We start from the raw sequence: 54,182 nt of genomic DNA, 5'->3' as shown, positions 1-54,182 counted from the left end.
ACTTCCGCCTGCAGAACTACTGGACGCAGCAGGCCGGGCTGTTCTCGATGAGCGCCAAAAAAGCCATGCTCGAGCACCCCGAACTGGACTACAACCTGCAGCACAGCCACTACAACGGTACCGTGCGCAACCAGCTGGCGGCGGACTTTGCCGACCAGCGCCGCGCCATTGAAACGCTGGCTCAGCACTATGGCGTGATGTTCTTCTACCGCGGACAGGACCCGATCGACGGCCAGCTGGTTCAGGTCATTAAAAACTTCCGCGAGACGTATCACCTCAGCGTCATTCCGGTCTCCGTGGACGGTATCGTGAATCCACTCCTGCCGGATACCCGAATGGACGGTGGACAGGCCAGCCGGCTGGGTATTCGTTACTTCCCGGCGCTGATGCTGGCCGACCCTAAAAGCGGGACGGTCAAACCCGTCTCGTATGGCTTTATCAGCCAGGATGACCTGGCGAAGCAGTTCCTCAACGTTTCCACAGATTTTGCCCCCAACTTTTAATACAGGGAGAGTTCGCATGCGCAAATTCCGTTTTCGCCTGCCTGAGTTCGACGTGCCCGGATTATGGGTGCTGAGCCTCGGGATATGGTTTCACATTGTTTCCCGCCTGGTCCGGCGCGAGCCGGAGATGGCCATTCTTCTGGCGCAGATAATCGGCGTCTCGATGGCGCTCTGGGGGGGATACCGCATCATCAACCGCTGGATAGATGCCGCCCGTGAGGCCGAAGAGGCCCGTGATGCCGGAGGATGCCGACATGAACCTTAGACATACCGCGTTTACCGTGGCGCTCATGACCCTCAGTCTGGCCACACAGGCTTCCACGATGGACGAGATCAAATCGTTATGGCATCCACAGGGGGCGCGAGCGTCGGGATCTCTGCCTACATCCCCGGAAGACCCTGAAGCTAAGCCACTTCCGGCGAAGCAGCCGGTCTGGTACCGCCTAAGCAACGGGCGCCAGGTCAATCTGGCCGACTGGAAGGTCGTGCTGTTTATGCAGGGACACTGCCCGTACTGCCACCAGTTTGATCCGGTCCTGAAGTCGCTGTCGGCACGGGTGGGGTTTGGGGTGATGGCCTACACCATCGACGGTCAGGGGGATGCGTCCTTTCCCGATGCGCTGCCCGCGCCGCCGGAGGTAATGAAAACCTTTTTCCCTAACCTGCCCGTGGCCACGCCAACCACCTTTCTCGTCAACGTAAACACCCTTGAAGCCCTGCCCCTGCTGCAGGGCGCGACCGACGAACAGGGCTTTATGGCCCGCATGGATACGGTCCTTCAGATGCGCGGAGTGGGTAACAATGGCTGATCAGAACAATGCAGAGGAACACGACATGATGACTTCCGGAATGCTTCAGAGAGCTACGACGCCAGAGTTAATCGCGCTCAGGGCACGGAAAGATGACGCACGGTTCGGCGTTTATGCTGAGTGGGCGGGCATATTGCTCATTGCCGGCGTGCTGTCGCGCGTCTTTATGACATACGTTTTCGATGCCTGCGTCGGCGACTGGCTCAGGGACGGTCACCTGCAGCTGAAAGATTTGTGGAACGTGTTGATGTACGCCATTCCACTGATATTTATCGCGCTGAGCGGCGGGCTTGCCGTTGCAGGTGGCGTTTATGCAATCCTGAACTCGCTTTATACGAAAGGGCAAATGTTCATACTAAAACGAAAAATGGGAAAACTCGCCCTGCAGGCGAGTAGGGAGGGTGCCGATGTTCGTCCGTAAACCTCTCTCCATACTGTGTGGTCTCCTTCTTGCGTGTTCAGCGAGCGTGAGTGCCGACGTGAACAGTGACATGAACACCTTCTTTAATAAGCTGGGCTTTGCGTCCAACACCAGCCAGCCACAGGTCTGGCAGGGCCAGGCCGCGGGCTACGCCACGGGCGGCTCACTCTACGCGCGCACGCAGGTGAAAACCGTCCAGCTTATCTCCATGACGTTGCCCGACATCAACGCCGGCTGCGGCGGCATCGATGCCTATCTGGGCTCCTTCAGCTTTATTAACAGCGATCAGCTGCAGCGTTTCGCCAAGCAGATTATGTCCAATGCGGCCGGATACTTCTTCGATCTGGCGCTGCAGACCACGGTACCGGAAATCAAGACCGCAAAAGACTTCCTGCAGAAGATGGCCAGCGACATTAACAGCATGAACCTCAGCTCCTGCCAGGCGGCGCAGGGGATTGTCGGCGGTCTGTTTCCGCGCACCCAGGTCTCCCAGCAGAAGGTCTGCCAGGACATTGCCGGCGAGAGCAACATGTTTGCAGACTGGGCGGCATCCCGGCAGGGCTGCACCGTGGGGGGAAGCATGGATAAGGTCCGTGATAAGGCCAGTGATAAGGATAAAGAGCGCATAACGAAGAATATCAATGTCATCTGGAATGCGCTCGGAAAGAACCGCATGTTTGACGGGAATAAAGAGCTTAAGGAGTTCATCATGACCCTGACCGGAACAATGGTCTTTGATGAGAAGGGTAATATAACCCCGCTTCCGGCAAGAACGACCGATCGCGACCTTATTCGGGCCATGATGGAGGGGGGGACTGCACGGGTGTATCACTGTAATGACAGCGATAAATGTCTGAAGGTGGTTGCCGATGCTAATGTCACGATCAGCCAGAAAAATGCACTGAAAAATCAGATAAAAGACATCCTTTCCAGCATTCAGAATAAAGCCGTTGCCGATCTAAAGTTAACCGAGAAAGAGAAGGGATTTATCACAAGTACTACCATCCCGGTCTTCAAGTACCTGGTTGATCCTCAGATGCTGGGGGTTTCTAACAGCCTCGTTTATCAGCTAACCGATTACATCGGCTACGACATTCTTCTCCAGTACATCCAGGAGCTGGTCCAGCAGGCCCGTGCAATGGTGGCAACGGGAAACTATGACCAGGCGGTTATCGACAGCATCAATAATAACCTCAATGAAGCCACGCGGCAGATAGCCTCCTTCCAGGCACAGGTGCAGGTACAGCAAGATGCGCTTCTGGTTGTTGACCGCCAGATGAGCTACATGCGCCAGCAGGTCTCGGCACGCATGCTGCAGCGCTACCAGAACAACTATCACTTCGGGGGGGCGCGCTGATGCAGGAAATCTATGTCATCGCGGGCGGCGACTGGCTGACGCAGACGTTGAATGCGATCGTCACGTTCATGTCGACGGAGAACTGGGTTGTTATTCGGCGTATTGCGACGGCTTTCTCTGTGCTGGTTGTGGCCATTTCGTGGATACGACGCCACAACATTATGGATATGCTGGGCTGGGCAGGCGTCATTGTGCTGATGTCGCTGCTGGTCAGTGTTCGCACCTCCGTACAAATAATCGATATCAGTAATCAGACAAAGGTCTATAAAGTCGATAACGTGCCCGTCGGGCTGGCACTGCCTGCATCCCTGACCACCAAAATCGGCTATGCCCTTGTTCAGGGGTATGAAATGGTCTTTTCACAGCCCGACAGCATCACCTACAGCAAAACCGGCATGATATTTGGGGCGAATCTGGTTTCACGCAGTACGGACTTTTTATCACAGAACCCAGAGATAACGACGATATTCACGGACTATGTGCAGAACTGCGTGATGGGCGATATTTTCCTGAATGGAAAATATACCATGGAAGAGCTGATGAACAGCGCAGACCCGTACACGCTGATTTTCTCAAAGCCGAGTCCGCTGAGAGGGATATTCAACAACAATAATCAGTTTTTAACCTGTGAAGAAGCCGCTGCGGTAATTAAGCCAAAACTTGCCCTGGATACTCAGACCGGAGGAAAAACCTGGAGTTACTACGTGCGTCAGCTTTTTGGCGGACGTCCGAATCCCGACATTTTGTTCAGCCAGATGATCGGGGACAGCTATAACTATTTCTATGGGGCCGGTCAGAGCGCCGCGTCGATTGTCCGTCAGAATGTGACGATGAACGCGCTGCGAAACGGTATTATGAGCTACGCCGCCCGCAACGGTGATACCTCAAGCCTGCTGAATATCGCCACTACGTCATCGATGGAGAAGCAGCGGCTGGCGCATGCGACGGTCGGCCAGGTGGCATTACGCTCACTTCCTATGTCTCAGACGTTGATTGTCGGTCTGACCATCGGAATATTCCCCCTGATGGTGCTGGGCGGGATGTTTAACGCCGTCACCCTTAATGTGCTGAAGGGGTACGTGCTGGCTATCATGTGGGTGCAGAGCTGGCCACTGCTTTACGCCATCCTCAACAGCTGCATGACCTTCTATGCGAAGGCTAACGGTTCGCCAGTGGTTCTCTCGGAGTTGTCACAGGTGCAGATAAAATACTCAGACCTCGCTACCACGGCAGGCTATCTGTCCATGCTAATCCCACCGCTTGCATGGGGAATGCTGAAGGGACTGGGGGCGGGGTTCTCAAATCTCTACAGCCATCTGGCCTCTTCCGCTATCAGCCCTGCAGCCACTGCTGCCTCTGGTGCTGTTGATGGTAACTATTCTTATGCCAATATGCAGACAGAAAATGTGAGTGGTTTTAACTGGAACACTAACAGCTCAACGATGTTTGGTCAGATGAGTCAGCAACTGGCTAATGGTGCAACCTCAACACAGATGCGTGATGGTAGTACGGTGACTGATTCTACACAGGCTGCTAGCAAAACACCGCTAAATATTAACTTTTCTCGTCAGATCGCGTCCGCTCAACAAGCAATGGCACGTGAAGCGCAGGCTCAATCGGAAAGTGCGTTGCATGGTTATAGTAGTAGCTTAAGCAGTGCATGGAATACGCTCAGCCAGTTTGGTTCAAACCGTGGTAGCAGTGATTCTATGACTAATGGTGCGGACAGTACCATGAGTGCTCAGGATTCTATGATGGCCAGCCGGATGCGTAGCGCGGTGGAAAGCTATGCGAAGGGACACAACATTAGTAACGAGCAAGCGACTCAAGAATTGGCTTCTCGTAGTACTCGCGCTTCCACTGGCCTTTATGGTGACGTTAACGCCAATGGAGGCATTGGTATCAAGGCGTTCGGTACCGGTGGCGGTATCAACTTTAAAGCTGGTGCGAGGGTCGGTGTTGATGGTGAAGATCTAGATTCGCATCAGGCATCCAGTAGCTCCCGATCCAGCCAAGATGCTCGTCATGATGTGGATGCCAGAGCTACCAAAGACTTCAAAGAGGCAAGTGATTATTTCACCAGCCGTAAACTCACTGAGTCTGGTAGCCACACTGATAATAATGCAACTTCCCGTGCTGACCAACTTTCCATAGCTCTGAATTCTGCTAAACAAAGTTACGACCAGTATACAACCAGTCAAGCTCGTAGCCATGAGTATGCAGAAATGGCGTCACGAACAGAAACTATGAGTGGTCAAGTTAATGAAGATCTTAACCAGCAGTTTGCACAATATGTACGCAAAAACTCCCCGCAGGATGCTGACATGATACTTACCAACACTAGTTCACCCGAAGTAGCTGCGCAGCGGCGAGAGATGGCTTGGTCATTTGTTAAGGAGCAGGTTCAACCAGAGGTAGATAATGCCTATTCTGATGCAAAAAGCACGTTGGGTCAGGGAATGACAAATATTTCTGCTGGCGGTGGTAGGCAGGATGTAATGTCGGACTTTGCGACACATAAAGCAACTGTTGAGAAAGCGACCAGCGAGTCGGGTATAAAAGACAATGTTAAGGGAAATGTTGATGGAATGCTGGATCAAACTCGTAATAGTATTTCAGGAGAACAGAGTGATATTCAGAATGCATCCACAGTAATTAATAATCAATATTCTGAACTGGAAAGTAATCATAGGTCTCAAAATCAAAAGCAGGATAATATGTATAATAATGAGAAATCTGCCCAAAAATCAATTCCAGGAGCGGACAGTCCAGAAGAACTTCTGGCAAAAGCAAGAGAGTTGGAGAATAATCAGAAGAAATAGATAGGGGGTGGAAATGAAAGAAGTTATGCGTGTCCTGTGGGTGTTGTCTGTCCAATACATTGCATGCTGGTTTTCAGGCTGGGATGCTGCCTCTACGTTCTTTATGCTGGTCGTACTATTTTTATGGCAGACGATTTTTACTTACATCAATCATCATCTTTCTAGAAGGAAAGAAGGTGATAGTAGGGATGTTTCATCTTTGATCTATCTATTATGCTCTTTTCCTGCTCTGTTTTCACCGTTGATCTCAATGCTGATTTTTATAGGTCTTACTGTCTTGAGAGTATGTACAATTGGTGGTGTTACAGTAGGAGCTAAGTCACTCAAGGAACAATTTACCTTTGATGGAGCATACATAGGCCAGTCCGATACTGATTGTTCTGAGCCTATGCGTTCAAATCCTGCCACTGGTTTACCGATGTGCGGAGTTGTTGACTCTTCTGGTAACGCTTATGGGAGTTCCATAAGAGTAGATAGTCATTACCATTAATGAATTGACTCATTACCTGATTCCATGGAGGTTGTTATGGTTCAACAAAAAGGAATGAAAGTAGGAACGTTGTTGGCTCTTTTTACCCTCTCAGGGTGTAGCAGTATCAGGGATGTTGAGTATATAGATCCGAAAGGATATTCGGATGTGGCAAGTTATTTAAGTGAAACTTTTGAAAAATCGAACTGTATAGGCACAACTTTCTCGTCTCAAGGACGGAAATTCATAAATTCAGATGGCTTAAACTATCAATTGGGCGGGAAAAACCTACGTTGCTATGTAGCCTCGATTGAAGAGTCGATAGATAGATATTGTGTTGCTAAACAAGGGGAAATGGTACAGGGAGGAACATGGTGTGTAGTGAATAAAATGCCATTGTTTCATGTGAATTATAGCCCTGATACCTCGTTAACTAAAATAGGGCTTGGATATAGTGTTTTCTCTACAGTAGAGCCACCTAGTCCTCAGGCGAAACAGCAATGGTTGAGTTCAGCGGAGAGACTTGGATATATTAGCGAGCGAGTCCAGCAACAGACTGATATAGAAAAGAAAATTGATTTGGCTAATGAGATAAATGAAAAGCAAAAAAAATATATAGCGATGAATGCTGAAGTTGCTGTCAGTATTGGCGATTTGATATGTCGAGAGGATTACGAGGCAAAACCTCATCAATATCCTGGGGTTGCATACTACAAAGCATACGTGGAGAAAAAAGAGAAAAATAAACTACAGTTGCGGTTGGTTTGGCACGGTGGTGATGGGTTTGTAGTTAACGATATAACCAATGTGAATAACATAATCTGGTCAAGCCCTAAAGGGTGGCGTTATTGCAATTGAGTTTATAACACCTCTTTAATAACTAAGCCCGCATGTTCGGGCTGTTTCTTATACTTGCCATTCTGAATATCCATCCTGAATACCGGCTCTACCTATTCTAAACCTCAATGAGGATAATATGAGTTTTAATGCTAAGGATATGACCCAAGGGGGTCAGATCGCGAGCATGCGCATCCGTATGTTCAGTCAAATTGCCAATATTATCGTTTACTGTCTCGTTATTCTCTTCGGCATCATTGTCGCGATTACGCTGTCGGTTAAACTGACCTGGCAGACGTTCGTGAACGGCATGGTTTATTACTGGTGCCAGACGCTGGCCCCCATGCGCGATATTTTCAAATCCCAGCCTGTCTATACCATCCGTTATTATGGCCATGAGCTGAAGTACAACGCGCAGCAAATACTGCAGGACAAATATATCCAGTGGTGCGCAGACCAGGTCTGGACAGCCTTTATTCTTGCCGCCATCATCGCGGCTGTGGTGTGCGTTATTACCTTCTTTGTCACCACCTGGATTCTGGGCCATCAGGGTAAGCAGCAGAGTGAGGACGAGATAACAGGGGGGCGCCAGCTGACTGACGACCCGAAAGCGGTGGCGAAAATGCTCAGGCGCGACGGTCTCGCATCCGACATCAAAATCGGTGAGCTGCCGCTTATTAAGGACTCGGAGATCCAGAACTTCTGTCTGCACGGTACCGTTGGTGCCGGGAAGTCCGAGGTTATTCGCCGCCTGATGAACTACGCCCGCCAGCGTGGCGATATGGTCATCGTGTATGACCGTTCCTGTGAGTTCGTCAAAAGCTACTATGATCCGGCCACGGATAAAATTCTTAACCCGCTGGATGCGCGCTGCGCCGCATGGGACCTGTGGCGGGAGTGCCTGACACAGCCTGACTTCGACAACGTTTCCAACACGCTTATTCCTATGGGCACGAAGGAAGATCCCTTCTGGCAGGGGTCGGGGCGTACCATCTTTGCTGAAGCCGCTTATCTGATGCGCAACGACAAGGACCGCAGCTACAGCAAGCTGGTCGACACGCTGCTTTCCATCAAGATTGAGAAGCTGCGCTCGTACCTGAAAAACTCCCCGGCGGCGAACCTGGTGGAAGAGAAAATCGAGAAAACGGCCATCTCCATCCGCGCCGTGCTGACCAACTACGTCAAGGCTATCCGCTACCTGCAGGGCATCGAAAATAACGGCGAGTCATTCACCATACGTGACTGGATGCGCGGCGTTCGTGAGGATGGTAAAAACGGCTGGCTGTTTATCTCTTCCAATGCCGACACCCACGCTTCCCTCAAGCCGGTTATCTCCATGTGGCTGTCCATCGCCATTCGCGGGCTGCTGGCGATGGGTGAAAACCGTAACCGCCGCGTGTGGATCTTCGCCGACGAGCTGCCGACCCTGCACAAGCTGCCGGACCTGGTTGAGATCCTGCCGGAGGCGCGTAAGTTTGGCGGCTGCTACGTCATTGGCATTCAGTCTTACGCCCAGCTGGAAGATATTTACGGGCAGAAACCGGCGGAAACGCTGTTCGACGTGCTGAACACCCGTGCCTTCTTCCGCTCGCCGTCGCGCAATATCGCTGAGTTCGCCGCTGGTGAAATCGGAGAGAAAGAAATCCTCAAGGCATCCGAGCAGTATTCCTACGGTGTGGACCCGGTACGCGACGGTACCTCGGTCGGCAAGGACATGGAGCGCGTCACCCTGGTGAGTTATTCCGACGTCCAGACGTTGCCGGATCTCTCCTGCTACGTCACGCTTCCCGGACCTTATCCTGCTGTGAAGATGGCGCTGAAGTATCAGCAGCGTCCAAAGGTGGCACCGGAATTCATTCCGCGCACAATCGACGGGAAAGCGGAGGAACGCCTGAATGCCGCGCTGGCTGCACGTGAACATGAATCCCGCAGCATCGCCATGCTCTTTGAACCGGATGCAGACGTTATCGCGCCAGAGGGCGGTGCGGAGAATGCTGGTCAGCCACAGCAGCCACAGCAGCCACAGCAGCCGGCACCCTGCGCTGCAGACACCGCATCCGCTTCGGCATCCGTAGCGGGTGCCGCCGGCACCGGCGGCGTGGAGCCTGAGCTGAAGACAAAGGCGGAAGAGGCTGAGCAGCTACCGCCCGGCATCAGTGAAAGTGGTGAAGTGGTGGATATGGCGGCATGGGAAGCGTGGCAGGCGGAGCAGGACGAACTGTCTCCTCAGGAGAGGCAGCGTCGTGAAGAAGTGAACATCAACGTGCACCGGGCGCCTGAAAAGGATCTTGAGCCGGGAGGATACATCTGATGATGAGCATCGGATCGGTAAAATCCGCCGGCAGCGCGGGCAATTATTACACCGACAAGGACAACTACTACGTTATCGGCAGTATGGGCGAGCGCTGGGCCGGAAAAGGGGCTGAAGCGCTGGGGCTCAGCGGCGGGGTGGACCAGAAGGTCTTTACGAAGGTTCTGGAGGGACGCCTGCCGGACGGCAGCGACCTCAGCCGGATTCAGGACGGGGCGAACAAACACCGTCCGGGCTACGACTTCACCTTCTCAGCACCCAAAAGTGTCTCCGTGATGGCCATGCTGGGTGGTGATAAACGTCTTATTGAGGCCCACAATCGTGTCGTGGATACGGCCATTAAGCAGATAGAGGCGATGGCCTCCACGCGGGTTATGACGGAGGGCAGGAGCGAGACGCAGCTGACCGGCAACCTGGTGATGGCGCTGTTTAACCACGATACCAGCCGCGACCAGGAGCCGCAGCTGCATACCCACGCCGTGGTGGCCAACGTCACGCGGCATGGCGATGAGTGGCGCACGCTCAGCAGCGACAAAGTGGGTAAAACCGGGTTTATCGAGAACATCTACGCCAACCAGATTGCCTTTGGCCGTCTGTATCGTGCCGCGCTGAAGGATGACGTCACGGCGATGGGTTATGAGACTGAGACAGTTGGCAAACACGGTATGTGGGAGCTGAAGGGCGTACCGACGGAGCCGTATTCCAGCCGCAGCAGGACGATTAGCGAGGCGGTCGGGGACGACGCGTCCCTGAAGTCCCGCGACGTGGCGGCGCTCGACACCCGCCAGTCGAAGCAGAAGGTTGGCCCCGAGCAGCGCATGACCGAGTGGATGCAGACCCTGAAAGAGACGGGGTTTGACATTAAAGCCTACCGCGAGGCGGCGGACCAGCGGGTTGTGCAGGGAAATATTCCCGTTACGACGCCTGAAACCATTGATATTAACAGCAGCGTCGGGCAGTCCATCGCGATGCTGAGCGACCGGCGGGCGCGGTTCACGTATTCCGAACTGCTGGCCACCACCCTCGGGCAGCTGCCCGCGCGGTCGGGCATGGTGGAGATGGCGCGTGACGGCATCGATGCAGCGATAAAAAATGAGCAGCTCATCCCGCTGGATAAAGAGAAGGGGCTGTTTACCTCGAACATCCACGTGCTGGATGAGCTGTCGGTGTCGGCGATGACCCGCGATTTACAGCGGACGGGGCAGGCTGACATTTTTCCGGAGAGGGGCGTGCCCCGCAGCCGGTCATACAGCGATGCCGTGAGTGTCCTGGCCCAGGACCGTCCGCCCGTGGCGATCATTTCGGGTCAGGGCGGGGCGGCCGGTCAGCGTGAGCGCGTGGCGGAACTGACGATGATGGCGCGCGAACAGGGGCGTGACGTGCAGATTATCGCCGCCGACAGGCGCTCGCGCAGCGCCCTTATGCAGGATGAGCGCCTCAGCGGCGAGCATATCACTGACAGGCGGGAGCTGACGGAGGGCATGACCTTTACGCCCGGCAGCACGCTGATTGTGGACCAGGGGGAGAAGCTGACCCTGAAAGAAACGCTCACGCTGCTCGACGGCGCGCTGCGCCATAACGTCCAGCTGCTGATTGCCGACAGCGGCCAGCGCACCGGGACCGGCAGCGCCCTGACCGTCATGAAGGAGGCGGGAGTGAGCACGCTCGCGTGGCAGGGCGGTGAGAAGACGCAGGTCTCGGTTATCAGCGAGCCTGACCGGCGGCAGCGGTATGACCGCCTGGCCGCTGACTTTGCCCGAAGCGTCCGCGCAGGTGAACACAGCGTGGCGCAGGTCACCGGTCCGCGCGAGCAGGCGGTGCTCGCAGGCGTAGTCCGCGAGGCGCTTAAGGCGGAAAAGGTGCTGGGCGAGCGGGAGGTCAGCATCACCACGCTGGAGCCGGTCTGGCTCGACAGCCGCCATCAGCAGGTGCGCGACCACTACCGGGAGGGGATGGTCATGGAGCGCTGGAATGCCGAAGCACGCAGCCGGGAACGCTTTGTCATTGACCGCGTGACGGGCCGCAACAACAGCCTGACGCTGCGCAACGCGCAGGGTGAGACGCGGGTGACCCGCCTGTCTGAACTCAACAGCAGCTGGTCGCTGTACCGCACCGGCACGCTGCAGGTGGCCGAAGGCGACCGCCTGGCGGTGCTGGGTCAGGCGCACGGGACGCGGCTGAAGGGGGGCGATACGGTGACCGTTAAGGCGCTCGGGGAGGCAGGGCTCGTCGTCAGCCTGCCCGGGCGTAAGGCAGACGTGGCCCTGCCCGCCGGCGACAGTCCGTTTACCGCCGCGAAGGTGGGGCAGGGCTGGGTGGAGTCGCCGGGCCGCTCGGTGAGCGACAGCGCCACGGTCTTTGCCTCGCTGTCGCAGCGCGAGCTGGATAACACCACGCTGAACAAACTGGCGCTCAGCGGCAGGGCGGTGCAGCTCTATTCCGCGCAGACGGCGCAGAAAACGACGGAGAAGCTGTCGCGTCAGTCTGCCTGGAGCGTCGTGTCTGAACAGATTAAGGATGCGGCGGGGCATGACAGGCTCGATGATGCCCTGGCGCACCAGAAGGCCGGGCTGCACACGCCGGAGCAGCAGGCCATCCATCTGGCCATTCCGGTGCTGGAGGGGAACGGCCTGGCGTTCACGAAGCCGCAGCTGATGGCCGCCGCGAAAGAATTTGAGCAGGACAGCCTCAGCCTGCAGGCCATCGAAAAGGAGGCGGACCGGCAGATACGCAGCGGCGCCCTGCTGTCGGTGCCGGTATCGCCGGGAAACGGCCTGCAGCTGCTGGTCTCACGTCAGTCGTACAATGCGGAGAAAAGTATCCTCCGCCACGTTCTGGAGGGAAAGGAGGCCGTCATCCCGCTGATGGATAAGGTTCCGGACGCGCAGCTGGCGGGCCTGACCGACGGGCAGCAAAACGCCACGCGCATGATACTTGAATCCCCCGACCGCTTTACCCTGGTGCAGGGCTACGCGGGCGTGGGTAAGACCACCCAGTTTAGGGCCGTCATGTCGGCCATCGGCACGCTGCCGGAGCGGGAGCTGCCGCGCGTTATCGGCGTGGCCCCCACCCACCGGGCGGTGAGCGAGATGCGCGATGCGGGCGTACCCGAAACGCAGACGCTGGCGGCCTTTATTCACGACACGCAGCAGCAGCTGCGCGGCGGCGAACGACCGGACTTCAGCAACGTGCTGTTTCTCGTGGATGAAAGCTCAATGGTCGGTAACGCCGACATGGCGAAGGCGTACAGCCTGATTGCCGGGGGCGGCGGTCGCGCGGTCTCCAGCGGCGATACCGACCAGCTGCAGTCCATTGCCCCGGGCCAGCCCTTCCGCCTGCTGCAGAAGCGCAGCGCCATTGACGTGGCGGTGATGCAGGAGATTGTCCGCCAGACGCCGGAACTTAAACCTGCCGTCTACAGCCTGATTAGCCGCGATATCGGCAGCGCCCTGACGACCATTGAGCGCGTGGCACCGGCACAGGTGCCGCGCAGGGCGGATGCCTGGCAGCCGGACAGCTCCGTCATGGAGTTCAGCCGCGAACGGGAGGAGGCCATTGCGAAAGCCGTGGCGGCCGGCGACCTGATGCCCGGCGGGGAGCCCGCGACGCTGCTGGAGGCCATCGTGAAGGACTACACGGGGCGCACGTCAGAGGCGCAGGCGCAGACCATCGTTATCACCGCCCTGAACGCCGACCGCCGCCAGGTGAACGCCATGATTCATGACGCCCGTCAGGGTGCCGGCGAGGTGGGCGAAAAAGAGGTCACGCTGCCGGTCCTTACGCCAGCCAATATCCGCGACGGGGAGCTGAGGCGCATGGCAACGTGGGAGGCGTCCCGCGACAGCCTGGTTCTGCTGGACAGCACGTATTACAGCATTGAGGCGCTGGACGGGGAGGCGCACCTGGTGACGCTGAAGGATGCGCAGGGCAACACCCGCAGCCTGTCGCCCGCGCAGGCGGCGACAGAGGGCGTCACGCTCTACCGTCAGGACACCATCACCGTGTCGGAAGGCGACCGGATGCGCTTTTCGAAAAGCGACAACGAGCGGGGCTTCGTGGCCAACAGCGTCTGGTCGGTCAGTGAGATAAAAGGTGACAGCGTCACGCTGTCGGACGGGAAACAGACGCGTACGCTCACGCCGTCAGCGGAGCAGGCAGAGCAGCACATCGACCTGGCCTATGCCGTCACCGTTGAAGGCTCACAGGGTGCGAGCGAACCCTTCTCCATCTCCCTGCAGGGCACGGACGGCGGACGTAAGCGGATGGTGAGCTTCGAGTCAGCCTACGTGGCGCTGAGCCGCATGAAGCAGCACGCGCAGGTCTATACCGACAGCCGGGATAAGTGGGTGGCCGCGATGGAAAAATCGCAGGCGAAAAGTACGGCGCATGACATTCTGGAGCCGCGCGGCGACCGCGCCGTCGCGAATGCCGTCCGCCTGACGGCGACGGCAAAAGCGCTGGGTGAGGTGCCTGCCGGTCGCGCCGCGCTGCGCCAGGCCGGGCTGCAGCCTGAGGGCTCAATGGCGAAATTTATCTCGCCGGGGCGTAAATACCCGCAGCCGCACGTGGCGCTCCCGGCCTTCGACCGCAACGGCAGGCAGGCGGGCGTCTGGCTGAGCGCCCTGACGTCCGGAGACGGGCAGCTTAAGGGGCTCGCTGGTGAAGGCCGGGTGATGGGCAGCGGGGACGCGGCGTTTGCGGGTCTGCAGGCCAGCCGTAACGGCGAGTCGCTGCTGGCGCGGGATATGGAAGAGGGCGTGCGGCTCGCGAGGGAGAATCCGCAGAGCGGCGTGGTGGTGCGGCTCGAAGGCGAGGTGCGACCGTGGAACCCCGGCGCCATTACCGGCGGTCGGGTCTGGGTCGACGGCCTGCCCGACGGCACCGGTACGCAGCCCGCAGAAACGGTGCCGCCGGAGGTGCTGGCACAGCAGGCCCGGGAGGCTGAGGTGCAGCGGGAGCTGGATAAGCGTGCCGAAGAGGCGGTCCGCGAGATGGCCCGCAGCGGCGACAGGCCGGCCGGAGGGGCTGACGTCGCCGTCCGGGATGTGGTGCGGGATATGGCGCGGATAAAAGAAACGCCGGCATCTCCCCTCACGCTGCCGGATGCGCCGGAAGAACGCCGCCGGGATGAGGCGGTGTCTCAGGTGGTGCGCGAGAGCGTGCAGCGGGACCGCCTGCAGCAGATGGAGCGCGAAACGGTGCGGGACCTTGAGCGTGAAAAGACCCTGGGAGGCGACTGATATGCGCGCTGAAAACCATCCGCTGTTCCCCCTTGTGGTGGTGGCCGACTGCTGGCTGCAGCGTCTGCTCGTGTGGACGCCGGGGCAGACCGACCTTATCAAGACCGTGGCGCTGCTGCTGATGGTGGCCGACCACATCAGCATGCTGTGCGGACTGGATAATGACTTGCTGCGTCTTGCCGGTCGGGGAGCGTTTCCGCTCTTTGGCCTGGTCTGGGCCATGAACCTCGCCCGCCATCCGCAGATTCAGCAGCGCGCCCTGAACCGGCTCTGGATATGGGCGGGTGTGGCGCAGGGTGGCTGGATACTGACCGGGCTTCGCCCGGACCTGGGCAATATCCTGTTTGCCTTTGTGGTCAGCGGACAGGCGCTGGCGCTGATGCAGCGGCACGGGCCGCGCGCGTGGCCGCTCTCACTGATGCTGGTTCTGGCCTGGCTGCCGTTTTCGGCGGGAAGCTACGGGCTGGCGGGGGTAGTCATGCTGATGCTGGCCTGCGGCGTATGTATGACGGGCCGGCGCACCACGCGCACGGGGCTGGCGCTGTGTCTGGCGCTGGCCATACTCGCGCTGAATGCCGCTGACAGCCCCGCTTTTGCCATCGCGGGTCTGGTGATACCCGGCGTTACCCTGACGGTGCTGAGCCGGACCTGCTGCCGCGTGCCGCGCTTCTGGCCCCGCGAATTTTTCCCGCTGTTCTACGCGGTGCACCTGGCCGTCATCGGACTGATGGTGATGTGATATCTGCCGTGTCAGAATAGGGTCAGTCAGGGGAGTATACGTGAAACAGATTTATCCGGAGGCAGGATGAAAGAGCAGGGGCGCCCCACGCTGACGCTGCGCCGTAAGACGGAGCCAGAAGGCCAGCGTGCCGTTAACAACAGTGAACCGGACGGTGCGGGACCGGGCCGGGTCACGCGTAGAAAGACCGTGGTGGTGAACACGACGCCTGCCTGGAAGGTCAGGAAGCTGGCGGTGGATGAGAGCGCGAAAAAGGCGCAGGCGGACGAGAAGGCCGCCAGAAAAGCAGAGAAAGCCCGGCTGTGGGAAGAGCGTCAGGCGCAGGAGCGGGAGGCCATGCGGGCGGCCAGGCGCAAACCTGCCCCGGAACCGGTGTACCGGAAGGTCATGCCGCTTGCGGACGCGCTCGCGCTCCTGGAGCAATGTTGGCCGGCCCTGGTGACGGACGGCCAGCCGCAGCTCCTGGCGGTCAACATCCGGGAGGCGATGGTGAATGACATTCGCCAGCGCGGGCTGGAGGTTTCCGTGAAAACGCTGAAACGCTGCCTTGCCGCAGTCACCCGCTCGGATGCGTATCTGGGCGCCATGACGGTGGGCGCGTGGCGTAAAAACCTTGCCGGACAACCGGTCACACCGGTGAGCGAGGAGGAGGCGGCGTATGCCGTGGAGCGCAGGGCTCAGGAGCATGCTAAACGACAGCGCAGGGTGGTCAGAAGCGTCGCCACCCGTGCACGAAACGAACTGATAACAACAGAGAAGAGAAAAACACAGGATGAACATGAATAAAACCCTTTCAGTCATGCTTGCCGCTGGCCTTCTGGTCTCCGGCGTGGCGGGGGCAGCAGAGAAACCTGCCGCTGCCTTTACCCCGGAGCAGGAAGCCCGCATTGGTGAAATCGCGAAAGACTACCTGCTGGCTCATCCGGAAGTGCTGGTTGAGGTCAGCCAGAAGCTGCAGGCTCAACAGCAGGAGAAGCAGCAGCAGGCGATGACGGCCGCCGTGGTTCAGAATCAGGCAGCGCTGCTGAACGATAAAGGCACACCATCATATGGTCCTGCTGATGCGAAAGTGACGGTCGTTGAATTCTTTGATTACCAGTGCATCTACTGTGCCCGCCTGGCGCCGGAACTGGAGAAAGTGATAAAAGCTAACCCGGACGTGCGCTTTGTGTTCAAGGAATTCCCGATATTTGGCCAGCGCTGGCCGGCGTCGCTCAGTGCGGCGAAAACCGGGCTCCAGGTCTGGAAGCAGAAGGGGGCCGACGCTTACCTTCACTATCACAACGCGATTTACGCCACCGGTCACAACGAGGGTAAGCTGACCGATGCTGATATCAGCGCGGCCGCAAAAGCCGTGAAGTTCGATGCGAAAACAGCCCCTGACGTTCAGGGGACCCTGGATGGCATAAACACACTCGCGCAGCAGCTGGGCTTCAGCGGTACCCCGGCCCTGGTGGTTCTCCCGTCAACCGGCGCCAGCGCTGATAACGTGACGGTTATTCCGGGATACACCAGCGCGGAGGCGCTGCAGCAGGCCATCAGTCATGCTGCCGGCGATACCAAAAAATAATCAGGCGTCCGCCACCTGATACCGCTAAAAGAGACTGACGCCTTCGCCGTGCTCAGTTGTCCAACCCCGGAGAAGGGCAAAAGCAAGTTTCCCCCGTCTCCGGCGTTTCTGGTTAATACATCCGAACAGTATTTCTGAGGTTATTTAATGCGTAAGTTCATCTTTCGCCAGCTGGCCGTGTCCGGTCTGGTATGTCTTTCGCTGAGCTGTATTCAGCCCGCAGCAGCGGCATCCTCCGTTCAGGTCGGCTTTTCACCTGAAGGCAGCGCGTTGCAGCTGGTCCTTAAGACGATTGAGTCAGCACAGCAGGAAATTCGGCTGATGGGCTACTCATTTACGTCTCCGGAGGTGGTTAGTGCGCTTGTCAGGGCAAAACGCCGTGGTGTGGATGTGAAGATAGTGCTCGATGAAAAGGGCAACCGGAGCAAAGCCAGCCAGGCGGCGATGAACGTCGTGGTGAACGCGGGAATTCCGCTGCGCACCAACGGTCGCTACGCCATCATGCATGAAAAAGTCATTATTGTTGATAATCATACAGTTGAGGCTGGTAGCTTTAACTACACTCGCTCTGCTGCATCGAGGAATAGCGAGAATGTGCTGGTTATTAATGAGGTGCCGGAAGTGGCACAAACCTACCTTCAGCACTGGCAGTCGCGCTGGGACGGAGGAACTGAGTGGCATTCTTCATACTAAGTCGCATCGTCATTTGATCCGCAATCTACATCCATTCAGGTGAGTCATGCGCCAACATGGCTCACACTTACGCGTAAAGTTAAGTCGCTGATTTCAGATATCTGTAGTATCCTCTGCGAAACGATCCTTGCTTGATCCTTGAGGAGGCAAATATGTCGCAGGTCGGAAATGCAGTAACTTCCTCATCGAAACGCGCTTACAGAAAGGGTAATCCCCTTAGTGAAGCTGAGCGACAGAAAATTGCTTCGGCTAAAAAAAGGGCTACGCATAAAGAACTGAAAGTATTTATTAAGCCCGAAATCAAAGAGTATCTTTCTAACCTTTGTGAAGAAGATGGTGTTACTCAAGCTGAAGTGTTAGAAAAGTTGATTGAAAGGGAAGCTTTTAGTCGAAAAGCATCGTGATGGACTCACTTTCTTGATACTTAAGATTTTGAGTGCTAGATTACTGATCGTTTGAAGAATTTTGGCTGGCCACGCCGTAAGGTGGCAGGGAACTGGTTCTGATGAGGTGTCTACCCGGGACCAGAAAAGACAAAACCCCGATAATCTTCACAAGGTTTGGCGACTCAGAGAAGACTAACGGGGCTTACCTAAACTGTATAGAAGCTGTTGCTCTATGCAGGGAGTATAGTTTTATGCTCAGAAAAGTTCAATACCTGTTTCTGTGCCATTTGCTCCTTCCGTGCAACATAAGTGCGGGAAGGTGTGACTGACGCTCAGACCCTGTTCTCCCATTATCGTCAGGTCAAAAACCCGAATCCGATATTCACGCCGCGAGAAGGGAAAAAGACCCTGCCGTTCTGTCGTAAGCTGATGGCGAAAGCTGAGGGCTTCACGTCCCGTTTTGACTTTTCCGTCCACGTGGCGTTCGTGCGCTCGCTGGGTAAGCGTCACCGCATGCCGCCGGTGCTGCGCCGCCGTGCCATCGATGCGCTGCTGCAGGGGCTGTGCTTCCACTATGACCCGCTGGCCAACCGCGTCCAGCGCTCCATCACCAATCTGGCCATCGAGTGCGGGCTGGCGACGGAGTCAAAGAGTGGCAACCTCTCCATCACCCGCGCCACGCGGGCGCTCAGGTTTATGGCGGAGCTGGGTCTGATTACCTACCAGACCGAGTATGACCCGCAGATTGGCTGCAACATCCCGACCGATATCACCTTCACGCCGGCACTGTTCTCGGCGCTCGACGTCTCTGACGTGGCTGTTGTGGCCGCACGCCGCAGCCGCGTTGAATGGGAAAATCAGCAGCGTAAAAAGCAGAACCTGAAGCCGCTGGAGATGGACGAGCTGATAGCGAAGTCTTGGCGGTTTGTGCGCGAACGGTTCCGCAGCTACCAGTCCGAACGTAAACAGCATGGCCTGAAACGCGCGCGCGCGCGGCGTGACGCAGACAGAACCCGCAAGGACATTGTGACGCTGGTGAAACAGCAACTGACGCGCGAATACGCCAGTGGGCGATTTACCGGCGGGCTCGATGCCATGAAGCGGGAGCTGGAACGTCGCGTGAAAGAGCGCATGCTGATGTCGCGTGGTAACAACTACACGCGGCTGGCCACCGTCCCCATATAATCTTTCCTGTGTGAAAAATCCGGCCGGCGCCGGAGGGTTTCGCACGTCCGCAGTTCCCGGCTGATGGTTTTCTGCACGAAACGCTGCCCGTCTTCCCTGATATTCACCGCATTCCGCCACCAGAATGGCCAGATATTGCATCGGCGTGGCCACATCTCGTCGCCAGATTCAGTTACCCACAAATAACTGCAAGGGACCTTTCCGTAAGGTTACAACCGTACAGCTTACAGAGCGCCAGCCGACGTGATTTCAAAGTGCGTGGTTTCCTTTAAAAACCTGCTCTGTACTCCTTTTAAATAAATAAGATTACTTCTTATAAATAAATAACCTGTTCATCGCCTGCCCTGTGGACAGGCTCAGGAGAATGCACGCCCTTGCAGCGGACTTAACGTCCGCGCCGGTTCGGTGAACATCTTAGGTTGGTCCCGTTGCTGCACAACGGGCGCTGTCGCGCGCTCATAGTTACAACATACTAAAAAGTTCAGAACGGTCGCCGTGCACAGCGGCAGCACCTGAGCCGGGACCCACCCCTGAAAAGCGCCGCCGCCCCCGGCCGCAGGCCGGGAGTGGTGTCGCTTTTAGTGATGGATGTTGTAACTAGAGTTCTCCGTTGCTGTGGGTACAGTCGCTGGGGGTTATGACGTACACGCCCGTAAGCGGCCCTCACGGCCCGCTAACGCGGAGATACGCCCCGGCTGCGGCTTCGCCTTGCCGGGACCACTCCGGTGGCGCACAGAGACTTCTGTTTTGTTTCAGGTCCGGTAGTTGTGGGCCTGGCAGGAAGGGGGTTATTACGGCTTCAGCCGTAATGCTTTTTTCGTCCTCGCTTCGCTGCGGGGGCCTCCGGCGCTTTGCGCCTCCATGCCGTTTCACGGCATAATCACACCTGAAGCCTGGTATCTATCGTTTAAGGGAGAGCAGAATGGAGTATTCAGACGCCTTCATGCGCCAGCATGAAGAGATGTGCCGGGTCGTTGGCCAAATCGTTTTTACGCTGGCCGAAGCCGGCATTGATTCGCGCCGGGAAAATATTGTCTCCGTGCTGCACAGTGAGATTGCGGAAACCGGAAAATGGGCGCCGGACCAGGTGCTTTACCTGCAGCTGGCCATCGACCTGCTGGAACAGGCGCGCCTCCTGCCGGGGCAGGGAAACTGATAACATCAGGGGAAGACGCCAGAATGTCACGAACGGTCGAAATACTGCAGTACACCTTACACGGCGGCAGCGGCGACGGTTTTCACCGAATCATGCGGGACATCAGCCTTCCCCTGCATCAGCGCCACGGCATTGATGTTGTCTGGTCTGCCCGGTCCCTGCATGACCCGGATTACTACATTCTGGTGCGGGCTTTCGACAGCCCGGAAAGTATGTCTGCTGTGCTTGATGCTTTTTATGCAGGCGATGACTGGCGCAGCGGGCCGCGTGAAGAAATTATTCGCTGTATCGACAGCTGCATTAAAACGGTTATAAGGATGCCTGCGGAAAGCGTGGAGAAGCTTCGCGGTAAACATAACCTGACTCCCTCTGGTCTGAAAGGAAACAACGCTCCGCCGCTGGCGGGTGAATATTTATGAGAAGCATGGAAAAAACGGGCCATCTGGCATGGTGCGCGCTGGTTGCCCTGCACACGGCGCGGGAAGACGGACTGGTGCTGTCGGAGTCGCAGGAAAACCTGTTTATCAGCCGCTGGTTCGCGCAGGCGAAAAAGCAGCGGCGCTTTTCTCGTGACGTGGCCACCGATATTGACTGGATACTGGAGCAGGGGCGAAGACTTGGCGTCCGGGCAAGGTTACGGCATAAGCTTGATTATCTCTGGCGCAGCTGTACGGGCGAACTGTCAGAGCAGAACGACCTCTTTCGCCTGACATACGCCCTCGAGCTGGCGAAGCAGTACGACTGGGTGTATCACGTCCTCAGCGACAGTGAGTGGAGCGGCCGGCGTCAGATCCAGCCGCCAGCGTCGGTAAACAGCATCTGTGTGCTGAAAAGCGCGCTGGATATCGGTTTTAATGATGAAGGAAAGCAGGTTATGCCGGTTCCTGCCAGAATTGGCGGGCGCGCTGAGGGGCTGAATGCGCTGCTGAAAACCTGTGGCTGGGAGGCCGTCAGCAACGACGATCACTGGCAGCTGGTGACCATCAGCGCTGGCTGAACAGCAAAGAACGGGCAGCGTGAATGCAACCCTGTTATTGCTATCACTGAGCGCGTGACAGGGCGTCTCAGGAAAGGATTAGTGGCGGATCTGCGCCAGGTCGTCTTCGGTCAGACCGGTCATTTTCATGACGGTATTGCGGTCGATGCCGTTCTGAAGCATGGTACGGGCAACTTCGAGTTTTCCTTCCTGTTTGCCTTCATTGCGGCCTTTTTCAATACCGCGTTGCTCACCGAGCTGAATCCCCTTCTCGATGCCCTTCTGTTCGAGCTGTTGTGCGATGGTCATAAGTGCGTCTCCGTGTTGCGGCACACGCTGTGCCAGTTCGCGTACAAAGGCCTCGGCGTCAGATGTTTCGCCCGCCTGTACGATATAGTGTACCAGCGATATGACCTGCGATGAAGACAGATATCCGGCCAGCAAAATGGGCGCCAGCCGGTCAACCAGTTCTGCCAGGTCCCGCTGATGAATATGTTTCTGCAGTAAAGTCAGGGCGGCCATGCTGCGATGGCCGGCGATTTCATCATCCGGAATGACCGTAACGTCTACCAGCGGTAAAGCGCTGCTGTAGAGTTTGCCTGCCAGCCCCGGATCGTCAAACTCATCCAGCCACCGTGTGGAGTAAGGATACGGGCTGCGTTTACCCGTATAGAACAGCACCGGTATCACCAGTGGTAATTTCTTATGGCCTGCGTCAAGGTGGCGCTGCATGGCGGCCACCGCATAGCGTATCAGACGGAAAGCCATATGTTTGTCCGGCGTTGACTGGTGTTCCACAAGGACATGTATGTACCCGTCACCGGCTGTGGTTTTCAGGCTGTAGAGGACGTCGCTGAAATACTGGCGGAGATCATCCTCAACGAAAGAGCCGGATTCCAGCTTCAGCGTGCTGAGATCGCAGATGGCGCGCAGTTCTGCCGGCAGATGCAGCTCCATAAAATCCCGGGCAATATCTGGCTGAGTCAGAAACTGCCTGAACGTCGCATCGTGAGGTGTGGGTGTGCTGTTTTTCTTCTTCATCAGCCCTGGCTCTGAAAAATGACCCGGAGATGTTATCACAGCCCGGAAAAAGCTAATATTGGCGGTGAACGGAATTGCCATTCCTTCAGGGGACTGTGCCGGGGGGGGGCGGTCCCCTTCCTGAACCTAATGATGAAACGTACTACCGCATATCCAGTGCTATCCTATGGATAAACATGTAACAAGTAGTAAACCTTAAGCTTATTGTGTGATATTAGTACCCTCTCCTAATTTTTTGCTTAAGCTCGGTGTGGAATGTGTCCGCATTCATTTTATCTACGTGACGCATTGCCTCGCTTCCATTGATAGACTCAAGGGTAATCTGGCGCTTCCTAATTATTTCATTCTTGTAAGATTGAATGAACAATTCAATATCGATAGGCTTTGTCATCTGCGGCCATTTACTAAGATACTCAGGCAGTTCACTAACTGTCGTTTTGTACGAGCAGATCCTGCGATTAGTTATTGTGGCCTCACCTATTTCGAATGGAACCCACCAGGACTGTGCCGTTTGACTAGAAACTACCGCAATAAGGTGCGTGCTTTCACTAATTCGACGAGTTATTACACTCGTTATATCATCAGTGGATTGCGACTCAACATCAAGAACATCAAGATATGTAGAGATACCTTCACTCGTAAGCCTGTTATTGATCGTCATGGCCTGCGCTCGATCAGTATGGCGATAACTGATAAAAACTGTCATTAGAAACGTCCTTTAGAAAATAGTTCATGATAATAAGCACCAAGTGCTGTAAGGGGGAGCCAGTTGATTTAAATACAGCGAAATACATATGATCGGCTTCAACTGGCTCATAAACTCGATGGCGGTTAATCTTATGTGTTGCGCAAAAAATCACCGCACATCGGATTAAATGATTTTCCTCTGCCGGCTTTTAGCTTGAACCGAAAGAGAAAAGTTTATGCGTCCCACAAAAATAGAGGTTTAAATTAATCCTCTTTCAATGAGTCGTCGGTAATGCTCGCCTAATACAGTAAGCCTGCAGGACTTGTTTTCCATCGCAGCAAAGTACATATGAGGAGCATCCTCAGGAACGAGAAGATTAACGCGATTAAATTGCTGGAGAATTGCAAAAACCTCCGTTTTATCTGGATCAGGACAATCACTTTTCGGTTCATAAGATGGGTCTAATTGAAATTTAAAGCCGGGCTGTGGGAAATAATCTACTAATTTCCTCAAATCGGCCAAATCTAATGGAGATTGCACACTTCTTAGTGAAACGAAGCTTTTGACGTTTGTTTTGAATAAAGGACGTTGATCCCAAGGACCTAAAGATTGATCAATGTGTGCGTAGACACTGCCTGGAGTAATATCACCAATCAAGTTTGCAGCAGAACCGTTTAAAGCATCAACTAGTAATGTAGTGAATATACCAGAACCATTTTCCTCCATCGAATACTGCTCTTCAGTTGATGCCGTAAGGATGGTCATCCCTTCGGTGAGCTCTGCGGTAGGATCACTTCTATCTTTGCTGCCTGCTACACCCGAATGGCAACTATCCAAAATTATTATTTTGTTTCTCGCTTTGGATTTATTGGCTATATGTATTAACTCATGGAGTGAAAAACCATCATCACCAGTTTCACAGTCACTACCACAAAGAAAACCACCAACACTTTCTATATAACCATGACCGGCGAAGTAGAATAAGGCTACATCACAGTCGCCTTCAAATAATTGCTCCGCTGCTTGTTTTATTTCTTTTCTGGTTATAGGCTTTGTCGGACCAGTAGCCGTCATTAATTTAACAGAAAAGTTAACTGAGCCATCAGAATGTCGTTCGAGTACACTCTTTACACTGTATGCATCATTAACGCATCCAAACAAAGGGGGTATTTTATCGTAATGATCAATGCCAATAACTAACGCCTTTCTCATTTAGTTACCTCATAAAGAATCGATAAATGATTTAACGCCATCCCATGTCCATACTACTGGAGATAATCCATCTGGCTTGGTTCGATCTTCTTTATAAATCCAAAGGGGAAGAATAGATTTGCCTTCTTCTTTAGCACATTCTATCTCCCACTTCTGCCCAGTTGATGTTAAAGAATCTGAGCTAATCAGTGCAATAACACCATCAGATCGTTTAATCCTAGTTCTGACCTTATCTTTCCAATCGCTTTCGTATGCCTCTTTAACAGACATATCAATATATTCAAACTCACATCTTGTATTAAGAGATTGACCTTTTAAAAGATCCCTCATTCTTTCATCTTCAATAGCAAAGGCAACGAATATAACTTTCTTTGAATCAGCCATTTTTATAAATCCTTCTGCATAAAGTTGGATAACCAACACCGATTTTGAGTCAATCTCTTATACCATTTCTAAGCTTATAATCAAAACCACCGTTGATCTACAACTGCTGTGACCTGCTCCCCGTCAATCAATACTAGGTGCTGTTAGCTACTTCAGCTTTTGGCACTAAGCTGGCTTTAATGACCGGACATGAAGTCGAAGGTCAGGATGTGCGGTCAGGGTGAAATTTTGAGTGTCGTTTCGTCGCTGATCAACTGACAGGGTCATTTATCCTGCTATAGCAATAATAGTGTAAATTTAATACAAAAAATACAATAATCCACAAATTGGAATAATCATAAATAATTAGTGCTTTATCAGCATCAATAAGTTTCTTCTTCACCTGAGATCCGAAAACCCCTGAAGTCGGAATATGTAAAAATGTTGTCCGGCATTCACTTAGTACCAACTGCATTGTCATCCAGTTATACTGTGAAAAACAGGAGGCTGGCATGAAACTGAAGATGCAGGATCTGAGACTTTTTAATTTCATCTTTCATAGCTCTCCCGTCTGGATACACGCTCTCTTCAACCGCACACTGTCAGCTTTCTTTGATTAAGAACTGAACTTAGGCATTGACGATGAACGTTATCAGGAAGAGGGAACTTCAAAAACCAAAAGGGTCAGATGCCTACTGAAACAGGTGGATCACGATACTGCACCGCATGTTCTTAGTGCCCTATAGCAACATAAAGCTGAGACCATGTCTGAACAGGACCAACAAAGCCGCGATGACAATCGCGTAATGATTTCACGCTTGGAAAAAATTGATGCTGATACAGCCAAAGGTGGTAGTACAACTGATAGCCGAAATGAACAAGTTGATATCTTTGCCGCCTCATCCACGGGTTTTCGAGTTCGAAACACGACTTGTTGAATTGTTCTCAGGTGAGCAGATTGACGTCAGCTTCCGGCTGAATGATGATTAGAAAACTACATTAGTTCAAAGCAGCATAGTAAAAGGACAAAAGATGAAGCCTGAACAGTTAAAAAAAATAGAGTCTTTGCAACGTGAAGTTGATGATTTCCATCCAGTTTTAAGAGCACTTTTTCCAAAATTGCCAACGGTGACCCATGTTGAATATAAACAAGGTCCTAGCGAAAAAGGGTCCGATTTTGTAATAATAAAAAGAGATGATACACTTGATGAAGAAATATATATTGGCGTTGTCTGTAAAGTCGGAAAAATCACCCAATCGAACAATGAGGTAGAACGTCAAATAGAGGAGTGTAAAATTTTCCCAAGGTTAATCTCATCGGGTTCAAAACATATTCATTTGAATGAGATTTGGGTTGTTACAAACTCGACCATATCTAATAACGCTCAAGAAAAAATTCACTACAAGTTTAAATCAACAAACATTAAATTTATTGATGGCGAAAAATTATGTTCTTTGATATCTAAATATTACCCTGAGTTCTGGGATTTTGAATCAATCAATTACGAACATTACTTGGCTGACTCTTTGAACATGATGAGTTCTCTACCTGAAAGCTCATTCTTTGGTAGCATTGGCATAAACAACCTAATTGATCGCTATGTTTCTAAAGAGGATAGTAAAAAAAGAAGACATCGCCCCTTGAAGCTTTTTAGCGTCATTAAAAATGAACGTTTCGTTTTTTTGGAGGGGAATGTTGGTGCAGGGAAGAGTACATTAATAAAGCAGTTAATTGAGAAAATAAAAGCAGAATACTCTTATGAGAAAGATTATACCTTACCGATATTCTGTCAATATAAAGATTTGATTGATAAAAAGCTAGAGGTGGAATTAATTATTTCTGGAGTATTGTCAGAGTATAAAATACAACATGAAGGAAAGATTCTATTTATAGTTGATTCAGTTGATGAAGTCAAAGAGTCAATGGAGGAGAGACAGTCAAACTTCCGCAAGATAGTTGAACAAATATCAAGAAACGATCAATTAAGATTACTAGTGGCCTCAAGGGTTATGGACTCGCTCGAGGACTATGAAATAATTGATAAAATGTTTTCTAGATATTCTATAATTCCACTTACAACAGCTCAACTCATTGATTTTGTGGATAAAATCTGCAACGATATAAAGATCACTCATAAATTAAAGAATGGAATTGAAAAAACCCCATTATTTAAATTTATTCCGAGAACCCCTGTAAGTGCCATTCTTTTGGCGAGAATACTTTCTGATGAGATTAAAGAACTACCATCGACCATGACTGAGTTGTATTCTAAATACAGTGAAATTGTACTGGGTCGATGGGATACCTCAAAAGGTTTGCTTTCCCAAACTGAATATGATGTTATTAGTAATGTTTTAATTGAGATCTCTATTTATATGATGGATAATGCTCTGGCATGCATTTCTTTATCAGAAGTTCAGGATATATTTCTAACATATCTTGCAAAAAGAAACCTTAATGTCGATGAAGAAAAGTTATTCAAAAGATTAATATATCGTAGTGAGGTCACCTGTGTAAATAACAGGACGAACACCTTTACTTTCCTCCATAGATCATTCATGGAGTACTTTTATGCTGAAGGCTTAAGGAAGAAAGGATTTGTAGATATAAATGATAAAATATATGAAATTTACTGGGCAAACTGCTATTTCTTTTATTTTGGCTTGCAAAGGGACAATGAATATCTAATTGATAAAATTAATGATTTCAAGCCTGAAGATGATAGGACAAGGTTTCTAAGACTGTTCTACAATGGTTCATTCTTCCTTGCATCGTATCTCACGCCTTATAAAAAAATAACAAAGGGTGTGCTCTCGTCATATGTAGACGCTGGTAAATTATATGTTGATATTCTCAAGGGTAATACAGATATACCCCTTAAGGAATTTACGCCTGTAGCATTATTATGTATTTTTACACGCTGCCTAAGTAATAATTATTGTTACGACTTTTTCAAACCAGCTCTTGAGGATTTATTAGTAGCCATCGAACAATATGATGAGATTGGTGAACACATAGATTACGCAAAGTTTTTCATAGCAGCTACATTGAATGAACTTGGGGATAAAAATGCTTTTGATGATCTCATCGAAAATAATAAGCTAGACATTCTCATCAATCTTGGCATCACACATGTCACAGAGGATTCTGGAATGATTAGTGTTGCAGTTGATAAATATCTCAAGAAATTCAATCGCAAAAGAAAGAATAACCATGATATGTCAGACTATATATCTCGTCTCTATGAGGAATCGTCATCTGAAATGCGTCAATCAATTTCAAAAAATCAATAGCACGTATTGAGTCGAAACCGCATCATCTATTATTAAGATATGCGGTTAATTTTTTCGCATAATAGGTAGTTAGGCACAGCGTATATCGCGGAAAAGAACTGCTCTTATTGCTAAGAGTAGTTCGATTCTCTGTAACAATGCTGGTATGATCCTTTCTGTTTCAAAAACATCAGAACACAGATTGAGTTCAGCATGGCTCATTGGTATATGAAATTTCCAAGTTATTCTTAAATCCCTTTAAAACTGTGAAGTAAATACACACTTGATTTGTATTCAAATTTCATAATTTATCCCAGATCGAAGGTAAGTGTTTTTTCCTCACATGCGCTAATGCGTCCTGAGGTTGTATGATCAGATCCACTCAGATATCGAGCAGCCCCAAAATCGCGTATCACATATCCTTAGTTTTCACGTTATTTATACCCAGTCTTCCAGCACCAGGTCCGGCACCCGCTCAAACTCCCTCACATTATTCGTCACCAGCACGGCGCCGGCCGCAATGGCGTGCCCGGCAATGGCCGTGTCGTTAGGGCCGATCGGCGTCCCGGCGAGGCGCAGCGCCACCTTAATATCCGTGGTGGCGTCCACCGCGGCGCGGTCCCAGGGCAGGATGGCATCGAGGCGGGCGCAGAACGCGTCAACCAGTTGCACGTGTCGGGGCGAGGCCTTCGGGCCGGTGGCACCGAAGCGCATTTCAGAATAAGTTATGGCCGAGACCACGATTCGATGGCCACGCAGCACCGCCTGCTCCAGGCGCTTCAGCACCGCTTCAGGCTGCTCGCGCATGATGAAAGAGCAGATGTTGGTGTCGAGCATATAGATCTTGTTCACAGGTTAAATCGTCCTTCGTCGCTGACAACGTCCTCGCGCTCCGCCATAAAGTCCGGGTCTGCTTTTTCCAACTGCGTGAACGAGCCCCAGGTCGGCCGGACGGGGCGCAGGATGATGCTGTCCCCCTCCCGGACGATCTCCAGCTCGCTCACCCCCTCAAAATCCAGATCGCGGGGCAGACGGATGGCACGGTTATTGCCGTTTCTAAAAATAGATACTGTTCGCATTTTTTCTCCCGCCCGTGTGGGCTACTGGCAAATGTCAAGCATATGTCAAGTATATGCTCTTTCCGGTTTTTTGTATAGGGTAAGCATATGCCGACCGCGACGATATGTATATGTCAGGCATATGGATATGTTTAGCCTATGTTTTGTTCTCTCTTATTTCGTGAAGATCCGAAAAAAGGTAGTTCCGGATCTTCTTCAGCCCCACCGGCGCGCTGCGGCGCAGAAACACAACATGTGCCACGCCGTCAGCTGCGTTTTCTTCTATATGTTGTGTTTACCCCCTTCCCCGTGACCCGTCGTGCAGGGGCAGATATTGCCGCTTTGTTTATTTCGTGTGCGTGGTACACTTCCGGAAACTGTTAAATACGCAAAAAATCGGATCACGTCGAAACGGCCATCCGGTAATTTAATGGAGTGGTTATAAGGCTGATTATTATCATTCTGATGATATTCACGAAATGAAAAAATAAGCAGAGCAATATTCAGGTGGGTGACTGATGCAGTCCTGTTCGCAGTCAGTTGTGCTGCACATCATAATTACTCTGAGTGACTATTGCATATGAATACACCATCACATGAAAGCGAGCGCGTTCCGGTTTCACTTGAAACCGTCTGGCGGGCGCTGACCGCCCTCGGTCATCAGCGGCTCTGGCTCCGCCCCCCTGAGGACCATGGCGTACACACCTGGCTGATTGTCACCTGGGACGGCCTGACGGTGGCTGAACGTATCCGGGCCTCCGGCTCCTGGTGGCTGACCGGGGATGCCTGCGCCATCTACACCAATCCGGAACGGATCGTCCCGGACGGGCTGGAAGAGCTCACCTGGCTGTCGGTGCAGCGGCGAATGAAGGACGGATTCTGAGAGCGGCCGGAGATAACGGCAGGGCGGGATTTCTAAGTAAAGGAGGGATTATGTGCGATTTATGCAGGGCGGACGGGAATTACTTCCATACGCCGGAATGCGTGTATGACCAGCTGGTCAGTGAGTACCCCGTTATGTGGCTGCGGGACTCGACCCGGATTGGCGCGTGCTACACGCTGCGTGAACTGCTGTCGCCGGAAGGGATGGTGCTGGCCATACAGAACGCGCCTCCCGTGACGGGATGGCGGCTGCGCATGCGGTATGACGAGGCCACAGACGAAGAAATCGACCCCCGGCGCGGGGACTGTATCGAGCTGCCCTCCAGGACGGACGCCCTGCTGGCCTTTGAGTCGTTCCGTGGTAGCGCGGCGTCAGTATGAACGGCGGGATTTTTCAGTAAGGGAACAAATATGGCTGACTGGTTTATTGCGACCGAAGGCGTGAAGGTGGTGAAGGACAGCGCCAGCCTGTGGCCGCAGATATTCACTGCCGGGGCTGCTTTCGGTGGTGTGTGGTACGGACAGTGGCTGATAACACAGCGGGAAGCAAAAGCGGCCTCAGGTAAACGTGATGAAGAACGTTTGTATATTTCCACGGAACTGGTTTTTTTGCTGGAGCAGTTTGCCGAAGGTTGTGCAAGGGTAGCTACAGACACAGGGCATAACGATGCGCAGGGTTTCACCCGATCAAATGTAACTACTCCTGATATTGACCTCTCGGTAGTGTCAGGAGACTGGAGGGTTCTGCCTCCACGTCTTATGTATGCCATTCGGGAAATCCCGATTCTGCAGAAAGGAGCTGACAGACTGATACTGGCTACCGAAGAGCACGATGATCCACCTGATTATTTCAGGACGTTCGAGGAACGCAGGTATCAGTACACCCGGCTGGGACTCAGGGCGATAATTCAGGCGCGTCGTCTGAGAAAAAATGCTGGTTTTCCTGCAACTCGTCTCGATGCCACTGAATGGTCTGCCCAGCCCGTGCTCTGGAATGTTTGGCGGCTGGAACGTAACAGACGTTCGGTTCAGGCAAGGCTGCGGCTTCAGACCATTGCGCAGATGAACATTGCTCTGAAGCAGAGCATTAAAAATAATAATCAGTCTGGGGGGAGTCGGTGAATTTACCTGCACATTTTTCCCGGGAGCCCTACTCTCAGTTACCGGTAGCCATCGACTATCCGGCAGCGCTGGCGCTTCGCCAGATGGCACTTGTTCAGGACGAACTGCCGAAATATTTGCTGGCGCCGGAAGTGAGTGCCCTGCTCCACTATGTACCCGATCTCCACCGCAAGATGTTGCTGGCAACCCTCTGGAATACCGGTGCGCGCATTAACGAGGCGCTGGCGCTGACCCGGAGTGATTTTTCCCTGGCGCGGCCCTACCCGTTCGTTCAGCTGGCCACCCTCAAGCAGCGGGCGGAGAAAGCGGCCCGAACGGCCGGCCGCTCGCCTGCCGGCAGTCAGGCGCATCGCCTGGTTCCGCTTTCCGATGCGAACTTTGTCAGCCAGCTGGAGATGATGGTGGCCACGCTGAAAATACCTCTTGAACGACGTAATAAGCGTACTGGAAGAACAGAAAAAGCACGCATCTGGGAGATCACCGACCGGACCGTCCGCACCTGGCTCAGCGAAGCGGTTGACGCGGCAGCGGCAGACGGGGTGACGTTCTCCGTACCGGTGACACCACACACATTCCGCCATTCCTACGCCATGCACATGCTGTACGCCGGCATTCCGCTGAAAGTGTTGCAGTCGCTGATGGGTCATAAGTCGATAAGCTCGACGGAGGTCTACACCAAAGTGTTTGCGCTCGATGTGGCGGCGCGTCATCGCGTTCAGTTCCAGATGCCCGGAGCGGATGCGGTGGCCATACTCAAAGGGAACATATAAATGGTCATTCTGTCCCCGGTCACTCAGGGCTGGTTACATGGCACGCGGCATGCCGCACAATCAGGCATTTTTAGTGGGTGAATACGGGTATACCCAAATGTGACAGGCTGGCGCGCCCACCAGGCTTGTCCAACCCTTCGTCTGCTCAGATGCAAGCTCTGAACAGACGAAGGGTTTCGGATACAGGTCAATAAAATAAATACGATCACCAGAAATATTTTCTGGACACTTTTTCCGATAGTGCCGAAATGTCCACTATCGATACCATTTTTTTGTACATTCCAGGTGTAGGGTTGACGTCTCGCGGAGCGAGGCACTGAGTGAACTAGACAGAATTACCGGACTGTCCAGTCTGTTATGCTTCTGAGACTACCCATCATTTTGCCCCATCGTAATCATTTCCACCGGTGGCGATGCTGAGAATCTAGTCATTAGCCATCAGCAATCTTGCAGCATGATTTTTCTATTGCAATCTAGCTGCAAGATGCTAGGTTGGTGCTCAGAAACAAGTCTTCAAATGCAGACTTTATATATTATATGCTGCAATCTTGCAGCTAGATAAGGGGACTTTATGGCCTGGATAGTTGGATTTATATCGCAGAAAGGTGGCGTCGGTAAGAGCACAGAGTCAAGGGCACTGGCTCGAGAAGCTACTTCCTGTGGTATCAAAACAAAACTCGCAGATCTCGACCTTGAGCAAGGAACGAGCTCTGATTGGCATCGTCGGCGCTTAGCAGCTGGTTTGCCCCCTGCTGCCTCTGTCGAGTTATTCGCTACAGCAAAACAAGCTATAGATTCAACTGGCGATGCAGAACTCCTGATCTTAGACGGACCTGCACGTGCCAGTAAGGGGACTCTAGAAATCGCTAAGGTGGCCGATCTCGTAGTTCAGCCGACTGGAGCTTCACTTGATGACCTAATCCCTGCAATCAAGGTCTTTAACGCACTGGTAAAAGATGGAATTCCGCGATCCAGGCTGGTTTTTTCATTAAGCAGAGTCGGAACTGAGGCTGAAGAAGCTGATGCTCGTGCTTATATTAGCGAGGCTGGCTATGAAACGCTTGCTGGTTGTTTATTCGAGAAACCGGCTTACAGAAAGGCCATGAATTCTGGTTTAGCTGTGACTGAAACACGCTACAAGGGACTGAACGAAAGAGCCGACGAGCTTATCCAGGCCCTGATCGATAAAATTGGAGAAGAGTAATGGCTGATGCATCAAAACTCAAAAAGAGATCGCGAAATAGTTTGGGGGCTCCTCCAGGGCCGGACGAAGTTGCTACCAGTCTGAATTCGCCGGAAATAGCTCCAGCAGCTGAAACCGCAGATGTTGCCCCCGAGTCAATACCGAGGAACATAACCGTTCCCTCAATGTCTGCGCCTCAAGGTGCTGATGAGCAAAGTTCGCCTGCTCTAAAGCAAAGTATGTCGTATGTACGCCGTGACGGTCGTTCAGCAAGAAAGACTAACCGGATTATTGCGTTTGCGACCAGGGTAACTCCTGAATTCGACAACGAGATTCGCGATATAGCGGAACATGAAGGTATAAAACTGGTTGAAGTGCTTGAAAACGCTCTGGCAGCCTACAAGCAGATGAAAGGTTACTGAATCTGATAGCGGCAAGATTGCTGCTATTTTTTTTCTTGTTAATCTTGCTGCAATCTGTCTTATATCTTGTTGCTATATACTTTCCTGTATTGCAGCAAGATAACTGCAATCTATCTGATAGATTACTTTCGGTAAAAGTAGTATGATGCCCAAACTGAGTATTAACTAGCAGATCCGTAAGTCTCAAATTGAGTATTAACTCTTGTTTGGGAGCCTTCGGGCGGGAAAATTCAAAAATTCGATTGAGTGAGTTACTCAGTCTGAGTGTCAATGGAGATGGTATGAATATTTTCTGTGATGATGGTTCAACAGCCGTAAAACTTGCCTGGTATGATAACGATAAATTGCATATGTCTTTGTCATCTAACTCTTTTAGAACTGGCTGGAAGGTTGAGGGGATGGGGATGCGACAGACCTTTAACTATGAGTTAGACGGCAAGAAGTACACATATGACGAAGTTAGCAATGAATCCATCCGTACTACTCATATTGAGTATCAATATACCGACCTAAACGTCCTGGCTGTCCACCATGCTCTCCTTAATAGTGGTTTGAAGCCGCAGACGGTATCTCTGACAGTAACTCTCCCTATAAGTGAGTACTATACGAAAGAGTGTCAGAAGAACGAGCTGAACATACAACGTAAGATTGCCAATTTGATGCGCAAGGTAAAGTTGAACAAGGGCGAGGTGTTTACTATTGAACACGTTGAAGTTATGCCAGAGTCTCTGCCTGCTGTATTTGCGCGTTTGGTAAAAGACAATGTCGGCCAGTATGAAAAGTCTCTGGTGATCGACCTCGGCGGCACGACTCTTGACGTTGGTGTTATCGTTGGTCAATTCGACTCTGTCAGCGCAATACATGGTAACTCTGATATTGGCGTATCGCTGGTAACGAATGCTGCACTCACGGCTTTAAAAATGGCGTCCAGCAACACAAGTGCAATGGTTGCTGATGAACTCATCAAACAGCGCAATAACCCTGACTTTGTCCGTCAGGTCATAAATGATGAAAACAAGACGGCATTAGTGCTGGACACAATCGAGAGCGCAATCGCTACTTTGAGCGCACAGGTTGTCGATGACCTGGCAGGCTTCCGGGATGTGAACCGGGTATATATCGTTGGGGGTGGCGCGCCACTGATAGAGGATGCTGTTAAAACTGCATGGCATCACCTGGGCTCAAAAGTTGTAATGATGGACTCTCCTCAAACATCCCTTGTGGAATCCATTGCGGCATTTAAAGGGGAGTAGAATTGTGAGCGAGGAACGGAAGAAGTTTACAGTTTATCTTCATCCGGACCAGGTGGCAGACAAAACGTCCCTGGATATTATCGACTCTGTGCCGCGGAATGAAAGAGGGGAACTGTATCGGAGAGCGCTTATCTCTGGATTAGCCCTTCATAAGCTTGATCCGCGACTTCCTGGTTTGCTTTCACTGATGCTTGATAGCCATTTCACTGCGGAAAGTTTGGTTGGTTTACTCAGCCAGACAACAGGATGGAAACCATCTCAGGCAAGAATCCGGGATGTTCTGGAGGTACTCGGAGTAGGGCAGTTTACACCAGTAACTGTGCCAGAGAGCGTCAAAGATGATGAGCAACTAAGGATGGAAGAGGCCCGGTTAAAAATGAAAAAACTATTCTGACTCTTAAACTATCGCATTGTATTTAGCATATGCGCTTTGACTGATCCCCGCCCTGAAGGACGGGGCTTTACGGCACACCGGGTAAAGCCTCGCCGCTTACGGCGGGGAATCGTCACATTCTTTCACTATGCCGTGCCCTTTAAACCAGGCCACTACTGGATCTTTCTCGAAAGTATTGTTCAGCTGATCCTGGCGACGGGGATGTCACCCCAGCGTGTAGTATATGCTGGGGAAAGCATTTCTCTTTTCATTTGCCAGTCAGGCGTGATACCTCGTCCCGCAAACCACACTTTCCCCAGCCCTGAATGGTTAATACCGTCCACGACTTTCATCAGGGCTTCGCTGTTTTCCCGTGGCCGTGCGTCATCGAACAGGCTCAGTTGCGTAACGCCCACTGGCGTGAAGTCGTTCAGCATCACGCCTGCTTTGGCATAACGATGACCCGGAACCCAGATACGGTTCAGCGCCCGCACGGCGGCGGCGATGATATCCCGGGTATCCTTCGTCGGTACCACCAGGCTTTCGCTCGCCATATTGCTGTAATACGGCTCGTTCGCGGCAAACGGTGAGGTTTTCACAAACACCCCGATATGCCGACAGAACTGCCGCTCGCCGCGCAGCTTCTCAGCCGCCCGTTCTGCATAGCTGCAGACGGCCTCACGCAGCGCGAAGAAGTCCGAAACACGTTCGCCAAAGCTCCGGCTGCAGACAATCTGCTGTTTCGTCGGAGGCGCTTCTTCCAAGCTGATGCAGCTTTCGCCCTGAAGCTCCCTGACCGTCCTCTCCAGCACCACGCTGAAATGCTTCCGGATGAATGACGGGCTTGTCTGCGCCAGCTGCAGCGCGGTGCTTATCCCCATTATGTTCAGCTTACCTGATAATTTTCTGCCCACGCCCCAGACTTCTTCCACTGGCTGCAAGGCGAGCAGTTTTGCTGTCCGGCGTGGATTATCCGGGGTGATGGCCAGTACGCCACCGAACTGGCGCCACTGCTTTGACGCCCACTGCGCGCTTTTGGCCAGCGTTTTGGTCGGCCCCATGCCGACGCCGATGGTCAGGGCCGTATGGCGGTGAACATATTCGCGCAGCTGACGACCGAAGTCCTCAAACGTCACGCAGCTGTCGATGCCGGCGACGTCGAGAAACATCTCGTCGATGCTGTACTGCTCCACGCGGGGGGAGAGGGCCTCGAGGCAGCGCATAACCCTCTCCGACATCGAGTGGTACAGGGAATAATTGCTGGAGAACACCACCACGCCTGACTTCTCAGCCGTGGCCTTCAGCTTAAACCAGGGCTCCCCCATCGGGATATTGAGGGCTTTTGCCTCGGCGCGGCGCGCGATGACGCATCCGTCATTGTTGCTGAGCACAATGACCGGGCGGTCTTTAAGGTCGGGGCGGAACACCTTCTCACAGGAGGCGTAGAAACTGTTAACATCAGCCAGGGCAAACATCGTTCCCCCTTTTAAAGGCGCGCCCGGGTCCGGTGGATGAAGTGCGTCACCACCCCGAACAGGGTGAGGGTTTCCGGGTACAGCGTCGGGTAATCCGGGTTCATTGGCTCAAGCGCCGGGCGGGGTCGCAGCCTCAGACGTTTGACGGTAAACCCCCCGTCCATTTCCGCGATAACGATATCCCCTTCCTGTGCGGTTTCGGCGCGGTCGACAATCAGGATATCACCGTCGTGCAGCCCGATATCGCGCATGCTTTCTCCGCTGGCGCGCAGAAAGTAGGTGGCGGAAGGGTGCCGGATACACAGGGTGTTAAGGTCAAGCTCCTGCTCAACGTAATCCCCTGCCGGGCTTGGAAAGCCGGCCGGACACGCCTCGGAAAAAAGGGGAATGGCCAGCCGGGCTGGTGTCTGCGGATGCACCTGCAGCACGGTCGGTGAGAAGTGAGGCTCTGTACGCATTACAGAGGCAGCCAGCTGTCGTCGAGCCAGATAGCCTCCAGCGCTTCCATGACGTCAGCCTTCTCCCGGTCATTTCGGGCGCCGCTGACATCGAGGCTGCTCTGTGATCCCTTGCTGACGTTGAGCCACAGTGACGGGTAATGCGGCGTCAGGCGTCGCTCAATTTCCTGCTGCAGAGCGGCAAATGCCCCGGCGGGCATGGCCTTTACCTGTTCCGGAGAAAAACGTACTGAAACCTGTAGCATGATATTCTCTCGCATATCTTTACTGTACGAATATACAGTAAAGATATGCGCAGCCGCCCTTTTTGTCAATCTGTGACAGAGGTCTGTTTGCCTGGATTTTAACCGTATCGATCCGGCAGAACCCCACCGCCTGTCCTTTGCGGCTTTGAGCCGATCCCTCATTGTTATCCACAGGGTTGCCGGCTGGTTTTCCACCCTGTCTGTGGATAATGCGGTCATCGGCACGCTGCCAGGGTGCCGCGTCCGCCTTTCACGGGACGGGCGGTTTACCGCTCAGGCCCGGTGCCGTGGGTATTTTTCACCACGCCCTCGCTCCGCTGAGGAACGCCCTTCAAGCCGCTTTCGCGGCATAGCCTTGCCGCCATAAAAGCTGACGGCTGCGGTATTCCACGGTCGGCCTGACCCGTCGGCTTTCGCGGCGTACGGGCAGCGTGCGGCAGGGAACGGTATCGCGGTGATGCCTCCTGCTCACGCTGACTGTTGAGGAGGCGGGCGAGCCATTGCCCGAAAAACAGATGAAAAAACGCATGACCGTGAAAGCTTTTATAAACAGGCTGTCGCACTACCCCGACGACGCGCTGTGCTGCGGCACGTTCTGGCTGGCCGATGATTTTCTCTCACTGGACGGCTCGCTCACGGACGGCGACATCGATGCAGCGATGGAGCGGGCGCAGGACAGCCATGATGCGAATGACGGATTTAACTGGAGCCACCTGCAGGCGGCGATTGATGAGGTAAAACGTGTATGAATACCTGGCTGGTCGGCTTTGCCGTTGAAATCAGCGGCGTGGAAATGATGGTGCATCACATGATATCAGCAACCGGCCTGGCGCAGGCTGAATCGGGCGCGATACAGATGGGCCGGACGTGGTGGGACAGTCTGCTGCGCGAGGATGACCGTCACCGCTGGCAATATCCGGATGGCGTGGTCTGGTTTAACAGCATCATCCTGCTCGATGACGTGGAGAGCAGTATCCTGCGCGGGCTGAAGTTTCTGGATACGTGGGCAGTAACCGGCGTGACGGATACGCCCGTCCTCTGCGATGATTACGGTAATGACTGGCGGGATATCACCCGCTGACGCCTTCCTGACCGGGCGTGCAGCCCGGTTTTTTCTCCCTGTTTCAGCCGTCGCCCTCACCGGCTCCGCTTTTCTTCCGCGACCGCCGCGCGGCGCGGGGGAATGAACCTGCCACCCGCTGCCAGTGTCTCGCGTCCGGCCTGATACGGGACGGGCGGCTTTTCCGCTCAGGCCCGGCGCCGCCGGTATTTTGCGCCAGCCCCTCGCCCTTTAAGGAACGCCCTTCAAGCCGCTTTCGCGGCATATCCTTGCCGCCATAAAAGCCTGGCGGCTGCGGTATTCCACGGTCGGCCTGACCCGTGACCGGACGCGATGAACAGGCAGCGTGCGGCAGGGAACGGTATCGCGGTGATGCCTCCTGCCCCCTCTGACTACAGGAGTGCTGCCATGTCCAGATTCATTCTCGGGGACTGTACTGACGTGATGCGCGGATTTCCCGACCGCGCCGTTGACCTTATTGTGACCGATCCGCCGTACCTTGTCGGCTTTAAGGACCGTTCAGGCCGCCAGATTGCCGGCGACGTCACCGATGAATGGCTGGAGCCAGCCACCCTTGAGATGTACCGCGTGCTCAAAAAAGACGCCCTGATGGTCAGCTTCTACGGCTGGAACCGCGTGGACCGCTTTATGGCCGCGTGGAAAGCGGCGGGATTCTACGCTGTCGGCCAGATTGTTTTTACCAAAACCTATGCCTCCAACCGCCGCAGCGCGAAGGGCCGTCGCGGATTTGTGGATTACCGCCATGAAGGGGCGTACGTGCTTGCCAAGGGGCGACCGACGCCGCCTGAAAAACCGCTGCCGGACGTGCTGCCTTTCCCGTACACGGGCAACCCGCTTCACCCGACCCAGAAGCCGGTGGAGGCGCTCCAGCCGCTGATTGAGTCATTCAGCGCCCCCGGCGCGATTGTGCTCGACCCCTTTGCCGGCAGCGGCTCGACCTGCGTCGCCGCATACCGCGCCGGACGCCGCTACATCGGCATTGAAATGCTGGAACAGTACCACCGGGCCGGCACCGAACGGCTGGCCGCGATGCGCCGCGCCGTGAACACCCCGGCAGCGAACGACGACTGGCTGCCGGAGGCCGCCTGATGAACTACGACGGACACGAAGGGCTGCGGCGCGATATCGCCGGGCTGGCGAACAGTATGTGCGACCTGAAAGCCACCCTGAACGTGCTGGAAGAGAAATACCACTACCGGCATGACGGGCTGCCGGAGCGTCTGGCTGGCGTAAGCCTGCGCCGTATCAGCGTCCTGATGGACGAGGCTTTCAATATCGCCCTGTTGCTTGACGAATCATTCAGAGACTGAACCCCGGGCGGCGAGGCCGCCCCACAGCAAAGTGGAGAACAAATCATGCTGTACGGAACCCGTAAAGAGCTGAACAAAAAGCTGAAACGCATGTTTGGCAACGAAGAGCGCATTGCCCTGCTGGTCTGGACGAAGCAGGACGTGATGGCGCAGGCGGAGAATATGACGGAGGCCGAAGCCGAAGCCGTGCTTGAGCTTATCGGCCGCGCGGGAACGGGAGAGCATACCGAAGACGGCGTGTCGTTCCGCACCGTTCAGGCGCTGTATGCCGGGATTCAGGGCGATACCCCGCGCGTGAGCGTCCCCGCCGATACGCTGGCGCGTATCACGGATATTGCCGCAAGGGCTGTCAGCGGGGAAGACGCGCAGGCGTGGCCCCTTGTGCAAAAGCACTACCCGAGCGTTGCCGACGCTCAGAAAGATATTGCCTGGCTGGAAAACGAAATCGCCGCCTAACCCGTTCGCCCCGCTGAATGGCGGGGCGCTATCCGAAGGAGCAGAACAATGAGAAATGACACCCTGAACGCGCTGATACTGCGCCACGGCGACCGGATGCTACAGGATGCGGGCTGGCCGCCCTGCGTGGATATGATGCCCGTCGCGCCCGAACAGATGCCCGGCTGGCTTGTCGCCTGCGGCTCCCTCGATGCCGCGCAAATTCTGGCGCTGGTCACGCATCTTTGCCAGCCGCTGACGTATGGCCGGGCGGCGCTGCTGACCGCCAGCGCCCGGCGACTGACGGGAACACCTGCCCGGCTGTATCTGTACTCCGCGAAACGCGATACACACCCGGAACGCCTGGCCGATGCCATGACGATTCACCTGCCGTTTGCGCAGGAATGGCTGACCGCGGCGGAATGTGACGACCTGCTGGCCTTCCTCAGAGGCAGCATTGATGCGATTTGCAACATCGTCCGGGAGGACGCCCGCCGCCTCGCCGCCGCGCTCAAACCCTCCGCCACGCCGCGACTGATGGACAGGCGCTTCGGTGACTGGCGCATTCTCGCCGACGAGTACGACCACGAAAACTGGCTCGATGAGGACGACGCGGAACAGGTGGATGCCGTCCTTGACGCGGTTCTGGTGCGCGGGGCGCAGTTCTGCCCTGTGCTGCTCACCGTGGTTAACGAGCGGGAAGAAGATATTAAGGCCGCAGGCGTTATCACAGACGTGCTGCGTTTCCCCGGCGACCCCGCACGCCGCTGGCTTGATCGCCGCGTCCTGCGTGAGGTCATGAGCGAGGCCCGGGCGATGCTCGCGCAGTAAGCTTAAAAGAAGGGGAGGGAAAAACCTTCCCCGCATTCACCGGCGCGGGATGACAACATCCACTAAGGATGTCGCCGGGCGGCTCCGCGTCACCCGGCCCGCCGCGTCGGGCCTTGTGGTGATAAACGCCCTCTGCCTGCACCGTGCGCGTGCGGGCTGTGCCGTGACTCCATCTTAGCCGGGCTGTCACGAATGCAAGGGTAAAGTGAACGCGGCGGTCACCCGGTCCTTCCTTCCCGTCAGCCGTGATTTTCCGGCTGTTCGCCCGCTCAGGTTTCGCGGCCTCACCCTGCAACTCCCGTCCGCCGCGTGCGTCAGGCTGCGGCTTCCCTTGCGCCCCTGCATTCGTGACTGACCGCCCGTCTGTTATGGAGTCACGGCACCGCCCGGTGTCGCATCTCATGTAAAACCGGAGGCTCACAATGTTACGCACGCACACCTGCCCGACCGTTTCCCCCGTCGCCCGCGAGGCGCGCTTTTCCTTCCTGCCAGTCCTGTTTGGCGCGGACTACCTGACCGCCGAAGCCTGTATTTACGCCTATGCCGCAAAATACATTCGTGACTATGACGGCGGCGAGTGGACGTTTAACACCCTCCCGCAGGGGGCGGGCTATCTTGCCCCCGATGAAGACCGCGTGACGGTATTTAACCCCGATAACGGCTTTGAGGGGGAAATGTCGGGCGACGCGGCGGGGATTGTCGTCACCGCGCTGGTACTTAATCACCGGAGCTGGATGCACGACCACCACGACGAGCGGGACGCCTGTCGCCACTACATCCGCCGCTATGAGCAGCTCATGAGCATTGTGGCCACCCACCGCGAAAGCCGCGCCATTTATCGCGCCCTTGACTGATGCCGACGGGGCGCGATGCGCCCCGCCTTCTTGCGACAACAACAAATTAACCGGAGAGCATAAATGATGTACGGAACCGTGAGTGAAATCTGCATTGCGCTGCTGAAAACGCACGAAAACAACGAAAAAATCGCCGTTATCACCTGGACTGCGGAAGACGTGCGCGAGGCCGGCGCGGAATACAACCCCACCATCGCAGAAACGGCGCGAGTGCTTCAGGCTATCGGGGAGGCTGACTGCGACATCATGTATCGCTACGGCATCGGCCAGGACTTTGTTTCGGGAGAACTGCGTCAGATTGTCGCAGAGCGCGCGCCGCGTCAGATAGCCATTCCTGAAAACGAACTTCGCTTACTGCTGCCGCTGATAGAAAGGGGAATGAGCCACGTCGATGACATATCGGGTGAGGCCTGCGCCGCAGTGGAAACGCTGCAACTGGTGCTCGGTTCCCCCTCTGCGTAACCCCTTGCACCGCCCCGTGCGGGCGGTGTTATTCCGCCGCCGCCTGTTCGCGCGCGAAAACCCCTTCCGCAGGCCACGGGCCTGCCGCCAGCGGCCGCGCTGACGCGCCGCCCGCCGGCGTACGGGAGCACCGTTTCACTGGCCTTTCGGGTGTGACGATGACGGACTGCGTGGTACGGCGGATGTTCTTCCTGCGGTGGTGTTGAACGGGGATACCCATGCCGGCACCACGGGCGTCCGGGCGGGCTGTCGTGAACGGAGCCGGTAAACCGTCTCCGCCCTGACGGGCTTCCATCCCATGACGCGAGGGGCTGGCTTGCAGCAGCCGTTCCGGCTGCGCCGCCCTGTCGCGCCGTGACCTGCGCTTTATGCACCCCGGCACACTGACGCCGGGGCGTAAGGGGCACCGCCGTTTCGCGTGCCGCGCCCCGCCGCTGCGGCGGAACCCTGCTCATGTCCACCCCGGCGCCGTTCACCCGTTTACGTCCCTGTCGCCGGGGCTGAGACAAGCACAGCCGCTGTCAGCTGTCCAGGGTAAATGGCACGCGGTAAACCGCGCCCCGGACAGCTGCCATCGTCCGCGCTGGTTTACGCCCCTGCGGCGAAGGTTCTCAAACGGGTGATGGCATGACCTCCGGGAACACAGCAGCAGGTTCCCGCGAAACGTCAACACCGCGGCTCCCGAAACTCAACGGGTGATGTTCTTTAACAACCAGGAGGAAAGACGATGCAGGCTCAGGCAATGCGGACGTATCAGATTACGTTTACCGGACGGGATGAAAAGGGCGTTTTGCCCATGTTTACCCGCGTACGGGCCACCACGGGGAAAGGGGCTGTCAGGGCGTTTATCGAGCGCTACAGACCCGTCAGCGGCTGGCTTTTGGGCGACCCCGAAGACATTACCGACAAACTGAATAAGGAGGCAAAAGAAGCAGAAAGCGTGTCGCAGAAATGAAAAAAGCAGGGAAAACCCTGCTTTCTCCACGCCGTAAACGCCGCTGTAACGGTTTTACGGCTCCATTAACTACCACAAGGAGTTAACTTAATGACGGTAAGTATTGTTTCACCTTCCGCTGAGGCTGTAAAGCCCCGCCGCCACGCGCGCATCCCCCGCGCAGATATTTCTGCGCCGGATATCGATCCGGCCTTAAAGGCATTCGGGCGGCATATCGCCCGCAGCCTGCGCAAGGGGCGCGGCGTTCACATCCCCGCGATGAAAAATGCTGCCTTCGGGCAGGTGCTCCGCACGCTGGAACTGACGCGCGCATTTAACTGATGAGGTGAGCCGCTCCGCGAGGGGCGGCAACAGCCGGAAGGAGACTGATATGACACAGACCACCACACGGGCACTCAGCGCAGACGTTCAGACCCACGGCAACGCGGGCGACATCATCCCGTCCGTCCCCGTTGAGCGTATTGTCGCGCAGCGTAACCGCGGCGTGACGGCGTTTCTGGAGGGGGTTGCCCTGATACGCGAAGCACAGACCACGCTGGCGGAGGCTTCCGGGCGAAGCTGGTTTGCCGGGTTATCGCAGATCGTCGAAAGCAGCCTGTGCAGCGACCGCAGCGAACAACGAAACGCCGCCATTCGCCGGCGTATCTGCCGCATTGCCGACCGGGAAATCTGGACGCGGCTGATGAATGAAACGGGCATGTTCACGCTGATGAGCGAGGCGCAGCGCAAGCAGTGGGACACGCAGCTCTACAGCGACGACTGCCCCGAAATCACCCCGGACAATGTGATCGCCACGTTCCGGGCGCTGAATGCCAGTAAAGGGGCGACGTTTGAGCAGGGCGTTATCGACGTATTCCGCAATCTGTCATGGGACTACAAAACCAACACTCCGTGCCTGCTGGGAAAACGCATCATCATTGATGGTGTCCTGGACAACCATCGCGGACTGTACTTTTCCGTGCGCACGTATGCGCAGAGCCGGATCAACGATCTTGCCCGCCCGTTCTGGATTCTGGACGGAAAGAACGTACCGGATTTTCGCGTGTCGGAGGGGGCCGGGCTGAGCGAGTTTATCAGTCGGGGCGGGGCGAACAGCGTTGGGGACGTGTTTACCTGCGAATATTTCACCGTACGGGCATACAAAAAAGGCTCCGCGCATATCACCTTTACGCGGCCTGACCTGGTGGAGAAGGTGAACGATATCATCGCCCGGCACTATCCGGGGGCGCTGCCGCCGAAAGTCTGATGCTCTGGCGGGGGGCGTGTTCCCCCGTCACTGCCTGAACGCCCGCTGAAAACCTGCCTGCGGCGCGGTGGCAGGGCTGCGCTGTCGCGCCGCCTCGGCCACGCGTTGAGGGGCGCTGTCCTGGTTTTCAGTGCTGCATTTGAGTTTGCCTGTTTAACAGATGCAGCTTTCTGCTGCTTTCTCTCTTACACATTATCTTTCTGACGTGCCCGGCACGGCGACTCCTTCGGCTCCCGGCCGCTGCGCGTCCAGTCGTCGAGCCACACTCCGCTAACCGCGAAAAGATGCGGTAAGCTCCGCCGAACCCGCAGAGCGGTTTCGGGCCATCCGGCTAGTGTCTGAAGTCTGAAGTCTGACGTCAACGGCAGGCGTGCAGTATCCGCAGGCGGATACGCCGCCCTTTTTACGCGCCGTGACCTGCGCTTTATGCACCCCGGCAAACTGACGCCGGGGCGTAAGGGGCAACGCCGTTTCGCGTGCCGCGCCCCGACGTTGCGGCGGGTCCCTGCTCATGTCCACTTCCGCTGCCTTATCACCCGTTTCAGTCCCTGTCGCCGGGGCTGAGACAAGCACAGTCGCTGTCGGCTGTCCAGGGTAAATGGCACGCGGTAAACCGCGCCCCGGACAGCCGCCATCGCCCGCGCTGGTTTACGCCCTCGCGGCGAAGGTTCTCAAACGGGTGAAGGTCATACCACGGGGAACAAAACAGCAGGTTCCCGCAAAACGTCAACACCGCGGCTCCCGAAACTCAACGGGTGACGGTTTTTTAAAAGCAAAACAGGTTCAGAAGGAGGAGCAACATGAGCGAGGCGCTGGCGGTTTTACCCGACGACACCTTTACCCGCGAACAGGCTGAGGCCGTTGCGGCGCAGTACACCAACGTGGCAATAGAGGACGATCAGGGTTCGCATTTTCGCCTGGTTGTCCGTAAGGACGGTGAAATGGTCTGGCGCACGTGGAACTTTGAGCCGGGCGGCACGTACTGGCTCAACCGTTATATCGCGGATTACGGTATCCGCAAGCCGCAGTAAGAAAGAGGTGCCCTGCCGGAGTGGGCAACTCCGCAGGGCCGGACAATCATCAATCAGTGAGGTATTAACTATGTCAGTAACCGATGTTAAAGCAAAAGCACCCAAAAAAGCGAGCAGCAAAAAAATCACGAAGGCGCAGGAGGAAGCCCTGAAAGCCGCCCTTGAGGCCGCTGCCATCGAGTATGTTCCGCTGTCCAGTCTCGTTAAATCCCCGCTGAACGTGCGCACCATTCCGTATTCCGTGGACAGCGTTCGCGGTCTGGCTGACTCCATCGAGGCGCTCGGGCTGCTGCAGAACCTGATTGTTCACACCCTCGCGGACGGACAATCCGGCGTGGCCGCAGGTGGCCGCCGACTGACCGCTCTTAATCTGCTGGCGCAGGAAGACCGACTTGCGGCCGATCATACCGTCATGGTGAAACGCGTCTCAGACGACATTGCGGCCCTTGCCTCCATCGCTGAGAACGAGCAGCGCGCCGCCATGCATCCCGCCGAGCAAATCGCAGGTTTCCGCACATTAGCAGAACAGGGCAAAACTCCCGCGCAGACTGGCGACGCCCTCGGCTTCGGCTCCCGCCACGTGCAGCGCATGCTGAAGCTGGCAAACCTCGCCCCGTCCCTGTTGGAGAAGCTCGCGCAGGACGAACTGACCGTTGAGCAGTGTCAGGCGCTCTGTCTCGAGGACGATCCTGCCCGTCAGGTTGAGGTATTCGAAAGCGTGAAGGCCAGCTGGTCGAACGCGCCCGCACACCTGATTAAACGTGCCATTACCGAAACCGAAATGCGCACCGACAGCGCAAAATTCCGGTTTATCGGGCGCGAAGCGTACGAGGCGGCAGGGGGTTACGTCCGTGAAGATCTGTTCAGCCAGGACGAGGGCGACGGCACGGCAGACAGCGTGCTGGTTGAGCGTCTGGTGCAGGAGAAGCTGGAGCATATCGCCCTGGACATTCAGCAGCGTGAGGGCTGGGCATGGGGGCGCGGACGCGCAGCCCGCATCTGGTACCACGGCGAAGACGGTAAGGAGTTCGTGCAGCCTGTTGAACCCGATCCGGTGTACACCCCTGAGCAGCAGCAGCGTCTTGATGCGCTGCGGGAGCAGTACGACACCTTTGACAGCGTTTGCGACGAGTCGGATGCGATCGAAGCGGACATCCTCGCCATTCAGGCGGCGGCAGAAGTCAGCGCGTGGACTGACGACATGAAGTCAGGCGCGGGGGTGATGGTCAGCCTGTACGAAGGGCAGGTGTACGTGCAGCGCGGGGTGCGCCTGAAAGCGGATATGCCGGAAGAAACCGAAACCAGCAGCGTAACGGTGCCGTTCACCTCGCGCCAGCCCGACGCCGCAGAGGGGATCAGCGTTCCGCTGCTCACGAAAATGACCTCCGAACGTACGCTGGCAGTCCAGGCGGCACTGATGCAGCAGCCCGAAAAGGCGGTGGCGCTGATGGTCTGGCGCATGTGTACCTGCGTCTTCTCGGGCTGTCTGACCACGGCGCATCCGTTCCGTATCAGCCTCACCGTGTCTCACGGCAGCCTGACGGAGAACGCCCCGTCCGGTAAGGATGGCGCAGCGTTTAACATTTTGATGGCCGAAGAAGCGCGCCTGAAAGCCCTGCTGCCGGAAGGGTGGGAGAAGGACTTCACCACCTTCTTTGCCCTTGACGGCGGGGTGTTGATGTCGCTGATGGCCTTCTGCACGGCCTGTTCCGTTGACGGGGTACAGACCCGCGACATGGGGCACACCTCCCGCAGTACACTCGATACTGTCGAGGCGGCAATCGGCTTCCACCTGCGCGACTGGTGGCAGCCGACGAAGGATAACTACTTCGGCAGCCTGAAACATCCGCAGATTGTGGCCTCCCTGAAAGAGGCGGGGCTGACGGGCGCGGCGGGTGACGCACAGAAAATGAAGAAGGGCGATGCAGCAGCGCATGCGGAGCACTTTATGCAGCACACCCGCTGGGTTCCGGCATGGCTGAAAGGACCAGAGCCAGCGGCTGAATCCGGTGCTGACGACGCGGTTTCCGATACCGACAGCACTGACAGCGACACCACCAACACGGCACACGCCGCCTGATAACGGAGAGCCGCCCTTGTGTGAACAGGGCGGCAATAAGGAGATATCCATGCGCACTATTCTGACCCCTGATGTACTGAAAACGATGTCCTGTGATGAGTTTGAGGACTGGCGGGACAGCGGCGAAGACTTCCGCCGCGAACTGACCCACGCCGTCATGCGTGACCTGTCCTGCCCTGAAAACTGGGATGTGAACGGCGAGTACCGCAGCGAGTTCGGCGGCTTCTTCCCCGTGCAGGTGCGCTTTACGCCCCCGCACGGCAACTACCATATTGCCGTGTGCAGTCCGGGTGCCATCAGTCCGGCGTGGATGGTGGTGTTCGTGCCCGCCAGCGGCCGCCCGTTCTCCGTCATTCGTACCCTGAGCGGCTACCAGCCGGAGCTTGTCAGCCACACCGTCAGCCTGACGGCGCGTCTCGATGCAGACGGATACAGTCAGGCCAGCATCATCAGTATTCTGGCAGCGGAGGGCGCGGCATGATACCTGCAAACCTGTCACTGGTTCCCTTCAGCCCTGAGCGACGCGCCGCGATGGAGGCTATCGCTGAGGTTGAACGCCGGCGGTCGCGCGGCGCGGTGTCCACGATGTATCCGTATGCCAGCGCCTTTTTCCGGCGACTCACGGGCAGCACGCGCATCACTATCAGGGAAATCCATCATTTTGCGCCGGTGCTGACGGCGCGGGAGCTGCGGGGCAGCAGGGACAGCTGGCTCAGTGCCATCGATGCCCTGATTGAAAGTCGCGGGACGCGTTGCTGGCTTCCACTTCCTGTCGGTGCCGGACAGCACCTCTTTCCGGAGGTGGCCTTTCAGCAGACCGAGCGGGTTCGCTGTCAGGACGCCCTGCGGGATGAAAAATACACCCGCCAGCGGCACAAAGAACGGTGTCAGCGTGAGCGGGCGTACCAGGCGCTGGCGGGGCAGGCGGAGATTGAGCTGGCATTCCATACGCCGGAAACGGTCGGCAGCTGGAGCGCGCGCTGGTCGGGGACTGAACTGCGCCAGTACGACCTGGAGGAGATGTTCTGGCGCTGGAGCGAGCGTTTCCCGTCACTGGCGCCAATGGAGCGCTGGACGATGGAGAGTCAGCCTTTCTGGACGGTGATGGCCGAAACGGATGCGCTGGCAAGGGAAAGTCCGGGATCTGTCCGGCAGCTGGAGTGCTGGATGGTACCCAACAAGCTGACAATGCGGAGCCGGGTATGAAGTGGCGTTACTCGCTGCGCTGGAAGCGTCCCGGTCCCTGTCCCGGTGAACCTGAGCTGGCGTCAGAAGTGGTGGAGGCAGGGAAGCCCGCCCCTGAGTCCGTAATGTCACTGTGGGTGGCAGGAGGCGGATATGCCGTCTGCGTTGATTTTCTGTGTGAACGGCCGATCAGGCGCTGGAGCGACGAGCGAAAGGCGGCCACGCGTCGGCAGAATCTGGCGCGTCGTGTTAACAGGAGCGCGCCGCTGTTTGCTGATGAGCTGATTGAGCGGGAACTGACGGCACGGCCTGACTATTTTCGGGGAAAGTCGCCTCGATGAGTCTGATATCATGATGCCGTGCCCTCCGCTGCCAGAATGGTGCTGGTCTGGTTAATGAACTGGCAGGCATCACCGATACTGCAAGCTACGGGCGTCATCCCTGACGGGACTCGGCTGTCGTGAACGGAGCCGGTAAACCGTCTCCGCCCTTCGGGCGTCCATCCTGACGCAACGTCAACACCACGGCTTGCTCCGACCGTTCCGGTCAGGCCGCCTTCACCCTGTCGGCAGTTTTACTGCCGACAGTCCTGTGACGCCACGCCGTTCCGCCGTGTCGGGTGTGTTCATCCTCTCCCCGTACTTCTGGCGAGCCCTCTCCCGTTAAGTCCCCGGGCGGAGGGCTTGTCGTAGCACCGTCGTGTCGTCATCCGAAGGGTGAAATGCACTCCGCCAAAACTTTTTGCGAAGGACCGCAAAAACTTTTGTCTCCGCCCTTCTCCTGCCGCCCCGCCGTTGCTCCTTTGCCCTTTGCCGCCAGGGAACTCACCGAGAGATGGATTAACCACCAGACAGGAGGAAAAGCAGGATGAACACACAGAACGTCAACGTCAAAACCGCCACCAAAGAATCTTCCGAAAGATGGGTGAAAACCTCGTCCCTGCGTACTGATGGCTTTGTGCGCAATATCCATTCCCGTAACCCGTTCGATGTTATTCGCGCGGACGTGGTGCTGGCCCGTATGGAAATTCAGGCTAACCGGGGGTGTGGCCTGCACTACGAGATTTATGAGTCCCGTCTGCTGGGTATGGCTGTGCATTACCTGGCAGAACTGCCACTGAAAGACCGTCCTGTATTTATCGGCACAGCGGCAAAAAGAGGCTACATGCTGACACTGGCGGAGGAAGAACGTGCACAGGGGGAATGTGACGATCTGATGAACGAACTGGCGGCAGATTACTGATTATTTAATCGGCTGGCGGCATCCCCTGCCGCCAGCAACAACGGAGAAACATCATGAGCAACGGTAACACGAAAAGCACATCCAGCTTCGACGCATGGGAGAAAAGCGCGCTCAGCGAGCTTGATACCCTGCAAAACCACGTCAGCAAAGCCCTGTTGAAGTACCAGAGCAATACGGACAAAACGGCGCTGGGCGAGTCTGTAAACCGCTATATGGGCGAACTCAGAACTGCTGTCACGCGCATCCTGAAGGCCACGCCAGCCATTCAGCAGAAAGTCGACGAGGTTGCTGACATGCTGCACCTGATGGCGCATTTTTCCGGCATCACGTTCGACGAATAACCACCACGACACATAACCGCCATTAACCAGAAGGAGATAAGCCATGCACTTAAATCTGACCGAATCCTGCGCCGAAGCGGGTATTTACGCGACCAGTGAGGCCGAGCGCGAATACTGGCTGAGCCGCGAAACGTCATATCTGACCGCACCCGTCGAAATCGACGTGCACGCCTTCCATGATGCGCTGGGGCTGATGTACCCGATGAACTGGCGCAGCAGTCAGAACGGCGAGTGTGAAACCTTCATGCTGGCGGAAATGGTCTGCGGCAATGTGACCGAAATCTACGCGCGGATCGGTATCCGTTATTACAGGATGCGCGACTACAGCAACCTTGACCACGCGGAGATCCTGGCACGCGTTAAGGAGGGAGAGCAGCGCCAGAAATGAAAAAGGCAGACTTTCGTCTGCCATATCCCGCCGGATTTATTCGCCTTCAACGATAAATCCGGCCTTCACCAAAAGGAACAAACCCATGCAATTCAGTGAAGTTTCAATTGTTACACCGACCGCCCTGTATGTCCAGATGCTTGAGGCGGAAAACGCACCCGTAAAAAAACAGGTGCGTATTAAACGCAGTGATATCGACCGTGACGACATCAGCGCCGAAATGCGGGCGCTGGGCCGTCACATAGCGCACTGCCGGAAGAAGGGGCGCGCCGTTCGTATTCCTGCCATGCGCGGGGGTGAGTGGGGGCAGGTGTTACGCACGCTCGAACTGAAGCGGGCATTTAGCTGACGGAGGAGCCGCTCCTTACGGGGCGGCATTTAAGGAGGAACTATGTCTCAACTCAGTTTTGCCCGCTTTTTTGACCAGACGAAAGAGGCCGCACCAGTAACACCCGCTAAACCCGTATTGCCCGCCGTGAACGCGCGTCCGATACCGCGCCGGATGATGACAATCGACCAGGCCCGCCGCCAGTTTATCAGCGTGTTCAGGGATACCGCCCGCAGCCTGCGTCGCTGGGAGGTGTTCAGCGACTTTATTACGCTGGCCGCCAGCGAGCTGGATATGGCGCGAATAAGAACGCCGGAGAATATTGAGCAGAGCCGCAAAATCTGCGCGAAGTACAGCGAGAGCGATATCAGCAACCTGCATACGCTTTTCTGCCTGATGATCTGCGCGCTGGAGGCGAAATTTCACGACTTTCTCGGCGCGATCTTCATGGAGCTTGAACTGGGCGATGACCGGAACGGGCAGTATTTCACGCCGTATCACGTTCAGTCACTGCTGGCGAGGCTGCTGATGCCGGACGTCGACGAAACGATACGCCGTGAGGGATTTGTGACCGTCAGCGATCCGGCAAGCGGTGCGGCGGGAATGATTGTGGCGTATGCGGAATATCTGCTGGAGGCGGGCTATAACCCGTCTGAGCATATGTTCGGTAGCTGCATCGATATCGATCCTGTTGCGGCCGATATGGCGTTTATTCAGCTTTCCCTTCTGGGTATTCCTGCCGAGGTGGTGACGGGCAATACGCTGACGATGCAGCTTAACAGGGTTCGCTATACGCCCGTGTACTATATCAACAACTTTGAAAAACGCCTGGAAGATCAGCGCCGGGTGAGTGCCATGCGCGAATTTTTGCGCGGGCTGAATAAAGCCGCATAGCCAGCCTGAAGGGCAGAGGATTATCCTGCCTTTCGTGGCATCAAAGGCCGCGCGCCTGCGGCGCAGAATAAGCAGGCTGCGCTGACGCGCTGCCTGCTTATTCCGGCGCGAGGTTGTCTGAAGTTCCTGTCTTTTGGTTAGCTGATTACTATTCTTCATTCTCCTGCTTGCGATGGTCTTTATTATTCTGTCGCTGATATGGATATTATCCTTTCTTTTCCGGGCGTCGTCCCTGAAGGGACACGGCTGTCGTGAACGGAGCCGGTAAACCGTCTCCCCCTTCGGGCATCCATCCTGACGCAAATTCAAATTAACGCTTGCTGCATCCAGAATGGATGCGCCGCTTTCACCGTGGCGGTAATAAATTACCTCCACTCTGAAGCCCGTAACGGTAATTCGTCTTACGCCGATTTTCCGTTACGGGATGTGTGCATTCTCCTGGTGTGACTGTCGCCCGATTTCATCAGTTCGCGGAGGGCTGCTTTTAGCATCAGCCAGTAAGGAAATAAAGGGGTATATAAACGCTGCGCGCCCCTTTATTTCCTTACTGTCAGCTGCTCATTGCCCTTCGCCGCTCAGTGATGAAGTCGAACGATGTAATAACCCAATGAGGAGAAAACCAGAATGCACACATTAAACGTCAAAACCGCCACTCGTGAATCAGCCGAACAATTTAAAGTTGATAAACGCCAGCGCTACTCTGTTACAGATGGTGATGAACGTCTGGATTTTATTCCTGCGCTCTTTTTTACGCCTTCTGCTGATAACATGATTGCCAGCTGGTTACGTCAGCATTCAGATTATGATGGTGGTTTCTGGCGTTACTGGATTATTCCGCAGGGCACCGGAGGAAACGTGGCTCCGAACTGTGTCAGATTCACAACCGCGCAAACAGGATATATCGCACCGGAAGGTGAACAGCGCTATAACATGGTTATTCCCGGTAATTACTTTAAAGCAGAGGTCAGTGCCGATGCTGCCGGAATTATTGCTACACTGATGATCATGAACTGGTTGTCCTGGCAGGTTGCAGATATGGGGCCTGAATATTCGAAAGTCTGTAAACACCTCGTCGCTCGTCAGGATGCACTGAAAGACTACATCAGTATCATAAAACACCCTGAAGCAGGTTTAATTTATCGGGCTATTGATTGAAGACATAAATACTGGATGAATAAAAAGACCTCCTGTTGAGGTCTTTTTACTGTTTTGCAAGAGTCTGCGCTGCATTTTTATTATTCTTTATCGCCCGATATGTTGCCTCAATTTTTCTGGCATAGACATATCTTCTCTGCGCCTGTTCTTCTGTTTTCCTGAAACCTGCATTATAAGCGCCCACGGCCTGCCAGCTGACTCCCCACTTTTTGAATGCAATTGCAAGATAGTAAGCCCCGGTGTAGATATTCATACACGGATCGGAAATAAGGTGCTCCGGTTTTATTCCATAACGAGCCAGTTCGTTAAAGTGCTGGGAGTCCACCTGCATAAGTCCGGAGCCAAAACCCGAAACAGGATTGTAGCCTTTTACGTCTGTGCGGAAGTTCGATTCATTCCAGGAGATTGCCCGAAGCAGATCCGGATCTATATGATAATCCCTTCCTGCCAGATCAAAACAATCAGCAGCGTTCAACATTCCAGAAAAAGCCAGCGTTAAAAACGTAAGAGCAATCCGTTTCATTTCTTCCCTCCGGGCACCATGCCGGAAATACGTTAACCCATCCCATACCCAGACTCAACTAATATGCACTCCTCACCACCAAAAGCACCACACCCCACGCAAAATTAAAATTTTGCTGATTGGCTCTTTAAATCATGCAGTTAGAGAAAAAGTAATGTGAAATAATTTATTTTAATGTGTGTAAACAACTCGGTAGTGAGTTTTATTCGACTCGTTAAAAACTCTACTCAGCGTCATTTGTGACTATTTTTAATAAATCCATTGAGTTATGACTACGGCGAGTCTATATTCGAGTCGTAAATTTTTACAGTGTGTGTCGGCATGCAAGTCGTCTGTTTCCTGGCAGAGAGTCTGTGCCGAGTCGTGCATTTTTAGCTTTTCAAAATATTCTGTTGTACAGAAGTTTTGGAAATATAAATAAGGAGAAAATTATGGCCAGAGTCCAGGTCTATGTAAGCGATGAAGTTTCAGAGAAAATAAGAGTAATCGCTGAAAAACGTCGCGCTGAAGGAGCGAGAGATAAAGATGTAAGTTTTTCAAGCATTGCAT

Annotated in this window: 60 protein-coding genes and 8 pseudogenes (1 of these 68 running past the window's edge); 54 read left to right on the top strand and 14 right to left on the bottom strand. The window is 54.8% G+C overall.

The genetic code is table 11. The features are described 5' to 3' along the window. From traF to ABGB15_RS22090, 15 genes are all read left to right on the top strand, one after another. Window positions 1-503: the 3' portion of a type-F conjugative transfer system pilin assembly protein TraF gene (gene traF, locus ABGB15_RS22160; RefSeq protein WP_060446849.1), read on the top strand. Its footprint begins 241 nt before the window's first position; only the last 503 of its 744 coding nucleotides appear in the window; its start codon lies off the left edge, out of view; its stop codon occupies window positions 501-503. A gap of 16 nt (window positions 504-519) precedes the next feature. Further along, window positions 520-768, top strand: coding sequence for a type-F conjugative transfer system pilin chaperone TraQ (traQ, locus tag ABGB15_RS22155; RefSeq protein WP_369064385.1), 249 nt, complete (start codon window positions 520-522; stop codon window positions 766-768). Continuing rightward, on the top strand, window positions 758-1,312 hold the full coding sequence (gene trbB / locus ABGB15_RS22150) for a type-F conjugative transfer system pilin assembly thiol-disulfide isomerase TrbB (protein WP_369064384.1): 555 nt from the start codon (window positions 758-760) through the stop codon (window positions 1,310-1,312). The genes traQ and trbB overlap by 11 nt, the downstream gene beginning before the upstream one ends. Continuing rightward, the gene (locus ABGB15_RS22145) at window positions 1,305-1,733 is read left to right on the top strand and encodes a conjugal transfer protein TrbF (protein WP_369064383.1); all 429 of its coding nucleotides are present in this window, start codon (window positions 1,305-1,307) and stop codon (window positions 1,731-1,733) included. The genes trbB and ABGB15_RS22145 overlap by 8 nt, the downstream gene beginning before the upstream one ends. Further along, window positions 1,720-3,090, top strand: a complete 1,371-nt coding sequence (traH, locus tag ABGB15_RS22140) for a conjugal transfer pilus assembly protein TraH (RefSeq protein WP_016247527.1) — start codon at window positions 1,720-1,722, stop codon at window positions 3,088-3,090. Before ABGB15_RS22145 ends, traH begins: the two co-directional genes overlap by 14 nt. Beyond that, the gene (gene traG, locus ABGB15_RS22135; RefSeq protein WP_369064382.1) at window positions 3,090-5,912 is read left to right on the top strand and encodes a conjugal transfer mating-pair stabilization protein TraG; all 2,823 of its coding nucleotides are present in this window, start codon (window positions 3,090-3,092) and stop codon (window positions 5,910-5,912) included. Before traH ends, traG begins: the two co-directional genes overlap by 1 nt. 13 nt (window positions 5,913-5,925) lie before the next feature. Further along, window positions 5,926-6,402, top strand: coding sequence for a hypothetical protein (locus tag ABGB15_RS22130; protein WP_320722964.1), 477 nt, complete (start codon window positions 5,926-5,928; stop codon window positions 6,400-6,402). A gap of 36 nt (window positions 6,403-6,438) precedes the next feature. After that, window positions 6,439-7,239 (top strand): hypothetical protein, encoded by an 801-nt coding sequence (locus tag ABGB15_RS22125; RefSeq protein WP_369064381.1) that lies wholly within the window; start codon window positions 6,439-6,441, stop codon window positions 7,237-7,239. Between the two features lie 118 nt (window positions 7,240-7,357). Next, window positions 7,358-9,529, top strand: coding sequence for a type IV conjugative transfer system coupling protein TraD (traD, locus tag ABGB15_RS22120; protein WP_369064380.1), 2,172 nt, complete (start codon window positions 7,358-7,360; stop codon window positions 9,527-9,529). Further along, window positions 9,529-14,769 carry a conjugative transfer relaxase/helicase TraI gene (gene traI / locus ABGB15_RS22115; protein ID WP_369064379.1) on the top strand — a complete coding sequence of 1,747 codons (5,241 nt, stop codon included), beginning with the start codon at window positions 9,529-9,531 and terminating at the stop codon, window positions 14,767-14,769. The genes traD and traI overlap by 1 nt, the downstream gene beginning before the upstream one ends. A gap of 1 nt (window position 14,770) precedes the next feature. Next, window positions 14,771-15,508 (top strand): type-F conjugative transfer system pilin acetylase TraX, encoded by a 738-nt coding sequence (gene traX / locus ABGB15_RS22110; RefSeq protein WP_369064378.1) that lies wholly within the window; start codon window positions 14,771-14,773, stop codon window positions 15,506-15,508. A gap of 66 nt (window positions 15,509-15,574) precedes the next feature. Continuing rightward, window positions 15,575-16,294, top strand: coding sequence for a fertility inhibition protein FinO (locus tag ABGB15_RS22105; protein WP_369064377.1), 720 nt, complete (start codon window positions 15,575-15,577; stop codon window positions 16,292-16,294). Further along, window positions 16,287-17,078 carry a DsbA family protein gene (locus ABGB15_RS22100; RefSeq protein ID WP_369064376.1) on the top strand — a complete coding sequence of 264 codons (792 nt, stop codon included), beginning with the start codon at window positions 16,287-16,289 and terminating at the stop codon, window positions 17,076-17,078. The genes ABGB15_RS22105 and ABGB15_RS22100 overlap by 8 nt, the downstream gene beginning before the upstream one ends. Window positions 17,079-17,225: 147 nt before the next feature. Beyond that, window positions 17,226-17,771 carry a phospholipase D family protein gene (locus ABGB15_RS22095; protein ID WP_369064375.1) on the top strand — a complete coding sequence of 182 codons (546 nt, stop codon included), beginning with the start codon at window positions 17,226-17,228 and terminating at the stop codon, window positions 17,769-17,771. Window positions 17,772-17,923: 152 nt separating this feature from the next. Further along, on the top strand, window positions 17,924-18,175 hold the full coding sequence (locus ABGB15_RS22090; RefSeq protein ID WP_032635028.1) for a replication regulatory protein RepA: 252 nt from the start codon (window positions 17,924-17,926) through the stop codon (window positions 18,173-18,175). Window positions 18,176-18,215: 40 nt separating this feature from the next. On the opposite strand, the pseudogene ABGB15_RS22085 reads toward ABGB15_RS22090, so the two are convergent. Next, a pseudogene (locus tag ABGB15_RS22085) lies at window positions 18,216-18,326 on the bottom strand (replication protein RepA). 82 nt (window positions 18,327-18,408) lie between these two features. On the opposite strand from ABGB15_RS22085, the gene tap reads away from it, so the two are divergent. From tap to ABGB15_RS22060, 5 genes and pseudogenes are all read left to right on the top strand, one after another. Further along, window positions 18,409-18,486, top strand: coding sequence for a RepA leader peptide Tap (gene tap, locus ABGB15_RS22080; RefSeq protein ID WP_020323529.1), 78 nt, complete (start codon window positions 18,409-18,411; stop codon window positions 18,484-18,486). Next, on the top strand, window positions 18,467-19,342 hold the full coding sequence (gene repA, locus ABGB15_RS22075) for an incFII family plasmid replication initiator RepA (protein ID WP_369064374.1): 876 nt from the start codon (window positions 18,467-18,469) through the stop codon (window positions 19,340-19,342). The genes tap and repA overlap by 20 nt, the downstream gene beginning before the upstream one ends. A gap of 922 nt (window positions 19,343-20,264) precedes the next feature. Continuing rightward, complete coding sequence (locus tag ABGB15_RS22070; protein WP_311023252.1) at window positions 20,265-20,498, top strand: DUF2767 family protein; 234 nt, start codon at window positions 20,265-20,267, stop codon at window positions 20,496-20,498. A gap of 23 nt (window positions 20,499-20,521) precedes the next feature. After that, window positions 20,522-20,845 (top strand): annotated as a pseudogene (locus ABGB15_RS22065) (NIPSNAP family protein); the annotation flags it as partial. A gap of 68 nt (window positions 20,846-20,913) precedes the next feature. After that, window positions 20,914-21,495 (top strand): DUF2913 family protein, encoded by a 582-nt coding sequence (locus ABGB15_RS22060; protein WP_311023254.1) that lies wholly within the window; start codon window positions 20,914-20,916, stop codon window positions 21,493-21,495. Window positions 21,496-21,573: 78 nt separating this feature from the next. Here the strand turns inward: ABGB15_RS22060 and ABGB15_RS22055 are convergent, their stop codons facing one another. From ABGB15_RS22055 to ABGB15_RS22040, 4 genes are all read right to left on the bottom strand, one after another. Further along, window positions 21,574-22,515, bottom strand: a complete 942-nt coding sequence (locus tag ABGB15_RS22055) for an Rpn family recombination-promoting nuclease/putative transposase (RefSeq protein WP_311023258.1) — start codon at window positions 22,513-22,515, stop codon at window positions 21,574-21,576. Between the two features lie 214 nt (window positions 22,516-22,729). After that, window positions 22,730-23,221, bottom strand: coding sequence for a toll/interleukin-1 receptor domain-containing protein (locus ABGB15_RS22050; RefSeq protein ID WP_311023268.1), 492 nt, complete (start codon window positions 23,219-23,221; stop codon window positions 22,730-22,732). Window positions 23,222-23,461: 240 nt separating this feature from the next. After that, window positions 23,462-24,415, bottom strand: a complete 954-nt coding sequence (locus ABGB15_RS22045; RefSeq protein ID WP_311023272.1) for a caspase family protein — start codon at window positions 24,413-24,415, stop codon at window positions 23,462-23,464. Window positions 24,416-24,424: 9 nt separating this feature from the next. Further along, window positions 24,425-24,799: a TIR domain-containing protein gene (locus tag ABGB15_RS22040; RefSeq protein ID WP_153459075.1), complete on the bottom strand. Its 375-nt coding sequence runs from the start codon at window positions 24,797-24,799 to the stop codon at window positions 24,425-24,427. 491 nt (window positions 24,800-25,290) lie between these two features. Between ABGB15_RS22040 and ABGB15_RS22035 the strand changes: the two are divergent. Together ABGB15_RS22035 and ABGB15_RS22030 are read left to right on the top strand one after the other, a co-directional pair. After that, a pseudogene (locus tag ABGB15_RS22035) lies at window positions 25,291-25,765 on the top strand (DUF3644 domain-containing protein); the annotation flags it as partial. Window positions 25,766-25,810: 45 nt separating this feature from the next. Beyond that, a complete protein-coding gene (locus tag ABGB15_RS22030; protein WP_369064373.1) occupies window positions 25,811-28,072 on the top strand; it encodes an NACHT domain-containing protein in 2,262 nt (753 codons plus the stop codon). A gap of 417 nt (window positions 28,073-28,489) precedes the next feature. On the opposite strand, the gene ABGB15_RS22025 is transcribed toward ABGB15_RS22030, so the two are convergent. Continuing rightward, window positions 28,490-28,903, bottom strand: coding sequence for a type II toxin-antitoxin system VapC family toxin (locus ABGB15_RS22025; RefSeq protein WP_369064372.1), 414 nt, complete (start codon window positions 28,901-28,903; stop codon window positions 28,490-28,492). Then, window positions 28,900-29,130, bottom strand: coding sequence for a type II toxin-antitoxin system VapB family antitoxin (vapB, locus tag ABGB15_RS22020; RefSeq protein WP_369064371.1), 231 nt, complete (start codon window positions 29,128-29,130; stop codon window positions 28,900-28,902). The genes ABGB15_RS22025 and vapB overlap by 4 nt, the downstream gene beginning before the upstream one ends. A gap of 559 nt (window positions 29,131-29,689) precedes the next feature. Between vapB and ABGB15_RS22015 the strand changes: the two genes are divergently transcribed. From ABGB15_RS22015 to ABGB15_RS21980, 8 genes are all read left to right on the top strand, one after another. After that, entirely contained in the window at window positions 29,690-29,992 is a 303-nt protein-coding gene (locus tag ABGB15_RS22015) for a hypothetical protein (RefSeq protein WP_114455417.1), read from the top strand. A 50-nt stretch (window positions 29,993-30,042) separates the two neighbouring features. After that, window positions 30,043-30,372: a hypothetical protein gene (locus ABGB15_RS22010; RefSeq protein ID WP_311023284.1), complete on the top strand. Its 330-nt coding sequence runs from the start codon at window positions 30,043-30,045 to the stop codon at window positions 30,370-30,372. A 30-nt stretch (window positions 30,373-30,402) separates the two neighbouring features. Beyond that, window positions 30,403-31,113 (top strand): hypothetical protein, encoded by a 711-nt coding sequence (locus tag ABGB15_RS22005; RefSeq protein ID WP_047732412.1) that lies wholly within the window; start codon window positions 30,403-30,405, stop codon window positions 31,111-31,113. A gap of 83 nt (window positions 31,114-31,196) precedes the next feature. Beyond that, entirely contained in the window at window positions 31,197-31,883 is a 687-nt protein-coding gene (locus tag ABGB15_RS22000) for a site-specific integrase (protein ID WP_369064395.1), read from the top strand. A 571-nt stretch (window positions 31,884-32,454) separates the two neighbouring features. Continuing rightward, on the top strand, window positions 32,455-33,087 hold the full coding sequence (locus ABGB15_RS21995) for a ParA family protein (RefSeq protein WP_103142655.1): 633 nt from the start codon (window positions 32,455-32,457) through the stop codon (window positions 33,085-33,087). Then, on the top strand, window positions 33,087-33,488 hold the full coding sequence (locus ABGB15_RS21990) for a hypothetical protein (RefSeq protein WP_103142656.1): 402 nt from the start codon (window positions 33,087-33,089) through the stop codon (window positions 33,486-33,488). The genes ABGB15_RS21995 and ABGB15_RS21990 overlap by 1 nt, the downstream gene beginning before the upstream one ends. Before the next feature lie 281 nt (window positions 33,489-33,769). Then, window positions 33,770-34,741 carry a plasmid segregation protein ParM domain-containing protein gene (parM, locus tag ABGB15_RS21985; RefSeq protein WP_200925829.1) on the top strand — a complete coding sequence of 324 codons (972 nt, stop codon included), beginning with the start codon at window positions 33,770-33,772 and terminating at the stop codon, window positions 34,739-34,741. Window positions 34,742-34,745: 4 nt separating this feature from the next. Then, a complete protein-coding gene (locus ABGB15_RS21980; protein ID WP_127674663.1) occupies window positions 34,746-35,135 on the top strand; it encodes a plasmid partitioning/stability family protein in 390 nt (129 codons plus the stop codon). 179 nt (window positions 35,136-35,314) lie between these two features. On the opposite strand, the gene umuC is transcribed toward ABGB15_RS21980, so the two are convergent. Genes umuC through ABGB15_RS21965 form a run of 3 tightly spaced genes read right to left on the bottom strand, consistent with a single transcriptional unit; the run spans window position 35,315 to window position 37,292 of the window. Then, a complete protein-coding gene (gene umuC / locus ABGB15_RS21975; RefSeq protein WP_369064370.1) occupies window positions 35,315-36,589 on the bottom strand; it encodes a translesion error-prone DNA polymerase V subunit UmuC in 1,275 nt (424 codons plus the stop codon). Window positions 36,590-36,600: 11 nt separating this feature from the next. Beyond that, window positions 36,601-37,047 carry a translesion error-prone DNA polymerase V autoproteolytic subunit gene (umuD, locus tag ABGB15_RS21970; protein ID WP_369064369.1) on the bottom strand — a complete coding sequence of 149 codons (447 nt, stop codon included), beginning with the start codon at window positions 37,045-37,047 and terminating at the stop codon, window positions 36,601-36,603. After that, entirely contained in the window at window positions 37,047-37,292 is a 246-nt protein-coding gene (locus ABGB15_RS21965) for a DinI-like family protein (RefSeq protein WP_369064368.1), read from the bottom strand. Before ABGB15_RS21965 ends, umuD begins: the two co-directional genes overlap by 1 nt. A 515-nt stretch (window positions 37,293-37,807) precedes the next feature. Between ABGB15_RS21965 and ABGB15_RS21960 the strand changes: the two are divergent. The 7 genes and pseudogenes from ABGB15_RS21960 to ABGB15_RS21930 form a co-directional block, all read left to right on the top strand. After that, window positions 37,808-38,041, top strand: a pseudogene (locus tag ABGB15_RS21960) (hypothetical protein); the annotation flags it as partial. Beyond that, entirely contained in the window at window positions 38,038-38,373 is a 336-nt protein-coding gene (locus tag ABGB15_RS21955; RefSeq protein WP_369064367.1) for a hypothetical protein, read from the top strand. The pseudogene ABGB15_RS21960 and the gene ABGB15_RS21955, both read left to right, overlap by 4 nt. A 194-nt stretch (window positions 38,374-38,567) precedes the next feature. Then, window positions 38,568-38,689: pseudogene (locus ABGB15_RS21950) on the top strand (hypothetical protein); the annotation flags it as partial. A gap of 71 nt (window positions 38,690-38,760) precedes the next feature. Continuing rightward, window positions 38,761-39,462, top strand: a complete 702-nt coding sequence (locus tag ABGB15_RS21945) for a DNA methylase (protein WP_261659424.1) — start codon at window positions 38,761-38,763, stop codon at window positions 39,460-39,462. Further along, window positions 39,462-39,683 (top strand): hypothetical protein, encoded by a 222-nt coding sequence (locus ABGB15_RS21940; protein ID WP_280030461.1) that lies wholly within the window; start codon window positions 39,462-39,464, stop codon window positions 39,681-39,683. The genes ABGB15_RS21945 and ABGB15_RS21940 overlap by 1 nt, the downstream gene beginning before the upstream one ends. Window positions 39,684-39,728: 45 nt before the next feature. Next, complete coding sequence (locus tag ABGB15_RS21935; RefSeq protein WP_369064366.1) at window positions 39,729-40,139, top strand: DUF1380 family protein; 411 nt, start codon at window positions 39,729-39,731, stop codon at window positions 40,137-40,139. Between the two features lie 48 nt (window positions 40,140-40,187). Further along, entirely contained in the window at window positions 40,188-40,949 is a 762-nt protein-coding gene (locus ABGB15_RS21930) for a hypothetical protein (RefSeq protein ID WP_369064365.1), read from the top strand. Between the two features lie 89 nt (window positions 40,950-41,038). Here ABGB15_RS21930 and ABGB15_RS21925 read toward each other — a convergent pair. Beyond that, window positions 41,039-41,244 (bottom strand): annotated as a pseudogene (locus ABGB15_RS21925) (hypothetical protein). 127 nt (window positions 41,245-41,371) lie between these two features. Between ABGB15_RS21925 and ABGB15_RS21920 the strand changes: the two are divergent. After that, window positions 41,372-41,803, top strand: a complete 432-nt coding sequence (locus tag ABGB15_RS21920; protein WP_280030464.1) for an antirestriction protein — start codon at window positions 41,372-41,374, stop codon at window positions 41,801-41,803. A 63-nt stretch (window positions 41,804-41,866) separates the two neighbouring features. Further along, on the top strand, window positions 41,867-42,265 hold the full coding sequence (locus ABGB15_RS21915) for a hypothetical protein (protein WP_369064364.1): 399 nt from the start codon (window positions 41,867-41,869) through the stop codon (window positions 42,263-42,265). 239 nt (window positions 42,266-42,504) lie between these two features. Here the strand turns inward: ABGB15_RS21915 and ABGB15_RS21910 are convergent. Continuing rightward, a pseudogene (locus ABGB15_RS21910) lies at window positions 42,505-42,720 on the bottom strand (hypothetical protein); the annotation flags it as partial. A 272-nt stretch (window positions 42,721-42,992) separates the two neighbouring features. Between ABGB15_RS21910 and ABGB15_RS21905 the strand changes: the two are divergent. The 3 genes from ABGB15_RS21905 to ABGB15_RS21895 all read left to right on the top strand — a co-directional run bounded on the left by ABGB15_RS21905 (window position 42,993) and on the right by ABGB15_RS21895 (window position 44,466). Then, entirely contained in the window at window positions 42,993-43,220 is a 228-nt protein-coding gene (locus tag ABGB15_RS21905) for a hypothetical protein (protein ID WP_280030467.1), read from the top strand. A gap of 90 nt (window positions 43,221-43,310) precedes the next feature. After that, the gene (locus ABGB15_RS21900; protein WP_162475250.1) at window positions 43,311-43,541 is read left to right on the top strand and encodes a hypothetical protein; all 231 of its coding nucleotides are present in this window, start codon (window positions 43,311-43,313) and stop codon (window positions 43,539-43,541) included. A 49-nt stretch (window positions 43,542-43,590) separates the two neighbouring features. Continuing rightward, window positions 43,591-44,466 carry a DUF4942 domain-containing protein gene (locus tag ABGB15_RS21895; protein WP_369064363.1) on the top strand — a complete coding sequence of 292 codons (876 nt, stop codon included), beginning with the start codon at window positions 43,591-43,593 and terminating at the stop codon, window positions 44,464-44,466. A gap of 407 nt (window positions 44,467-44,873) precedes the next feature. Here the strand turns inward: ABGB15_RS21895 and ABGB15_RS21890 are convergent. Further along, a pseudogene (locus ABGB15_RS21890) lies at window positions 44,874-44,979 on the bottom strand (hypothetical protein); the annotation flags it as partial. A gap of 287 nt (window positions 44,980-45,266) precedes the next feature. Here ABGB15_RS21890 and ABGB15_RS21885 point away from each other — a divergent pair. The 11 genes from ABGB15_RS21885 to ABGB15_RS21835 all read left to right on the top strand — a co-directional run bounded on the left by ABGB15_RS21885 (window position 45,267) and on the right by ABGB15_RS21835 (window position 53,110). Continuing rightward, the gene (locus tag ABGB15_RS21885; RefSeq protein ID WP_059446943.1) at window positions 45,267-45,497 is read left to right on the top strand and encodes a DUF905 domain-containing protein; all 231 of its coding nucleotides are present in this window, start codon (window positions 45,267-45,269) and stop codon (window positions 45,495-45,497) included. A 70-nt stretch (window positions 45,498-45,567) separates the two neighbouring features. Then, complete coding sequence (locus ABGB15_RS21880) at window positions 45,568-47,577, top strand: ParB/RepB/Spo0J family partition protein (RefSeq protein ID WP_369064362.1); 2,010 nt, start codon at window positions 45,568-45,570, stop codon at window positions 47,575-47,577. Window positions 47,578-47,626: 49 nt separating this feature from the next. Beyond that, the gene (psiB, locus tag ABGB15_RS21875; RefSeq protein ID WP_086551386.1) at window positions 47,627-48,058 is read left to right on the top strand and encodes a conjugation system SOS inhibitor PsiB; all 432 of its coding nucleotides are present in this window, start codon (window positions 47,627-47,629) and stop codon (window positions 48,056-48,058) included. Further along, a complete protein-coding gene (locus tag ABGB15_RS21870; protein ID WP_369064361.1) occupies window positions 48,055-48,783 on the top strand; it encodes a plasmid SOS inhibition protein A in 729 nt (242 codons plus the stop codon). Before psiB ends, ABGB15_RS21870 begins: the two co-directional genes overlap by 4 nt. Beyond that, a complete protein-coding gene (locus ABGB15_RS21865) occupies window positions 48,780-49,103 on the top strand; it encodes a theronine dehydrogenase (protein WP_369064360.1) in 324 nt (107 codons plus the stop codon). The genes ABGB15_RS21870 and ABGB15_RS21865 overlap by 4 nt, the downstream gene beginning before the upstream one ends. A gap of 526 nt (window positions 49,104-49,629) precedes the next feature. Next, the gene (locus ABGB15_RS21860; protein ID WP_369064359.1) at window positions 49,630-50,004 is read left to right on the top strand and encodes a hypothetical protein; all 375 of its coding nucleotides are present in this window, start codon (window positions 49,630-49,632) and stop codon (window positions 50,002-50,004) included. Between the two features lie 53 nt (window positions 50,005-50,057). Further along, window positions 50,058-50,345 (top strand): hypothetical protein, encoded by a 288-nt coding sequence (locus ABGB15_RS21855; RefSeq protein ID WP_369064358.1) that lies wholly within the window; start codon window positions 50,058-50,060, stop codon window positions 50,343-50,345. 43 nt (window positions 50,346-50,388) lie between these two features. Then, a complete protein-coding gene (locus ABGB15_RS21850) occupies window positions 50,389-50,733 on the top strand; it encodes a hypothetical protein (protein ID WP_369064357.1) in 345 nt (114 codons plus the stop codon). Between the two features lie 85 nt (window positions 50,734-50,818). Next, window positions 50,819-51,082 carry a hypothetical protein gene (locus ABGB15_RS21845; protein WP_369064356.1) on the top strand — a complete coding sequence of 88 codons (264 nt, stop codon included), beginning with the start codon at window positions 50,819-50,821 and terminating at the stop codon, window positions 51,080-51,082. A gap of 42 nt (window positions 51,083-51,124) precedes the next feature. Next, complete coding sequence (locus tag ABGB15_RS21840) at window positions 51,125-51,955, top strand: N-6 DNA methylase (RefSeq protein WP_369064355.1); 831 nt, start codon at window positions 51,125-51,127, stop codon at window positions 51,953-51,955. Between the two features lie 624 nt (window positions 51,956-52,579). Continuing rightward, window positions 52,580-53,110 (top strand): antirestriction protein, encoded by a 531-nt coding sequence (locus ABGB15_RS21835; protein ID WP_369064354.1) that lies wholly within the window; start codon window positions 52,580-52,582, stop codon window positions 53,108-53,110. Window positions 53,111-53,156: 46 nt separating this feature from the next. Here ABGB15_RS21835 and ABGB15_RS21830 read toward each other — a convergent pair whose 3' ends face one another. Continuing rightward, window positions 53,157-53,633, bottom strand: a complete 477-nt coding sequence (locus ABGB15_RS21830) for a transglycosylase SLT domain-containing protein (protein ID WP_045911933.1) — start codon at window positions 53,631-53,633, stop codon at window positions 53,157-53,159. Between the two features lie 413 nt (window positions 53,634-54,046). Here ABGB15_RS21830 and ABGB15_RS21825 point away from each other — a divergent pair. After that, on the top strand, window positions 54,047-54,182 hold a 136-nt coding region (locus tag ABGB15_RS21825; protein ID WP_369064394.1), incomplete at its 3' end, for a relaxosome protein TraM.

It is taken from the genome of Enterobacter sp. MALB-1 (assembly GCF_041021625.1).
Taxonomy (GTDB): Bacteria; Pseudomonadota; Gammaproteobacteria; order Enterobacterales; family Enterobacteriaceae; genus Enterobacter; species Enterobacter oligotrophicus.
The sequence above is the reverse complement of the archived record's forward strand: the minus strand, read 5'-3'. Positions and strand labels throughout refer to the sequence as shown.

What these genes read in the sequence shown, in the direction of transcription:
- psiB (WP_086551386.1), top strand. Translation starts at nt 47,627, where the DNA reads ATGCGCACTATTCTGACCCCTGATGTACTGAAAACGATGTCCTGTGAT.
- ABGB15_RS21865 (WP_369064360.1), top strand. Translation starts at nt 48,780, where the DNA reads ATGAAGTGGCGTTACTCGCTGCGCTGGAAGCGTCCCGGTCCCTGTCCC.
- ABGB15_RS22090 (WP_032635028.1), top strand. Translation starts at nt 17,924, where the DNA reads ATGTCGCAGGTCGGAAATGCAGTAACTTCCTCATCGAAACGCGCTTAC.
- ABGB15_RS21920 (WP_280030464.1), top strand. Translation starts at nt 41,372, where the DNA reads ATGTTACGCACGCACACCTGCCCGACCGTTTCCCCCGTCGCCCGCGAG.
- ABGB15_RS21835 (WP_369064354.1), top strand. Translation starts at nt 52,580, where the DNA reads ATGCACACATTAAACGTCAAAACCGCCACTCGTGAATCAGCCGAACAA.
- ABGB15_RS22010 (WP_311023284.1), top strand. Translation starts at nt 30,043, where the DNA reads ATGTGCGATTTATGCAGGGCGGACGGGAATTACTTCCATACGCCGGAA.
- ABGB15_RS22125 (WP_369064381.1), top strand. Translation starts at nt 6,439, where the DNA reads ATGGTTCAACAAAAAGGAATGAAAGTAGGAACGTTGTTGGCTCTTTTT.
- ABGB15_RS21860 (WP_369064359.1), top strand. Translation starts at nt 49,630, where the DNA reads ATGAACACACAGAACGTCAACGTCAAAACCGCCACCAAAGAATCTTCC.
- ABGB15_RS22070 (WP_311023252.1), top strand. Translation starts at nt 20,265, where the DNA reads ATGGAGTATTCAGACGCCTTCATGCGCCAGCATGAAGAGATGTGCCGG.
- ABGB15_RS21880 (WP_369064362.1), top strand. Translation starts at nt 45,568, where the DNA reads ATGTCAGTAACCGATGTTAAAGCAAAAGCACCCAAAAAAGCGAGCAGC.
- traH (WP_016247527.1), top strand. Translation starts at nt 1,720, where the DNA reads ATGTTCGTCCGTAAACCTCTCTCCATACTGTGTGGTCTCCTTCTTGCG.
- tap (WP_020323529.1), top strand. Translation starts at nt 18,409, where the DNA reads ATGCTCAGAAAAGTTCAATACCTGTTTCTGTGCCATTTGCTCCTTCCG.
- ABGB15_RS22000 (WP_369064395.1), top strand. Translation starts at nt 31,197, where the DNA reads ATGGCACTTGTTCAGGACGAACTGCCGAAATATTTGCTGGCGCCGGAA.
- ABGB15_RS22045 (WP_311023272.1), bottom strand. Translation starts at nt 24,415, where the DNA reads ATGAGAAAGGCGTTAGTTATTGGCATTGATCATTACGATAAAATACCC.
- ABGB15_RS22005 (WP_047732412.1), top strand. Translation starts at nt 30,403, where the DNA reads ATGGCTGACTGGTTTATTGCGACCGAAGGCGTGAAGGTGGTGAAGGAC.
- vapB (WP_369064371.1), bottom strand. Translation starts at nt 29,130, where the DNA reads ATGCGAACAGTATCTATTTTTAGAAACGGCAATAACCGTGCCATCCGT.
- ABGB15_RS21930 (WP_369064365.1), top strand. Translation starts at nt 40,188, where the DNA reads ATGAGAAATGACACCCTGAACGCGCTGATACTGCGCCACGGCGACCGG.
- ABGB15_RS21830 (WP_045911933.1), bottom strand. Translation starts at nt 53,633, where the DNA reads ATGAAACGGATTGCTCTTACGTTTTTAACGCTGGCTTTTTCTGGAATG.
- umuC (WP_369064370.1), bottom strand. Translation starts at nt 36,589, where the DNA reads ATGTTTGCCCTGGCTGATGTTAACAGTTTCTACGCCTCCTGTGAGAAG.
- ABGB15_RS21995 (WP_103142655.1), top strand. Translation starts at nt 32,455, where the DNA reads ATGGCCTGGATAGTTGGATTTATATCGCAGAAAGGTGGCGTCGGTAAG.
- parM (WP_200925829.1), top strand. Translation starts at nt 33,770, where the DNA reads ATGAATATTTTCTGTGATGATGGTTCAACAGCCGTAAAACTTGCCTGG.
- ABGB15_RS22145 (WP_369064383.1), top strand. Translation starts at nt 1,305, where the DNA reads ATGGCTGATCAGAACAATGCAGAGGAACACGACATGATGACTTCCGGA.
- ABGB15_RS21845 (WP_369064356.1), top strand. Translation starts at nt 50,819, where the DNA reads ATGCAATTCAGTGAAGTTTCAATTGTTACACCGACCGCCCTGTATGTC.
- ABGB15_RS21885 (WP_059446943.1), top strand. Translation starts at nt 45,267, where the DNA reads ATGAGCGAGGCGCTGGCGGTTTTACCCGACGACACCTTTACCCGCGAA.
- ABGB15_RS22060 (WP_311023254.1), top strand. Translation starts at nt 20,914, where the DNA reads ATGAGAAGCATGGAAAAAACGGGCCATCTGGCATGGTGCGCGCTGGTT.
- ABGB15_RS21840 (WP_369064355.1), top strand. Translation starts at nt 51,125, where the DNA reads ATGTCTCAACTCAGTTTTGCCCGCTTTTTTGACCAGACGAAAGAGGCC.
- ABGB15_RS21895 (WP_369064363.1), top strand. Translation starts at nt 43,591, where the DNA reads ATGACACAGACCACCACACGGGCACTCAGCGCAGACGTTCAGACCCAC.
- umuD (WP_369064369.1), bottom strand. Translation starts at nt 37,047, where the DNA reads ATGCGTACAGAGCCTCACTTCTCACCGACCGTGCTGCAGGTGCATCCG.
- ABGB15_RS22040 (WP_153459075.1), bottom strand. Translation starts at nt 24,799, where the DNA reads ATGGCTGATTCAAAGAAAGTTATATTCGTTGCCTTTGCTATTGAAGAT.
- ABGB15_RS21955 (WP_369064367.1), top strand. Translation starts at nt 38,038, where the DNA reads ATGAATACCTGGCTGGTCGGCTTTGCCGTTGAAATCAGCGGCGTGGAA.
- traG (WP_369064382.1), top strand. Translation starts at nt 3,090, where the DNA reads ATGCAGGAAATCTATGTCATCGCGGGCGGCGACTGGCTGACGCAGACG.
- ABGB15_RS21905 (WP_280030467.1), top strand. Translation starts at nt 42,993, where the DNA reads ATGCAGGCTCAGGCAATGCGGACGTATCAGATTACGTTTACCGGACGG.
- ABGB15_RS21945 (WP_261659424.1), top strand. Translation starts at nt 38,761, where the DNA reads ATGTCCAGATTCATTCTCGGGGACTGTACTGACGTGATGCGCGGATTT.
- ABGB15_RS21850 (WP_369064357.1), top strand. Translation starts at nt 50,389, where the DNA reads ATGCACTTAAATCTGACCGAATCCTGCGCCGAAGCGGGTATTTACGCG.
- ABGB15_RS22105 (WP_369064377.1), top strand. Translation starts at nt 15,575, where the DNA reads ATGAAAGAGCAGGGGCGCCCCACGCTGACGCTGCGCCGTAAGACGGAG.
- traX (WP_369064378.1), top strand. Translation starts at nt 14,771, where the DNA reads ATGCGCGCTGAAAACCATCCGCTGTTCCCCCTTGTGGTGGTGGCCGAC.
- traD (WP_369064380.1), top strand. Translation starts at nt 7,358, where the DNA reads ATGAGTTTTAATGCTAAGGATATGACCCAAGGGGGTCAGATCGCGAGC.
- ABGB15_RS22095 (WP_369064375.1), top strand. Translation starts at nt 17,226, where the DNA reads ATGCGTAAGTTCATCTTTCGCCAGCTGGCCGTGTCCGGTCTGGTATGT.
- ABGB15_RS22100 (WP_369064376.1), top strand. Translation starts at nt 16,287, where the DNA reads ATGAATAAAACCCTTTCAGTCATGCTTGCCGCTGGCCTTCTGGTCTCC.
- ABGB15_RS21935 (WP_369064366.1), top strand. Translation starts at nt 39,729, where the DNA reads ATGCTGTACGGAACCCGTAAAGAGCTGAACAAAAAGCTGAAACGCATG.
- ABGB15_RS21965 (WP_369064368.1), bottom strand. Translation starts at nt 37,292, where the DNA reads ATGCTACAGGTTTCAGTACGTTTTTCTCCGGAACAGGTAAAGGCCATG.
- ABGB15_RS22130 (WP_320722964.1), top strand. Translation starts at nt 5,926, where the DNA reads ATGAAAGAAGTTATGCGTGTCCTGTGGGTGTTGTCTGTCCAATACATT.
- ABGB15_RS21940 (WP_280030461.1), top strand. Translation starts at nt 39,462, where the DNA reads ATGAACTACGACGGACACGAAGGGCTGCGGCGCGATATCGCCGGGCTG.
- traI (WP_369064379.1), top strand. Translation starts at nt 9,529, where the DNA reads ATGATGAGCATCGGATCGGTAAAATCCGCCGGCAGCGCGGGCAATTAT.
- ABGB15_RS21900 (WP_162475250.1), top strand. Translation starts at nt 43,311, where the DNA reads ATGACGGTAAGTATTGTTTCACCTTCCGCTGAGGCTGTAAAGCCCCGC.
- ABGB15_RS21915 (WP_369064364.1), top strand. Translation starts at nt 41,867, where the DNA reads ATGATGTACGGAACCGTGAGTGAAATCTGCATTGCGCTGCTGAAAACG.
- ABGB15_RS22050 (WP_311023268.1), bottom strand. Translation starts at nt 23,221, where the DNA reads ATGACAGTTTTTATCAGTTATCGCCATACTGATCGAGCGCAGGCCATG.
- ABGB15_RS22030 (WP_369064373.1), top strand. Translation starts at nt 25,811, where the DNA reads ATGAAGCCTGAACAGTTAAAAAAAATAGAGTCTTTGCAACGTGAAGTT.
- ABGB15_RS21990 (WP_103142656.1), top strand. Translation starts at nt 33,087, where the DNA reads ATGGCTGATGCATCAAAACTCAAAAAGAGATCGCGAAATAGTTTGGGG.
- ABGB15_RS21855 (WP_369064358.1), top strand. Translation starts at nt 50,058, where the DNA reads ATGAGCAACGGTAACACGAAAAGCACATCCAGCTTCGACGCATGGGAG.
- ABGB15_RS21870 (WP_369064361.1), top strand. Translation starts at nt 48,055, where the DNA reads ATGATACCTGCAAACCTGTCACTGGTTCCCTTCAGCCCTGAGCGACGC.
- traQ (WP_369064385.1), top strand. Translation starts at nt 520, where the DNA reads ATGCGCAAATTCCGTTTTCGCCTGCCTGAGTTCGACGTGCCCGGATTA.
- trbB (WP_369064384.1), top strand. Translation starts at nt 758, where the DNA reads ATGAACCTTAGACATACCGCGTTTACCGTGGCGCTCATGACCCTCAGT.
- ABGB15_RS22015 (WP_114455417.1), top strand. Translation starts at nt 29,690, where the DNA reads ATGAATACACCATCACATGAAAGCGAGCGCGTTCCGGTTTCACTTGAA.
- ABGB15_RS22055 (WP_311023258.1), bottom strand. Translation starts at nt 22,515, where the DNA reads ATGAAGAAGAAAAACAGCACACCCACACCTCACGATGCGACGTTCAGG.